General features: G+C 47.5%; 46 protein-coding genes, 2 pseudogenes and 2 riboswitches (1 of these 50 running past the window's edge). Of the genes and pseudogenes, 32 read left to right on the plus strand and 16 right to left on the minus strand.

Annotation, left to right across the window (positions count from 1 at the left end; translation table 11 throughout):
- The first annotated feature begins 293 nt into the window (after positions 1–293).
- Together G493_RS0111425 and G493_RS33385 are read left to right on the plus strand one after the other, a co-directional pair.
- Complete coding sequence (locus G493_RS0111425; RefSeq protein ID WP_028580491.1) at positions 294–875, plus strand: tetratricopeptide repeat protein; 582 nt, start codon at positions 294–296, stop codon at positions 873–875.
- A gap of 108 nt (positions 876–983) precedes the next feature.
- Positions 984–1259, plus strand: a complete 276-nt coding sequence (locus tag G493_RS33385) for a hypothetical protein (protein WP_153306487.1) — start codon at positions 984–986, stop codon at positions 1257–1259.
- A gap of 967 nt (positions 1260–2226) precedes the next feature.
- On the opposite strand, the pseudogene G493_RS0111435 reads toward G493_RS33385, so the two are convergent.
- Together G493_RS0111435 and G493_RS32130 are read right to left on the minus strand one after the other, a co-directional pair.
- Positions 2227–2541: pseudogene (locus G493_RS0111435) on the minus strand (transposase); the annotation flags it as partial.
- Between the two features lie 74 nt (positions 2542–2615).
- Complete coding sequence (locus G493_RS32130; RefSeq protein ID WP_051309248.1) at positions 2616–4598, minus strand: HAMP domain-containing methyl-accepting chemotaxis protein; 1983 nt, start codon at positions 4596–4598, stop codon at positions 2616–2618.
- 856 nt (positions 4599–5454) lie between these two features.
- Between G493_RS32130 and G493_RS0111445 the strand changes: the two genes are divergently transcribed.
- Complete coding sequence (locus G493_RS0111445; protein ID WP_028580494.1) at positions 5455–6312, plus strand: AraC family transcriptional regulator; 858 nt, start codon at positions 5455–5457, stop codon at positions 6310–6312.
- A 230-nt stretch (positions 6313–6542) separates the two neighbouring features.
- Entirely contained in the window at positions 6543–6839 is a 297-nt protein-coding gene (locus tag G493_RS0111450) for a hypothetical protein (protein ID WP_028580495.1), read from the plus strand.
- Positions 6840–6922: 83 nt separating this feature from the next.
- Here the strand turns inward: G493_RS0111450 and G493_RS0111455 are convergent, their stop codons facing one another.
- Positions 6923–7264: a thioredoxin family protein gene (locus G493_RS0111455; protein WP_028580496.1), complete on the minus strand. Its 342-nt coding sequence runs from the start codon at positions 7262–7264 to the stop codon at positions 6923–6925.
- 719 nt (positions 7265–7983) lie between these two features.
- Between G493_RS0111455 and G493_RS0111460 the strand changes: the two genes are divergently transcribed.
- Entirely contained in the window at positions 7984–8190 is a 207-nt protein-coding gene (locus G493_RS0111460) for a TOBE domain-containing protein (RefSeq protein ID WP_028580497.1), read from the plus strand.
- A gap of 73 nt (positions 8191–8263) precedes the next feature.
- Here G493_RS0111460 and G493_RS0111465 read toward each other — a convergent pair whose 3' ends face one another.
- Together G493_RS0111465 and nhaD are read right to left on the minus strand one after the other, a co-directional pair.
- Positions 8264–8860, minus strand: coding sequence for a carbonic anhydrase (locus tag G493_RS0111465; RefSeq protein WP_028580498.1), 597 nt, complete (start codon positions 8858–8860; stop codon positions 8264–8266).
- A 91-nt stretch (positions 8861–8951) separates the two neighbouring features.
- Complete coding sequence (gene nhaD / locus G493_RS0111470; protein ID WP_028580499.1) at positions 8952–10388, minus strand: sodium:proton antiporter NhaD; 1437 nt, start codon at positions 10386–10388, stop codon at positions 8952–8954.
- A gap of 335 nt (positions 10389–10723) precedes the next feature.
- Between nhaD and nhaR the strand changes: the two genes are divergently transcribed.
- Positions 10724–11623: a transcriptional activator NhaR gene (nhaR, locus tag G493_RS0111475; protein ID WP_028580500.1), complete on the plus strand. Its 900-nt coding sequence runs from the start codon at positions 10724–10726 to the stop codon at positions 11621–11623.
- 299 nt (positions 11624–11922) lie between these two features.
- Here the strand turns inward: nhaR and G493_RS0111480 are convergent, their stop codons facing one another.
- The gene (locus G493_RS0111480) at positions 11923–12990 is read right to left on the minus strand and encodes a tetratricopeptide repeat protein (RefSeq protein ID WP_028580501.1); all 1068 of its coding nucleotides are present in this window, start codon (positions 12988–12990) and stop codon (positions 11923–11925) included.
- A 506-nt stretch (positions 12991–13496) separates the two neighbouring features.
- Between G493_RS0111480 and G493_RS0111485 the strand changes: the two genes are divergently transcribed.
- Entirely contained in the window at positions 13497–14069 is a 573-nt protein-coding gene (locus G493_RS0111485) for a hypothetical protein (protein WP_028580502.1), read from the plus strand.
- A 174-nt stretch (positions 14070–14243) separates the two neighbouring features.
- Here G493_RS0111485 and cobT read toward each other — a convergent pair whose 3' ends face one another.
- Positions 14244–15311, minus strand: a complete 1068-nt coding sequence (gene cobT, locus G493_RS0111490) for a nicotinate-nucleotide--dimethylbenzimidazole phosphoribosyltransferase (protein WP_028580503.1) — start codon at positions 15309–15311, stop codon at positions 14244–14246.
- 90 nt (positions 15312–15401) lie between these two features.
- Positions 15402–16730 carry a phosphomethylpyrimidine synthase ThiC gene (thiC, locus tag G493_RS0111495; RefSeq protein ID WP_028580504.1) on the minus strand — a complete coding sequence of 443 codons (1329 nt, stop codon included), beginning with the start codon at positions 16728–16730 and terminating at the stop codon, positions 15402–15404.
- A 195-nt stretch (positions 16731–16925) separates the two neighbouring features.
- Positions 16926–17134, minus strand: a riboswitch (cobalamin riboswitch).
- A 242-nt stretch (positions 17135–17376) separates the two neighbouring features.
- On the opposite strand from thiC, the gene G493_RS0111500 reads away from it, so the two are divergent.
- Positions 17377–18627, plus strand: coding sequence for a diguanylate cyclase (locus G493_RS0111500; RefSeq protein WP_028580505.1), 1251 nt, complete (start codon positions 17377–17379; stop codon positions 18625–18627).
- A 94-nt stretch (positions 18628–18721) separates the two neighbouring features.
- Here G493_RS0111500 and G493_RS0111505 read toward each other — a convergent pair whose 3' ends face one another.
- Together G493_RS0111505 and G493_RS32135 are read right to left on the minus strand one after the other, a co-directional pair.
- Positions 18722–19597, minus strand: coding sequence for a radical SAM protein (locus tag G493_RS0111505; protein ID WP_028580506.1), 876 nt, complete (start codon positions 19595–19597; stop codon positions 18722–18724).
- 36 nt (positions 19598–19633) lie between these two features.
- Positions 19634–21766 (minus strand): PAS domain-containing sensor histidine kinase, encoded by a 2133-nt coding sequence (locus G493_RS32135; RefSeq protein ID WP_051309249.1) that lies wholly within the window; start codon positions 21764–21766, stop codon positions 19634–19636.
- Positions 21767–22187: 421 nt separating this feature from the next.
- Positions 22188–22369, plus strand: a riboswitch (cobalamin riboswitch).
- Positions 22370–22532: 163 nt separating this feature from the next.
- Between G493_RS32135 and G493_RS0111515 the strand changes: the two genes are divergently transcribed.
- The 23 genes from G493_RS0111515 to G493_RS0111625 all read left to right on the plus strand — a co-directional run bounded on the left by G493_RS0111515 (position 22533) and on the right by G493_RS0111625 (position 50253).
- Entirely contained in the window at positions 22533–23318 is a 786-nt protein-coding gene (locus G493_RS0111515) for a DUF3450 domain-containing protein (protein ID WP_035274266.1), read from the plus strand.
- Positions 23315–24760, plus strand: a complete 1446-nt coding sequence (locus G493_RS0111520; protein WP_028580508.1) for a MotA/TolQ/ExbB proton channel family protein — start codon at positions 23315–23317, stop codon at positions 24758–24760. The genes G493_RS0111515 and G493_RS0111520 overlap by 4 nt, the downstream gene beginning before the upstream one ends.
- Complete coding sequence (locus tag G493_RS28950) at positions 24757–25392, plus strand: MotA/TolQ/ExbB proton channel family protein (RefSeq protein WP_051309250.1); 636 nt, start codon at positions 24757–24759, stop codon at positions 25390–25392. The genes G493_RS0111520 and G493_RS28950 overlap by 4 nt, the downstream gene beginning before the upstream one ends.
- Complete coding sequence (locus G493_RS0111530; protein ID WP_028580509.1) at positions 25386–25805, plus strand: ExbD/TolR family protein; 420 nt, start codon at positions 25386–25388, stop codon at positions 25803–25805. Before G493_RS28950 ends, G493_RS0111530 begins: the two co-directional genes overlap by 7 nt.
- 4 nt (positions 25806–25809) lie before the next feature.
- Positions 25810–26463 carry an energy transducer TonB gene (locus tag G493_RS0111535; protein WP_028580510.1) on the plus strand — a complete coding sequence of 218 codons (654 nt, stop codon included), beginning with the start codon at positions 25810–25812 and terminating at the stop codon, positions 26461–26463.
- A gap of 4 nt (positions 26464–26467) precedes the next feature.
- Positions 26468–27790, plus strand: coding sequence for a tetratricopeptide repeat protein (locus tag G493_RS0111540; RefSeq protein ID WP_028580511.1), 1323 nt, complete (start codon positions 26468–26470; stop codon positions 27788–27790).
- The gene (gene ccsA, locus G493_RS0111545; RefSeq protein ID WP_028580512.1) at positions 27790–28551 is read left to right on the plus strand and encodes a cytochrome c biogenesis protein CcsA; all 762 of its coding nucleotides are present in this window, start codon (positions 27790–27792) and stop codon (positions 28549–28551) included. The genes G493_RS0111540 and ccsA overlap by 1 nt, the downstream gene beginning before the upstream one ends.
- Positions 28552–28563: 12 nt before the next feature.
- Positions 28564–29424: a hypothetical protein gene (locus tag G493_RS0111550; RefSeq protein ID WP_028580513.1), complete on the plus strand. Its 861-nt coding sequence runs from the start codon at positions 28564–28566 to the stop codon at positions 29422–29424.
- Entirely contained in the window at positions 29421–30590 is a 1170-nt protein-coding gene (locus G493_RS28955; RefSeq protein WP_035274268.1) for an ABC transporter substrate-binding protein, read from the plus strand. The genes G493_RS0111550 and G493_RS28955 overlap by 4 nt, the downstream gene beginning before the upstream one ends.
- Positions 30577–31629 carry a FecCD family ABC transporter permease gene (locus G493_RS0111560; RefSeq protein WP_051309251.1) on the plus strand — a complete coding sequence of 351 codons (1053 nt, stop codon included), beginning with the start codon at positions 30577–30579 and terminating at the stop codon, positions 31627–31629. Before G493_RS28955 ends, G493_RS0111560 begins: the two co-directional genes overlap by 14 nt.
- Positions 31626–32894, plus strand: coding sequence for an ABC transporter ATP-binding protein (locus tag G493_RS28960; protein ID WP_051309252.1), 1269 nt, complete (start codon positions 31626–31628; stop codon positions 32892–32894). Before G493_RS0111560 ends, G493_RS28960 begins: the two co-directional genes overlap by 4 nt.
- Positions 32894–36661, plus strand: coding sequence for a cobaltochelatase subunit CobN (gene cobN, locus G493_RS0111570; protein WP_028580515.1), 3768 nt, complete (start codon positions 32894–32896; stop codon positions 36659–36661). The genes G493_RS28960 and cobN overlap by 1 nt, the downstream gene beginning before the upstream one ends.
- 83 nt (positions 36662–36744) lie before the next feature.
- A complete protein-coding gene (locus tag G493_RS0111575) occupies positions 36745–38496 on the plus strand; it encodes a TonB-dependent receptor plug domain-containing protein (protein ID WP_028580516.1) in 1752 nt (583 codons plus the stop codon).
- Positions 38497–38551: 55 nt separating this feature from the next.
- Positions 38552–40573 carry a putative cobaltochelatase gene (locus tag G493_RS0111580; protein ID WP_035274270.1) on the plus strand — a complete coding sequence of 674 codons (2022 nt, stop codon included), beginning with the start codon at positions 38552–38554 and terminating at the stop codon, positions 40571–40573.
- Positions 40570–41604: an ATP-binding protein gene (locus tag G493_RS0111585; protein WP_028580518.1), complete on the plus strand. Its 1035-nt coding sequence runs from the start codon at positions 40570–40572 to the stop codon at positions 41602–41604. Before G493_RS0111580 ends, G493_RS0111585 begins: the two co-directional genes overlap by 4 nt.
- An 81-nt stretch (positions 41605–41685) precedes the next feature.
- On the plus strand, positions 41686–41883 hold the full coding sequence (locus G493_RS28965; RefSeq protein WP_205623670.1) for a hypothetical protein: 198 nt from the start codon (positions 41686–41688) through the stop codon (positions 41881–41883).
- A gap of 85 nt (positions 41884–41968) precedes the next feature.
- On the plus strand, positions 41969–42805 hold the full coding sequence (locus G493_RS0111595; RefSeq protein WP_028580519.1) for an ABC transporter ATP-binding protein: 837 nt from the start codon (positions 41969–41971) through the stop codon (positions 42803–42805).
- On the plus strand, positions 42805–43539 hold the full coding sequence (locus G493_RS0111600) for an ABC transporter permease (protein ID WP_028580520.1): 735 nt from the start codon (positions 42805–42807) through the stop codon (positions 43537–43539). Before G493_RS0111595 ends, G493_RS0111600 begins: the two co-directional genes overlap by 1 nt.
- Before the next feature lie 37 nt (positions 43540–43576).
- A complete protein-coding gene (locus G493_RS28970; protein ID WP_084813544.1) occupies positions 43577–44791 on the plus strand; it encodes an adenosylcobinamide amidohydrolase in 1215 nt (404 codons plus the stop codon).
- A gap of 88 nt (positions 44792–44879) precedes the next feature.
- Positions 44880–46919, plus strand: coding sequence for a TonB-dependent receptor plug domain-containing protein (locus G493_RS0111610; protein WP_028580521.1), 2040 nt, complete (start codon positions 44880–44882; stop codon positions 46917–46919).
- A 190-nt stretch (positions 46920–47109) separates the two neighbouring features.
- Positions 47110–47631, plus strand: coding sequence for a cob(I)yrinic acid a,c-diamide adenosyltransferase (gene cobO, locus G493_RS0111615; RefSeq protein ID WP_232363755.1), 522 nt, complete (start codon positions 47110–47112; stop codon positions 47629–47631).
- Positions 47632–47680: 49 nt separating this feature from the next.
- On the plus strand, positions 47681–48721 hold the full coding sequence (locus G493_RS28975) for a radical SAM/SPASM domain-containing protein (protein WP_084813546.1): 1041 nt from the start codon (positions 47681–47683) through the stop codon (positions 48719–48721).
- The gene (locus tag G493_RS0111625) at positions 48718–50253 is read left to right on the plus strand and encodes a carbon-nitrogen hydrolase family protein (RefSeq protein WP_084813547.1); all 1536 of its coding nucleotides are present in this window, start codon (positions 48718–48720) and stop codon (positions 50251–50253) included. The genes G493_RS28975 and G493_RS0111625 overlap by 4 nt, the downstream gene beginning before the upstream one ends.
- Positions 50254–50467: 214 nt before the next feature.
- On the opposite strand, the pseudogene G493_RS34820 reads toward G493_RS0111625, so the two are convergent.
- The 6 genes and pseudogenes from G493_RS34820 to G493_RS32140 form a co-directional block, all read right to left on the minus strand.
- Positions 50468–50632: pseudogene (locus G493_RS34820) on the minus strand (acetyltransferase); the annotation flags it as partial.
- 340 nt (positions 50633–50972) lie between these two features.
- On the minus strand, positions 50973–51971 hold the full coding sequence (locus tag G493_RS0111635) for a lysylphosphatidylglycerol synthase domain-containing protein (RefSeq protein ID WP_028580524.1): 999 nt from the start codon (positions 51969–51971) through the stop codon (positions 50973–50975).
- A complete protein-coding gene (locus G493_RS0111640; RefSeq protein WP_051309255.1) occupies positions 51968–52759 on the minus strand; it encodes a TylF/MycF/NovP-related O-methyltransferase in 792 nt (263 codons plus the stop codon). The genes G493_RS0111635 and G493_RS0111640 overlap by 4 nt, the downstream gene beginning before the upstream one ends.
- A 12-nt stretch (positions 52760–52771) precedes the next feature.
- Positions 52772–54952 (minus strand): bi-domain-containing oxidoreductase, encoded by a 2181-nt coding sequence (locus G493_RS0111645; RefSeq protein ID WP_028580526.1) that lies wholly within the window; start codon positions 54950–54952, stop codon positions 52772–52774.
- Positions 54953–54963: 11 nt separating this feature from the next.
- A complete protein-coding gene (locus tag G493_RS0111650) occupies positions 54964–55746 on the minus strand; it encodes a class I SAM-dependent methyltransferase (protein ID WP_161629823.1) in 783 nt (260 codons plus the stop codon).
- A 97-nt stretch (positions 55747–55843) separates the two neighbouring features.
- Positions 55844–56602, minus strand: coding sequence for a class I SAM-dependent methyltransferase (locus G493_RS32140; protein ID WP_028580528.1), 759 nt, complete (start codon positions 56600–56602; stop codon positions 55844–55846).
- 895 nt (positions 56603–57497) lie between these two features.
- Between G493_RS32140 and G493_RS0111660 the strand changes: the two genes are divergently transcribed.
- A protein-coding gene (locus tag G493_RS0111660) for an SdrD B-like domain-containing protein (RefSeq protein WP_028580529.1) crosses the window boundary here: on the plus strand, positions 57498–57671 show its 5' portion. 4374 nt of this gene lie beyond the right edge of the window; the window shows 174 of its 4548 coding nt (coding positions 1–174); the start codon lies at positions 57498–57500; its stop codon lies beyond the right edge, outside the window.

Genomic DNA, 57671 nt, shown 5'->3' on the forward strand with positions numbered 1-57671 from the left:
AAGCCGCTAAAGCAAGGGCTCGTGGATACAGGACCAAACCAAACCTTATCACTATCGCATACATTATCGGTGGGAAACTTAATTATGGCTTACCCACATGATGTAGCGAGGAGCCAACTTTTAATTTTCTTCTATATAGGCAGGGGTAGCGTTCTGCATGATGCGATTCTCTGACGAGAAATCAAATACTATTGATGATCCCTGTGCTGCAATGCAGTATGTAGAGATCTGCGACGGGCCGTCTGGGTTAGTGGCCACTTTACCTCGATTCTATCAAGCATCTTGAGTAAATAATGGAACCAGAACAAAAAAAGATTTGGGATCAAATAATGAACGAATGGGACAGTGATAATATTTCATGTCATCGTCTCTATGCTAAATTATATACAGCAAAATACCCAAATGATGTGTTCGGCTGGATTGCCCTCGCAGATGCGCTATCAAAAATAGCGAAATATGATGAGGCGAGAGATGCGTTAGAGAAAGCCAATTTACTTTCTTCAAAAGATCATCTGCATATTGTTTATCACCAAATTGGACATCTTTATAAAGAGAAAGGTGATCATCCTCTTGCAGAGCGGTGGTATAGAAAAGCCGTGGAAGCTAAAGAAACTACACGCAACTTGATTTTTCTGGGTGCTTGCTTGGCAAAGCAGGGGAAGTTTACAGAAGCAAAGAAGTATCACAGGAAGGCAATAGAAGTTGCGTCTGATATTCCAGAGGAGGCTTATTATAATCTTGGGCTGATTTTTAACGCCGAAGAGAGGTTTGCCGATGCATATAAATGTTTTAACAAAGCATTGGATCTTGATCCTGAATATACCGTAGCCAAAGATGCAAGGGCAGATGCCCTTAAGGCATTGCAAATCGTGTAGTCGGTGTACCACTTCTCTCGGTCATCACGTAATCAGTTTGGAAAATCATGTGGCTAAGAGCAACGGTATTCCGATAGAATATACCTTGCCATTTTAAGGAAATAGCATTTGAATGATCCAGGCTTTTATAGAGGTTTAAGCGCTTCACCTGTTAGGGTTGAATCGTTGGGCGAATTTGGTAACTTTTACTACAATTTTTCTCTGGTAATTTTGGCATTGATTTCAATATATTGCTTTTTAAATCTTTGGAAAAAGGCGTTTGATGTCAAAACAAAAATTAAATGGTCAATTATCTTGTTAATTCCACTTTTAGGACCTCTGTTTTACGGCTATTCAGCATGCGATCCTCCCCCTAAAAAAAGAATATATAGAAAGAAAGGGTAGCCCCCTGTGTGAGGGTAGTTGTCACATCCTCGAAAAAGGATTCTAATAAAGGGTGTTGGTGATACGACAACTATATTGACACGCGTCGCGTAATAAAAAGGGGAAGATGTCATAATGACTATGACACAGCCAGTTATGAGAAAAGAGTTACTGACGGCTCTTATTGATCAAAGAAAGCTCGTCGCAAAAATCGAGACCCAAGAAGTCACAATAAACGTGGGAATAGAACCTCCTTTGCATTTGCACCCCTTCCCGACGGTGGGCGTAGCCACAGAAGGACAAATTGCCTTTGAAATCGAGGGAGAGCGCCCCCTGCACCTTATAAGGTTGGGGACACTCCAGCTAAATTTGTAATTTTCTATCTACTTGGTGAGAATGAAAAAGAAACGGTTCGGGTACTGGAAAAATAAAGTACACCGAACAAGGCAAAATCGACCGAGGCAAATAGCCGTACGGCTGATTTGCAAAGTTTTACACATTTTCCCATCGCTATCAAGAGGAGATTTTTATGAAGGTAAACGCGGAGTCAAATCACTTTTACCCCACGAAACGCGCGCAGACATCTACTGCTAAAGCACCAATTCCGCATCATTTTCGTCCGCACTAACAGTGGCCACTGACGAAACGGCTTCCGTCAAACAAGAAGATTTCACAAGCATGACACGCAAGGAAATGTTCGATTGGATGAACGACCAAATCCGAAGCGGGAAAAAGTCTCTTGATGAAAGCTCACCTTTCCTAGGAATGACTATGCAAACCTCGGTGGCCACCGGTCATCAGGTCGATATGGCTACAGAGACACCACGCGCATCAATTTCGTTGAGAAGGCCCCCAATAAGGCCGGAAAGTTGGGATCGCTAGCTTTATAGCGCTACTGCTCGAAATTGCAGTCACGCGATCTCGCCCAAAAGATAGAAAAATACTGCTCGTGGAGTTATGGCCAAGTCTGGTGTTTAAGGAATAGCTTTCAAATGACAGCCCTGTTGAGTTCGCTTTCTTTTAAAGAGGTGACCGGCTCCCCATCCTTGAACTGGACACCCCGGATAATTTCGGCAAGCAGCTTGAATCCTCTTAGTTTTCGCCATTTTTTTTCTGCGCTCATCGCCAGTTTATAGACCATGGCCAAGATCGTTCGCTGGGCAACACAACCTCGTGTAGTATCCGCTCTCAGACGTACAGTAGCAAGGTTCGATTCAATAGGATTGAATGCCCGAATGTATTGCCAATGTTCCGCTGCAAAATCATAGAAAGCGAGTAACTGCTCTTTATCTTTCGACACTGACTCCCCCGCTGGGGGAATCAGTGAAATTGCCAATCAAGGTCGCTCCTAGCGAAAATCGGTCGATAGAGCGGATTTCATATCTTAAATTTCCCAACCAACTGTTCAAGCTGATTTGCTAACTCAGAAAGGACCTGAGCGCTGGACTGAACCTGGTCAGAGCTGGAATCGATTTGATTTGACTGTTGACTGATCTCCGCCACGTCACCGTTAATATCCGTTACTCCCAAAGTGGATTGCGCCACGTTTTCGTTAACCTCTGCAATTCCTTGAGACGCTTGAGCTATATTGTTGGCAATCTCATTTGTTGCTGCAGACTGTTCCTCAACAGCTGTGGCAATGGTATTTATAGCTCCATTAATCTCGACAATTACGTCGGAAATTTTAGTAATGTCCTCGATAGATGAGCCAGCGGTCACCTGCATGTCATCGATTTGGTTTTTAATGTCGATGGTTGCTGCAGCCGTCTGACGTGCCAGCTCCTTAATTTCATTAGCCACCACTGCAAAACCTTTACCAGCTTCACCAGCCCTTGCCGCTTCAATGGTGGCATTAAGCGCCAACAGGTTGGTCTGTTCTGATATTTCAGTTATTGTTTCTGTGACCTTGCCAATTTTTTTCGCCGATTCACCGAGATTTGCCATTTTTGCAGAGGTTTCTTGAGATTGTTTAACCGCGCTGTCGGTAATTATTCGCGCTTTTTCGGCACTTTCTGCGATTTCTTTGACAGTGCTCGTCATTTCTTCGGTAGAAGACGCGATCATGTTGACATTGCTTGTAGACTGCTCCATGGCCGCTGATACCGACTGGAAGTTGCTGCTGATTTGTTCCGTTGCTGCGGCGACCGATATTGATTTACCTGCAGTGTCTTTTGCTGCCGAAGACAATTGCTTAGAGATCGCTGCAAGATCGGATGAAGATGCAGACAACTTATTGACTCCATATATAATTTCCTTGATCATCGCCCCTAGCTGGCCAACCATTCCGTTAAGGGATTTTGCCATTAGGCCTATCTCATCCCCTTGTTTGACATAAAGTTTGGAAGTGAAATCGCCTTTGGCCATTGTTTCAGCAAAAACTGCTGTTTTACGTACTGGATCCGTGATAACCCGTGTGAGAAAGAATGCAAAAAAGCATCCCAGTATCAGTGCTGCAATGGCAATCAGCAGCATCGTACGGATGGCTGTTTGGCTAGATCCCTTAAGAGTTGTTCCCAGCTCCTGTTGATCTTTAATGTAGGAATCAAGCATATCAGCAATGATAGTTGCTACCTCGACTCCAACCGGCGATAAATAATCGTCATAGACCTTGGTTCGACCTATTGCTGCTTTGGCCATATTATTAAAATGGCTAATATAATTTTTTACATCGTCGAGTACTTTCTGTGCCATAACCGATCGCTCGTCATGGGGGGAACTAATTATCAGGTTAAGTAACTCTTGCAGTCTCGAATTTTCAACGACGACAGCTTGGGCATCATCTTCAGTGGCGGTGGCTAGAAATTTTTGGGCGTAAAGTCGTGCCAAAAGAATATGCTGGCTAGCTTGATTAGCTTTTACGGCCGTATCGAAATCCTGATCAGATTTCGCTGAAGACATAATTTGGTTGATGCCTTGCAATATGGCAGGTCCGACACTCCTAAGCTTTTCGTTGATGATGTGATCACTCTCTCGAATGTCTATAACCAGCTGCTCAAAAGATTTTTCATAAGACTTGACGTTTTTGTCTATTTTTGCGATTTGTGCTTTCCGTTCAGGTTTATTAATAACTTCAACTGCCTTTTCTAAAGATCCTTGCAGCTCAAGCATGTATTGCTTGTACTCCTTGAGATCTTTATCACTATGGGTAATCATGAAATCTTTAACCTTCATGCGTACCATCAGCATATTCCCTTGAAGAGCTCCTATTATATTCGAGTTATTGGCTCTACGATCGTACTCAGTCATCCCTTTGACTACGTTGCTCAAGCCGTCCCAAGAAAAATAAGTAACGATCAACAACAAAACCAAAACGAAGCCGAAGCCGCTCCCAATTTTCATGGATAACTTTAAGTTATTCATGCCTATCACCTATATCCTTTTGGGCATTAGTAAAATATTCAATAAATTCATACAAATATCTACGAAGTTAAAAAAGTACTCGCAACTTATTCAAATACAAACCCACCTCGTTGCAAAGTAATATAAATGACAGGTATTGGCATTCCCTTTCAACTTGTTGGGAATGTTTTTCAATAATTTATGTGTTCTGTCTTGGCCGCTAAAAAAATGACCCATTTATACCAATATAATTTCTTACTTTGGCCAATGGCTGTTTGGGGATTCTCATCATGTACGGACGGTGGTGTTGAGTCGCTCATACAACTCGGCATACGGCCCGAGAGCCAAGGTGATTTAGTTGATCAAAACAGGAACTGAGTTTCGGAAAGTAAAATTCAGTGTTGAGATAACGTCTCATATTTTTAAAGATTAAGATTGCCATTTGAAACCTCAAGAATTTTGAGGTTCGCTCAAAGTTCAGCTTTCTCCTATATCTCGTCGGCCTGATCGTGCAGGATAGCAAAATTCTGCTGCCAGTTTTAGGACAGTCTTTTTGCTTCGTTCCAATAACCATTCTTATTGGCGCTTAATCCAAGCCCGGCTCCTTGTTTGCAAGCCGCTATAGCTAAACAGTATACTTTTTGCTCTGCAGGCGAGACGTTGAGGCGTTTTGAGGAAACGAATTACCCCCTCAGGAATCTCACTTTCACCTAACGATACTGCGCATGCGTTTTCACCATAGTACAGGAAGATAACACAGTTTAACAAAAATAATTCCAATTAACCGCACTGAACATCTGTTGGTGCCAGTTAATCAACCATCAATATCAGCAAAAACGGTCAAGCACGTTTTTTCAGAAAGGATATGATTGGCGTTATGAAAAATCTGAAAGAGATAACTAAAATGGATTATGCAAAACGAATGGACAGAGTGCTGGAACACATTCAAGACCATTTGGACGATGAACTATCGCTGGAAATTCTTGCTGACATTGCCTGTTTTTCGCAGTTTCATTTTCACCGTATCTTCAGCGGAATGATTGGGGAACCTGTCAAATCCTATATCAGACGATTACGGCTTGAAAGGGCGGCAAAGAAATTAGCACATACCGATGCGCCTGTTACCACGATTGCTTTTGAAAGCGGTTTTGAAACACATGAATCTTTCACGCGATCTTTTCGAAAAGCGTTTGGCATTTCCCCTTTGCATTATCGCAAAACAAATCAGATTGAAATCCGGAAAAAACGTAGACATTACTGGAAGGAGATTACAATGAAAGCTGAAATCGTTACGCTGGAAGACATGGACGTTATTTTTGTTCGTCATGTGGGCCCTTACAATATGTGTGGAGCCGCCTGGGAAATACTTTTCCAATGGGCTGGACCAAAAGGCCTATTGCAACCTGGAACCAAAATTATGGGTCTTAGTTTTGACGACCCTCAGGTAACTCCACCGGAAAAACTCCGCTACGATGCGTGCATCGAAATCAAACGGCAAATTAAAACTGAAAAGCCTGTTGGCCAAAGACATGTGACTGGCGGAAGATTTGCCAAGACTACGCACATGGGCCCTTATGACTCATTGGCTGAAACCTACGCTCAACTCTGTGGTCAGTGGATTCCTCAAAACGGTTATGAAATTATTAATAGGGAATGTATCGAGATATATCTGAACAGCCCTGAAAATACGGAACCACAAGAGTTGATAACCGATATTTACATACCTGTAAAATAAGAGGCTGTCTCCATAAGGTCACATTACGGAAACGCTTGAAGAAGGAAAAAATTTATGGAAGGATGATGTTGGCAGCTTGGACTTGACCTGACAGATGACGACCAGGACAGCTTTTTGTCAGGCCAAGTCGCAATCATTGCTAAAATATGACGTTTATTTTGAAATGATATGTAATATCAATCACACCGCCCTAGGACACACAGGGGTGAGAAATATATTTGAGGTCTTGTATGAATTCCTACCATTTTACTCTTGAAGTCGAACCGCAGCGTGAAAATCCTCTGATTGCCCATGTTTCCAGGGCAGTTGTCCACATATGGGTGTTATCGACTGACATAGATGAGGCAAGAGACAGGGCTCTTCGTTTTCTCCAGACCGAGCAGTGGGAAGTAATTGAGGAGAAAGATGCTTATCTCGCAACTGCAGAACAAATTGATGCACTCCAAGCCGAAGAATTATCGAATTATCAGGCAGCTCAAGCGGAGGGAATCCACGCGGCATTTTACTACTGGCACAGGTCTGAATAGTCAGACTTCGCGTACCACGCATTCATGAAATAAAGAGTGTCATGCTAAATACAGATGCCAATGCATTTGGCTTGTTGTTCTTTTCACATGCTGGGATGTGACAACAACCGGCGCACTTCTTCGGGAGACACTGGCCGCACCAACCGGTCGATTTCTTTGCCATCCCGCAATAAAATCAATGTAGGCCACAGTTTAACGTTGAATGCTCGGCCTAATTTTTTCCCTTTACCGTCATATATTTTGATATGATGTACATCCGGCCATTCTGCCAGCACTTCCTTGACTGCTGATTGCACAGTCTGACAATGTCCACACCAGGGGGTACCGAATTCCAGAATGGTATCTCCAATCAATTCATATACCTGTTCCATCGTCGGGGCATCTTCCACATACTCAGGATTAAAACCTTTTTGGATTATCTTCATGTCTCTTTATTTCCTCAAATCGAGTGTTTTTAGTATTTCAGGGTAACTGATAACAGGTACTCCACGAAGTCTCCCGCTGGTTGCTTATCTCTTTGCACGATCGCGGTTTCCCCCATAGATAGCCTAACGGAGTCTCCGCTTACCTGGAGTCTTCGCTTACCTACGAAAAAAACGCGCTTGTCCAAATCTGAAGCAACTGTGACCAGTTACAACTCAGAACTAATTGAAAAACCAGTGTTGTTACCCCGTGATCAGTTACTCTCCCTCAGCTCGGGGAGTGATTTTCGTGCCAACTTCTATACTGACGACACTGCCGCAATGACAAGATAACAAAACAACCAGACACAATCACTGAAAACTATATGTACATATCTCGACCGTCGTACCACGCAGTAGGATCATTTGTATTTTTTACTCTTTGATATGAAGTTCTATTTTACACAATTGAAATATACAACGGCACGGATAAAGGTTGCTGCTGCACTCCCACCAAGTGGTATTATATTGAAATTACGAGGTATTATGACACGTATCAATAAAATTTATGATTTTAAAAAATTTTACTTCACTTTTTACATGCTATCAGCTATTTGTCCGTTATTCCAAAATATAACAACATGTTAGGCTTGACTTTGTACCAAACTACACCCATAATACACCTTGTTTACAGAGTAATAACATTACTCTTGTTTATTACTATTTTTTTAAGGATTATTATTATGGCAATCAGTGCGAGAAACTGCGTAAAAGGGAAAGTAAAAAATATTAAAAAAGGTCAGGTTATGGCAGAAGTAACTGTTGAACTTTCTCCAAACGTTGAAATTGTTTCTGTTGTGACAGAAAATTCAATCAATAAACTCGGGATTGAAGTTGGAAAAGATATCAATGTTGTCATCAAAGCAACCAGTGTACTACTAGACGCTTGATAACATCTTAAAAATATGTGAGGGGTGATTCATCAATCTTCCCTCACATATTTACAATTTTACTTTATTCTGATTACAAAAATTCCACTTCTCCAGATCTAAGATCATAATAGGCAGGCACAATTTTTACAGATCCGTTTTTCACCAACTCTGCTACAATTGGTTCAGACTCGGCAATTTTTACAGAAATCAATCTGGCAAGTTCTTTGGAGGCATTGTTAACCAGGTCTCCCTCGACCTCCTTTATATTTTTTATAGCAGTTTGGATCGCCGGACCAAGCGTGGCAATGTGGCCTTCAAGGACAGCGCCACTGGCAACCGCACTTATAGCCCCACAACTTGCATGCCCCATAACAATGACAACAGGAGTATGCAGGTGCTTAACCGCATACTCTATTGACCCTAGTGAGTGATCTCCAATTACATTGCCTGCAACCCGTACGACGAAAAGATCACCCAGTCCCTGGTCAAATATATCCACAGGCGGCACACGTGAATCTGCACAGGTAAGGATAGTTGCGATAGGCTCCTGACCAGCGGTTAGACTCTCTCGACTTTCTTTACAATGGTTTGGGTGCTCAAGCTTTCCAGAAATAAACCGTTTGTTACCATCTTTGAGTATCTGTAGAGCCTCTTCAGCAGTGGGACGTTTAGATTGTTTTTGGATCATTTGCTTCCTCGATTGGAATATTGATTATAATGAATCTCGCGCAGAGCTTGATTGTATTGTTTTTCTAACGACCTCAACAATGCCTGCTACGCTACATATATTTGCCGTTTATCAAAAAATGAATCCAGATACTCGCGGCATAGCCAAGAGCTATGGCAGGAGTCCACTTCAGGTGGCCCAAAAATGTATACGTTCCCCTTGCCTGACCCATCAGGGCTACTCCTGCTGCTGAACCGATTGAAAGCATGGATCCGCCGACCCCGGCTGTAAGGGTAACAAGCAGCCACTGCCCGTGTGACATCTCAGGCATCATGGTCAATACCGCAAACATTACCGGGATATTATCGACAATGGCAGACAGAATACCCACCAATATGTTAGCCGCACTTGGTCCAAGGTCGAAATACATAAACTTGGAAAGCAGTGTCAAATATCCCATAAAGCCAAGCCCGCCAACACAGAGAATAATCCCATAAAAAAAGAGCAGTGTATCCCATTCAGCCCGGGCCACCTTACTGAAAATATCAAAAGGCACAATCTGGCCTATGCGCTCTTCAGCTTTCAACGGATCATAGGTAGCCGGATCGGGCTTATGGGTTTTGTTGAGATAGTAGCCGAATATTTTCAGAAGAGAGAGACCAGCCATCATGCCTACCATAGGAGGCAGATGCAGGAAGTTATGAAAACTTACCGCAGTCGCGATGGTCCAGAGAAACAGCCCGATAATGATGAATGCGCCTCGCTTGAGTTTGAGATCCTCACTGGTGGCCTCAGGCTGGAGATTCGGGATAGAGAAATGCATGAGTGCGGCCGGAACAATCCAGGCAACAAGGGATGGAATAAACAAGGCCAGAAACTCCTGAAACTGAACGATCCCTTTCTGCCATACCATCAAAGTGGTGATGTCCCCAAACGGGCTGAAAGCTCCACCCGCATTAGCGGCGACTACGATATTGACACAGGCCAGCAATACAAACTTCTTATCTTCCTTGCCAATGGCCATGACCACCGCACACATCAATAACGCAGTGGTTAAATTATCGGCTATTGGGGAGATAAAGAATGCCAGCAAACCCGTAATCCAGAAAAGTTTACGATAGGAAAACCCTGCATTTACCAGCTTGACCCGCAGTACCTCAAACACCAGTCTCTCCTCCATGGCATTGATAAAGGTCATGGCAACGAGAAGAAACAGGAACAGCTCCGCATATTCTAGAATATTGTGGCGGATAGCTTCCTCGGCAACGCCTGTTATGCCACCCATTGCGTAAACCATACCGATCAGCCCCCAGATAATACCTGCTGCCAATAATACAGGTTTGGATTTTCGCATATGGGTTACCTCCTCAAGCATAACGAAGGCATAGGCGATAATAAATACGAAAATACCAAGATACCCCACCCAGTGTTTGGTAAGATCAAGTATTTCCGCAGGGCTTCCAGGTGCAGCTGATGCCAGGCTTGTTGAGACAAACCCCAGTATTACAGTCAAGAGAGAGATCAGCCCGATCATGCTCAGTTTTTGCATTTGTAAACTCCAGTGTTGTTCCATCACTTATCAAACAGGCAGGTTTCAGGCGTCTTTGTTCCCATGAAACCGTATTGCGAATTCTTACAGCCCGCATTGTTCAGGCAATTGCGCAGAATCGGCAATCACTTCAGAGATGCTTTTTTAGCTTTCTCCTTAAAAAGCGTAATTTCCTTGCCCTTTATCAGCCCTCTGTTCTATTGTGCTCCGCAGGCAGAATGCCCTCCAGAATAAGCACTCTTTCTATTCTTCATTACATTAAACTCTAAATATAATTCGGACAAATAGATAAATACGCTGCAACAGTTCTAAAAATACGAATAATAGAGATCTATATGGAATGGCTCAATTACCATCACCTGTTTTACTTCTGGACAGTTATGCGTGAAGGAAGCATCACTGCAGCCAGTGAAAAACTATGCCTTGCGCAATCAACAATCAGCGCTCAACTCTCTAAACTGGAAGAAAACCTGGAAGTCAAATTGACACAAAAAGTTGGACGAACCCTGGAACCTACTGATGCGGGACAACTTGTTCTGCGATATGCAGATGAAATTTTTTCATTGGGCAGAGAGATGATGGACTCGCTAAAAGGACTTCCAACCACAGGACCATGGTCTTTACGGGTCGGAATCGTTGACGTGGTGCCAAAACATGTTGCCCAAAAGCTTTTGGCACCAATAAATACCTTACCGGAAAAGGTCCGGTTGATCTGCTATGAAGGAAAAGACGAAAACCTCCTGGCTGAGTTGGCAATGCACAATCTGGATGTGGTGCTGACTGACACCCCCTTACGTTCAGGGTTGAGCGTCAAGGCCTATAATCACCTCCTGGGAGAATGCGGAGTTTCTTTTTTTGGAACAAAAGATCTGGCAGCGCAGCTTAAAGGGGAATTCCCACATTCTCTCAACAATGCTCCAATGCTATTTCCTATGGCGATGAGTACCTTACGTAGAATTCTGGACCAATGGCTAAATAAAATGAGCATCACCCCCCTGATAGTTGGCGAATTTGTCGACAGTGCTCTCTTGAAAGTCTTTGGCCAGGCTGGTGATGGTATCTTTATAGCTCCGACAGTTATTGAAAGAGAAGTTGTAAACCAGTACCACGTCCAGGTAATTGGCCGGACACAGGATATGAAAGAAAAATTCTACGCTATTTCAGTTGAACGAATCATCAAACATCCGGCAGTAGCAGCCATTTCTGAAGCGGCACATCAAAAACTATTTTTTTAATTTCAAAATATAATGATCCAGAATCAGCAGACAGATGTCTTCCCAGTGTACGTAACTGATCACGGGGTCAACAACACAGATATTTCAATGAGTTCTGAGTTGCAACTGGTCGCAGGTGCTTCAGATTTGCGCAAACTAGGGTCGCGGGAAAGACTACATATCCCAAAATTGCGTAGGATATCGGTTTGGTAACGTTGTCGCGTCAATGGTTCGATACTGGCCGTATTGAGCCTTTGACACGACGACGTTACCGAGTTGAGAGACAAGTAAGATTGGATAATTTATTTTTTCCGTGCCCCTTAAATACTGATCATTTGTAGATTTTTTTTCACCTGTGCCATGTGTTCAATGGCTCCTTTGTAATTCTTGTTGAACTTCAAGGTTTGTTCAAATGCTGCTTTTGCCTTTAGGAGCGAATCCTTATCTTGATTAATCTGGCCCAGTTTTAAATACGCCACACCTAAGCCAAAAAAGGCACGTGGGTTTTTACGTATATGCTGAGTAGAACGTTCAAAGTACGGTATAGACTCTTTGTATTTTTGTTGTTCCCAGAGCAGTTGTTCTCCCTTGGCAGAGCAGGCCTCACCAAGAACCCTATGTCCCAGGATGAAGTTCATCAGATCCAATGCTTTTTTTGCCTGTTGGATTGATTCGTCATAATCTGAGAGTTTATACAGTAAAAAGCTGGCATAGTTGACTCTGGCCCAGGGATCATCGGGGAACATGTCTACCAACTTCATGTGGATGGCTCGTGTCTGTCGATATTTTTTTTGCTCTTTATAAATATGGATCAAAAGATAGCACGCATCGTTAAATTCTTTATTGTCCTTATGGGATTCAAGGGCTTGCCTGACGTAGCGTTCAGCTTCATCATATTTTTTTTCATCCAGAGCTATTTGCCCCCACATAAGAGGTACTTTGGGATTGTCAGGATCTATCTGACTGGCCCTAAAAGCTAAATATCTGGCAGTTTTCAGGTCTCCAGTCATAATAAACGGAAGACTGCCATAATAGTATGCATCAAAAAAAGATGGATATAGCGTATACGCTTTGAGAAAATACCTTTTAGATTCTTGTAATGATTCCTTTTTGTAACTTCTAGAGTGCAGGTATCCAGCTTTGTAAGCAAGCCTTGCTTTTCCTACGAGGTAATATTGGCTATCTTTTGTGAAAAAATTGATCCTTTTCAGTAAATTTTCTACTTTTTTTAATTCTGGAGTATTTCCATGATAGTTATCCATTATTTTCTGGGCCTGATGATACAATTGTATTTCAAGATTTTCTGTTGAGTGTGCATCTACAGAAAGAGATGCTATCCATATCAAGCTGAATATGAATGTGGACAGAACTGAATTCAGGTTTTGCATAACAACTAACCACTTGTTTTGTTTACTCTTTACACAACATGTCAATATTAATTTGATGCATCCCGGTGCGTATCTTTTTATCTTGTTGCGGTCGAGGCTAAATGTACGTATTGAAAAAATGCCAACAGTTCATCGGGGTATAAAAAACCTGGCATAACCCGCTAGCTGTAAGCCAACCGCAAGGAAACTCCGCGGGAGTGCGAGTGAACGCCTACTAAAGACGAACAAAGTTCGTGTTATCAATTTCCTGGATCATCACGCAATACAAAAATCGGCGCCCCCTCAATAACCATTGCGTGGCAACAACATTTTTTTTAAGGGATTTTAAAGGCCGCGGAAAAAATACATTATCCAATCTTGTTGGTCTCTCAACTCATTCTTCTATACAATTTTTGGATAGGTGTTATTTTCCCACCCCTAAAGCATTGACACCGGTGTCAACTCAACGATAAGAAGATCGTTACATTGCAGGGCATTTTAAAAAATACGACAAGGAGCTGAGGGTTATGGTTGAGGAGTACAAGGAGCTTGAACTGGACGACAATTCAAAAGAATTAGTAATAAAATGGCAACGACAGGCTGAAGCCCTCAAAAAGCGGCACCCGGAGTGGGATGCAGAAAAAATTGAACAAGAGATGAAACAATTCATCATCTCGGATGCAGAAAAAGTGTTTTCCTCAAAGGATGGAAAAGCCTATGTTGAAGAATTGAAAGCTCTCATCCAAAAAGCCGAAGCTGCCAGAAACCGGGCCATAGAAAGCATTATGATTTACATGGGAAAAACCAGCCCCGATGCAGTTGCTACGGCCTTATTTGAGCTGAATTGCGGATGCATCAGGGCCTGTGCAGTATCCGACGAAGGTGCTCCCATGGGCGAAATGATCATGGTTTCCGGTAGACAGGTGGAAGAGGATTACGAATGTAGCATCTGTGAAAATGACGGCGGTACCACGCCTGAGCGATGTATCAACAAGGCAATAGTCTGGCCGGGGGAAGAATCTGAACTCCCCTCTGAGGAGTTCAGACTTGCCATCGGTAAGAAGGTTTTCGGCGATGAGTATTCTTTAGACGATATATAGTTCTTGTAAACAGATGAAATTTTTGATTTTTTATTACCCCGGGCTGCTAACACCTTTTTCAAGGAGGACGAACAGCCCGGCATCTCTGGCAGCAAAAAGGACCACAGGGGCTCTATCCCCCATCAATATATCAAGAAAAAACAAAATTTTCTGACCCGCAATTCTGTTGAAAAGTCATGCAGTTTCCTGTGCGTTGCCGATACCCACCTCTGCAAAGGTCTTAATCTCAGCAAGAATACGGGTAGATGCGTCAAGGAGATGCATAGCCACGGCAGCGCCGGTTCCTTCACCAAGTCGGAACTGCAGATCCAGCAGCGGTTGCAGGCCAAGATGTTTCAACATATAGGCGTGGCCAACCTCAACAGAATTATGGCTAGCAAACAAATACTCCTTTGCTCCAGGAGCCAGGGAACATGCAATCAGGGCTCCTGCTGTTGAAATCAGCCCATCACAGATAACAGGAACGCCATTCACGGCAGCACCCAGCACCAATCCGGCAAGACCGCCGATCTCAAGGCCACCGACCTTAGCCAGTACATCCAAAGCATCATTTGCGCCAGGTTTGTGAAGACTCAGTCCCTGTTCAATCACCCTGATCTTATTGGCCAGCATGTTGTCATCAATACCAGTTCCACGACCGGTCAATTTTTCCACCGCAATCCCAGAAAAGGCAGCAATAACAGCAGTAGAAGGAGTTGTATTACCTATTCCCATGTCCCCCGTACCCAGCAGGTCCACAGGATGTTCGCTAATAAGCTCCTCAACAATCTCTATGCCTGCCTCCACCGATCGAACCGCCTGCTCCCGGCTCATGGCAGGTTGCAGGGCAAAATTTGCTGTGCCTTTGGCAACCTTTTTATGAAAAATGGGAAGGTCTGATTCAAAATCATGGTTTACGCCCAGATCAGCGACCCGCACCTCTGCACCGGCATGCTTGCCCAGCACAGAGACAGAGGCTCCTCCATTTACAAAATTATAGACCATCTGCGGAGTCACTTCAGGGGGAAAAAGACTCACCCCTTCTGCAACCACACCGTGGTCGCCGGCACAGGTGACAATAACCTTTCTCTTGAGTTGTACGTCCAGAGTGCCTGCGATGGCAGCAAGCCGTGCACTTACAGGCTCCAAGATTCCCAAGCATCCCTGGGGTCTGGCCTGGTCTGCAAGCCGTTGTTGGGCCTGATTGCGTATATTCTGATCTGGAACGCGAATAGCCTGTATGGTTTGTTTCAGTTTATCCATTGTATCGTTCTCTTACACTGCTCCTGAACACTCTCTGTTCAGGAGCGATAAGTGGTTAAACATGTATTTTAAAAGTCATGAAAATGCGGATCAGGCAGCAGATTCGTCAGTGGTCTTCTTATCTCCTGCTATATCGGTCTTAAAAACCTCCATGCCTTTTTTCATGGCACAAAAATCGCCGCACATTGTACACGTATCATCGGCTTCCGGAGTTCGTTCTGTTCGAACCTGTGCGGCAATCTCTGGAAACAGCAATACTTTTTCCAAATCCTGCCAGCGCATGTCACGTCTTGCCATGGCAGCCTGTTTTTCACCTTGTCGACGGTCAGGGTATTTGGCAATATCGCCTACACGAACAGCCAGACGTGTAGCCCGTACCCCTTCACGAACATCCTCTTCATTGGGAAGAGCCAGATGTTCCGCAGGGGTAATGTAACAGATCAGGTCAGCGCCGTAACGGGCGGAGTTGGCAGCGCCGATAGCCGCAGCTATATGATCATACCCCGCCCCGGTGTCCAAAGGTATGGGGCCCAGGACATAGTACGGAGCATTACCGCTCATTCGTTTTTCCAGCATAATATTTCCGGCTATCTCATCCAGCGGTACATGCCCCGGCCCTTCCACCATCATCTGGCAGCCCATTTCACGACCTCTTTCTGCCAGTTCACAGTTAATTATCATTTCCGCCATTTGGGCCCTGTCATGGCTGTCATGAATAGCTCCGGCTCGAATACCGTTACCCAGAGATAAAATGGCGTCGTATTTTTTCATGAGTGCGCACACTCTCTCAAACTGTTCATACAGCGGATTTTCCTTGCCGGTGGCGTCCATCCAGGCAACCATAAAGGTTCCACCTTTGGAAGCAAGACCGCCATATCTGAATCCCTGCCGGCGGAGGCGTTCGATGGTGTACTGATTAATTCCGCAGTGAATGGCCATAAAACTCAAGCCATCTTCCAGTTGCTGCTCAATAAGGTCAAAGAGATATTCCGGGTCAAGTTTTGTGGGATTATGGTGCCTGCGAGCTGTTTCTTTAAAAGCCTGGTACAATGGCACATTGCCTACAGGTAAAGACGTGTTGGCCAGAACTTCCTGACGGATTTTGTCAAGGTTCCCGCCAACAGAGAGTTCCATAAGGGTATCTGCCCCTTCCTGCTCTGCAATTTTTGCCTTTCGCACTTCTGCGGCAATATCACAGATATCAGAAGAGGTGCCAATGGATGCGTTGACTTTGGTTCTCAGGCCCGACCCGATGCCAACAATTTTTTGCTGCGGCCGCCTGGGATTATTGGCGATAACAATCTCTCCTAGTGCGACCTTGGAACGGATAAACTCAGTTGACAGCCCTTCCTCGCGGGCAACGGATTCCATCTGGGGCGTAATTACGTTTTCTCTTGCATACTCGAGTTGGGTTTTCATTATTCCTCCAACAACCTCCTAGCGTCATTCCAGAAATGGCTATATTCCGTCCACGTTCAAAAACAAACATTTCGAACGTCTTCAAGAAGTTATGCCAGCTCTTCAAATACACACTAATATATGGAGTGCCTTAAATGCAAAAAGGGTTCTGAAAGGCACACCACCCTTTCAGAACCCTTTACCATCGTGTTCTGTACCAAAACAGTTCTATACGTCTTCTGACTTCCGGCTCATCATCAAGTGCGCCTTCCCAATCGCAGCAGTGCTCATTCAAAAAGTCACGCATACAGACCAGTGGCTTCCATACGGATGCACTCAACTTGCACAGTTACAGCGGCGGGACCGTCACGGATTTACACCGTGTTCCGTTTATACAACTGTCTTTATGTTGAACGGGCATTAGTAACAAATTTGCGCAAGAAAAACAATCCCCCGCAAGAGTGATTTTTCCACTGACTTTATCACGCCATATCAAGCTATTGCCCACTTACATAAAGCTTTCCCAATCACTTTGCACAACAGACTTATCGACAGAAATTGAACTTAAGACATTTCCTTCTTTGGAGATTCAGTGCTTTTTCTGTATCATTCTGGTACAAACATCATAATATTTTTTGTTCTTATCTCTAGCTGACCCGACTCGATAATGCCTGAAATCCTGATAGTTGACAATAGCCGCACCTTCAGTTTACTCGCCTCTCAACGTATGGAGTGCGAACTTGGTCTTCCGGTGCGCACCGTGCATACCTTTGCCAAGGCTAAAGAAATCATTGAACGTCCTGACAATAATTTTTTTGTAGCTCTGGTGGGAATGTACCTTGACGATGCGGATGGTGGCGCCATCGTTGACCTGATGCTTGAACAAGGCATACCAACCATTGTCTTTACCGGAACCTACAGGGAAGACATTCGAGAAAAATTTCTCGCAAAAAATGTGGTTGATTATGTTCTCAAAGAGGATTTATACAGCCTTGACTATATTAGCAAGCTGATTGGCCGCCTGTGGAGAAATCGGGAAACCAAAGTTCTTGTTGTGGATGATTCCTGGACAATCAGGGAACATGTAACAAAATTATTAAAAGTGCAACTCTTCCAGGTACTGACTGCCACGGATTCCGAAGAGGCTCTGCAACGTCTTGCTATGAATCCTGATATTAAGCTTGTCATTACCGACTATGACATGCCAGGGGACGATGGATTTAGGATGGTCAAAAAAATTCGCCGCCGCTATGGCAGGGAGCAACTGGCAATAATCGGCCTTTCGTCCCACAATGAAAAAAAACTCTCCGTCAAGTTTATCAAAAACGGTGCAAACGATTTCATCACCAAACCGTTTCTGCCCGAGGAATTCAGTTGCAGAATCGCCCAAAACCTTGAAATGCTGGATTTTCTCCAGAAAAACATAGACTCTTCCAATCGCGACTTTCTCACCGGCCTCTATAATCGAAGATTCCTGTTCGATGCCGGGCAGAAACTCTTTGAAAATTCGAAGAGAAAAAATATTTCCATTGCTGTTGTGCTCATTGATATCGACCACTTTAAAGATGTCAACGACAGCTATGGCCATGACATTGGGGACTGCGTTCTGAAAAAGGTTTCCTCAATCCTTATGAACTGGTTCAGGGGAAGTGATATTATTGCAAGACTCGGAGGCGAGGAATTCTGTATTATCACCACCAACATGCACAAGGATTTTTACCTGGGAATCTTTGACCAACTCCGGGAGACCATCAGCAACAGTACCATGTACACCGGTGAACATTCCTTTAATATATCGGTAAGTATTGGTGTATGCACAGACCTGAAAAAAAGCCTGGAAGATATGATCCAGGAAGCTGATGCCCTTCTCTATAAGGCAAAAAATGAAGGAAGAAACAGAGTTATCATTTCATCTTGACGATACCACGTATGGACGATGACATCAGCGTCAGCAGATTATAGGAGCACCAGCAGGAGACTGTATAGTGTACCTGTGGTCACTTACTCAGCTTCTATTGTGTACCGATATACACAGGCCGAAAACTCCCTTCGGCTCGTTGGAGTGCCAAATCCAGCTCTTTGAGCATTCTGGGTGTATCATGGGGGAGTTGCCCGAAAATATTCACATAATTGGTATAGTGATCACTGGTCAGTTGTGAGGTCACATCCAGGGAGGTCAGAAATTCCCTGGTTTCCCGCAATACTCCATGGGGTCCCAGCATTTGAAAAACCCCTGCCTCCACGTCCTCAAGCATTGGCGTATGTATTTTTGGCAAAAATGTCCGTAACCGAATATAGGTAGGATTGATGGCATTCAGGGCGAAGGCCGTTGCCTGTGCATGCTCAAAGCTTCGCTCCACTCCTCCGATTCCCAGGAGCACATACATGCTCAACTCTATCCCCGCTTCCATAACGTATCTGCCGGCTTCAATCTGCTGCTGACGAGTTGTTCCTTTGCAGACGCGTTGGAGAATAACGTCATCTCCAGACTCCAACCCGACATGTATGCGTGAAAGTCCGGCCTGGGCAAGTTCCCTGAGTTCCTGTTCACCTTTTTGATGGATATACTGGGAAGAACCATACACTGTAATACGCTGCAGATGGGGAAAAACAGAATGAGCATGCCTACAGATCATACTCAGCTGTTCTGTTTTCATGGCAATGGTATTGCCTGCAGGAAAAAACAACGTGGTTACCAGCGGACTGCAGGACTCGGAAGCTTGATTAAGATCTGCGATAATATCGGCAACCGGCCTGATTTTAAAAGGCGGACCATTTTTATACACCATGCAGAACGTACAACGATTGTGAGGGCAACCGACAGTCGCCTGAATAAGCAGTGAATCTGCTTCACTGGGTGGTCTGTAAATGGGGCCTTCATACTGCACGAATATTACTCCTCAGGGTATTGGTGACTACATGCTTCAGTTGTTACTTGCTAACACCAGTCTGATTTCATTGGCAAGATCAGGCATAGACACAGGTTTAAGCAAAAAGCTGTCTATCCCCAGTTCATCACGTCTTTCTTTGGATATACTGGTGTGAAGTCCGGTACACATCAAAACAGGCACTTCAGGACGGATGGAACGTATTGCTTCAATTAAATTGTCCCCGGAAAGATTGGGCATGGCCTGGTCTGCAATGATAATGTCATATTTATCCGGATCCTCCCGAAAGGCGTCAAGGGCCTCCATGCTGTCTTTATACGCGCTCACCCGATAGCCAAGCATTTCAAGCTGCCTGACTCGCAAAGTAATGATCTGCGCTTCATCGTCCACCAATAGCACATGTTCATTTCCACCAAGGATACCGGATGGACTCTTCAGATCAGCATTTTTTTCTTCCGATGTTACAGGAAGATATACTTTAAAAGTACTCCCTTTACCAGGCTTGCTGTCAACTTCTACAACTCCGCCCAATCGTTGCACCACGCCATGCACCTGGGACAGTCCCAATCCGGTTCCTTTTCCCTGTTCCTTGGTGGTAAAAAATGGATCAAATATTTTGCAAATCATCTCCTCAGGAATTCCCATACCGGTATCTGAAACGGTAAGTACCACATACCTCCCCGGTTCCACTCCCACTTCCACCATTTCATTTCTCTCCACATCTTTGCGTTCCAGGCCCACAAACATCTGCCCGCCCTGATCCTCCATGGCATGAAAGGCATTTGTACAGAGATTCATTACAACCTGATGCACCTCTGTGGGGGATGCGTTGATAAGTCCGCAATCCTTTTCAATCCGACTGGTTATCTCGACCGTGGCAGGGATAGAAGCCCGAAGCAATTTCAACGCCTCTTTGACAATTATCTCCATCTGAATCGGCCTGGCCTCAACCACATCCTGCCGTGAAAAAGCCAGTATCTGCCGGACTAGATCCCTGGCCCGCATGGAAGCGGCATAAATTTCATTGAGGTTTTCCCGCTGTAGACCACTTGGAGGCGAATCATTTAAAAGGAGCTCCGTATACCCGATGATGGGTGTCAGGATATTATTGAAATCATGGGCAACCCCACCGGCAAGGGTACCGATGGCTTCCATTTTCTGCGCCTGCTGCAAACGAGCTTCATAGGCAATCTGTTTTTCTTCCAGCTTTTTTAAAACAGAGATATCTGCCAGGGTTCCAATCATGCGCAGAGGTTTGCCCGCCTGATCTCTCTCCATAATTTTGCCGCGGTCCAGCACCCACATGTACGAACCGTTTTTCCGACGAATACGATATCGTTTGCGAAACGTAGTTCTTTCTCCGCAAACGCAGCGTTCAATGGCTCTCACAACTTCTTCCCTGTCCTCCGGATGCATACGGGCATAGGCAACATACATGGTGGTCGCAAGCTCCTCATCCTGCCCGTAGCCCAGCATTGTCCTCCAGCGGGGAGAATAATATACCGAATCCTGAACAAGGTCCCAGTCCCATACTCCATCACCGGCACCTTCCAGGGCAAAATGCCACCGTTCTTCAGTCTGACGTGACCATTCCAAGGCATCGGCAAGACCTCGGATAAGGATTCCCAGGGCAATAACAGTGATGGAACTGATAAATACAAAGGTGATGGATGTGGTCACCCACACATCGATGGAGTATTGGAGACTGAGCCAGGAGGTGGCACCTGAATGAATATGCACACCGCTTATGGTCAGTACTATCAGTTGAGCAACCAGTGCGACCACCCCAGCACGAATACCCAAGGTTAATGTGGCGATAACCGTGCATGTAAAAAGCCAGAGTCGCCCACTACCGATCGGCCCCAGGGAAAACATCGACAGGGTAGCCAGGCCAAAAAGCCCGCATATAATGATCCATGCACGAATCTTAAGGGGAACGGAACGGAAGAAAGTTACAAACAGACAGAGCAGGTAGGCAATGATATACCCAAAAAAATTCACCCAGAATTCATCATGATACGCCCTGATGAGACTCTTTATCAGGGGAATTGAGCCTCCCACACAAATGGCTCCAGAAAGGAAAAGAAAACTCTTTTCCCTCCATCTCTGCAGTATCCCGGATTGATCAGAGGAAAATAACTGTTTCAGGTATGTAAATGGTGATGACATTGGAGCCCCTTCTGCCGAGGAATATTTGTGCTCCCTATTACAGGCCTGTTTTTTGTACGCTTACCAATGAACGATAACCGCTTATCTATATAGAGGTAAGAGTATCTTCAGGCCTTTGCTGAGGAGACTGCACTGGGGAACAAGAACTCTCCAAAAGTTATTACATAACAACAAGTTGGAAGTCAAGTTGAAGTTGCTTGTTCACAAACCATTATGAATGCATCATATGCATATTGTATGAGAAATTTCCCATATGAGAGTTCCAGGTATCAGGGTTCCATAAAAGCCTGAATAAGTAGATGCAGTCCCATATCCACCGGGCATCGCCTCAAATGTCTCTCTGTTGAACATTTAGTCACTTTTAGACGAAAAGAAATACAACAAAAATACATTTTTCTTGACTTTTATTGCTTTCACGTTTTAACTGAATGACGATTCAGGTGTTCACAAGAACACAAGAGGGAACTCCGTGAAAGTCGGAGACGGGCCCGCCGCTGTAACCGGGGACGAACACTGCACCTTGTCACTGATCAGATGATCGGGAAGACGCAGTCAGTAGAATGATCCGGAAGTCAGAAGACCTGCCTGAATCCTGAAGCATTACATGCTGCGAGGACAACAGCGCTTCTCCAATACATCTGCGGATAAAAAAGGGACATCCCGGATTGAACAGTCAGTTCAATCCGGGATTTTTTTTTGGGCAGAAGTAATCGCTCCCAGAGTGCCTCGCATAGGTTAACAGTTGGCAAAGCCTTGTGAGGTAGTAATGGTACAGCAGTTATCGGTTCTAGGTATACTCCTTGTTTTTCTCTTCACCTCTGCGCCTGTTCATTCTGCAGAAGTTGATGATCAGGTACAAAAAACAGTGCAGTCTGCGCTCTCTACGCGCAAAAAAAACCAGCAGGAAGAAGAACAATGGCGTCAGGAGCAAGCCAGGCTCCAGGCTACTTTTGAAACTTTGGAAGCCGAAGTTCAGGAACTGCGCCTGCAACAAAACCAACTCGAGACCTCCATTCAGGATACGCAACAGCGTATCGTCGGAAAGACTTCCCAAATTGCTGATATCGATGAGATAACAGCGCAAATCGAGCCCTTTCTGGATGAGCTTTTCATCTCACTGAAAAAAGCCATTGATCAGGGGCTGCCATTTCTCCAGGAAGAAAGAGAGCAGCGCCTGTACAGAATAACCTCCCTGGGTTCCGATCCATCGGTGAGTATCAGCGAGCGGTATCGGAGGCTTGCGGAAGCCCTGCTTGTGGAAGCTGAATACGGCTTCACAACGGAAGTATACCAGCAGAAGATTTTACTCGAGGGAAGTGAAACCCTGGTGGATATTTTCCGCCTTGGTCGCCTCAATCTATTCTACCTCACCCTGGATGGAACACAGTGCGGCTCCTTCAATCCTGCTGAAAAACAGTGGCATCCCCTGTCTGTCACCAATCTGCCGGCCATCCAGTCTGTCATTGCAATGGGTCGCAAACAGCATCCCATTGAGCTGGTAAACCTTCCCATCGGCCAGATACAACCGATGAATCAGGAGGTGCAGCAATGAATCACTTACGCTCATTCTGCACAGTTGCCTGGGCCCTCCTGCTATTATCTTCCCCTTGCTCTTTTGCCCAGGATATGCGTGTTATTTCCCTTGAAGCAGAACAAGCTCGCAACCTGCTCACTGAAAAAGCCACGCAGGAAAAGGCAGCGGCCGAGCAGGCGGCTGCCCAAAGCCGCAAGCAAATTCTTGAAGACAGAGAAACCCTGCAACAGGCCATTACCAAGCTGCAACAGGAAAAACAAACCCGTACGTCCCGTGTGGAGGAACTCACAGCCCAGAGCGAACAACTTGGCAAACAGGAAGAACAGCTCACAGCAGAACTTGAACAAAAACGGGCAACCGTTGGTGAATTGATTGGCACCATCCGCATGAATGCCAAAGATCTGGATTCACTGGCCAGCCAGGATCTAACCAACCGGGCGACCGGTGAAATGACCAGCTTCAGTAATCTGCTTGCCCAGGACGGCCAGCTTCCTTCCATGGGCCAGATTCGGACCATGATGGATGCGGTGGCCAGCCTTATTGATCATTCCCAGGGAGTGGCCCGAATTCAAGGCAACATAGTTGATCGAACCGGGCACGCCTTGAGCAGTGAGATACTGCTGATAGGACCATTTACGGCTGCCTATTCCCATCAAGGGGAAACCGGATTTCTCACATACTCTCCCGATGGAGATAACCTGTATGCCCTGTCCAGGCTGCCTTCTTCAGGAATGCAAAAACAACTCGCCCAGTATATGGAGGGCAAGCGGAGCAGCGTTCCCATTGACATTTCCAGAGGTAACGCCCTGCGACAGCTCAGTAATCAGTTACAGCTATCAGACCAGATTCAGCGGGGAGGGCCCATTGTCTGGCCCATTGTGGTAATTTTTATTCTGGGGCTCCTGATAGTACTGGAACGCAGTATACATTTAATCCGAACCAGGGCACGTACATCCAGGATCATTGACCAGATCCAGGTATACTGCAAAAATAACCAGTTCAGTGAATGCGAGGAGTGGCTCGCAAACCATGCCAGCAAACCCCTGACCAGAATTCTTCTTGCAGGGGTGCGCTCCTTTCAAAAGAGCAGGGAAGACCTGGAAAATATTCTTCAGGAAGCCATTCTTCGCGAGATCCCTCCCCTGGAACGATTTCTCTCCACCCTGGGCATGCTGGTAGCCATTGCTCCCCTTCTCGGACTGTTGGGCACCGTCACAGGTATGATCAATGTATTTCACGTCATCACCCTCCATGGAACAGGTGATCCACGGCTGATGTCCGGTGGTATTTCCGAAGCCCTGGTAACCACCATGCTCGGCTTGGGAGTTGCCATTCCCCTGATGCTGCTACACAACGTACTCCAGCGGAGGGTTGATGAACGCATCGGCGAAATGGAAGAAAAGGCCGTTTCACTGGTGAACCTGATCCACTCCAGCAACGGTAAGAGTATGTCTTTATGACTGGTCAATTATTTCTCCAGTATCATGACAGCCTGAATTTTTTCCGCACAGGTGGGCCAATCATGGTGCCTCTCATGCTGATCAGTCTGGCCATGTGGGCATTAATTATTGAGCGATTGTTTCATTTTCGTCGTCTTCTCCAAAATAACCAGCCCATTGATGCCCTCTGGACCGCTGTCTGCTCCAACCGGGGTCAGGCTCCTTCCTTAACAGGCCTCAATGGTCTGCTTCTGGATACCTTTCTCCGTCGCAGAAGCGGACACCTGCAGCTTGATCACTACATTGTCGACGAAATAGTTCTCTCCCTCAACCGCTCACTCAATAGTTACCTCGCCATTATCGGTGTGCTGGCTGCCATCGCCCCGCTTCTAGGTCTGCTGGGCACAGTTACCGGCATGATGAACACCTTTAATGTCATGGCTCTTTTCGGAACCGGTAATATCAAGGGAATGGCCAGCGGCATTTCAGAGGCTCTGATAACTACCCAGACCGGTCTGGTTATCGCCATTCCCGGCTTATATATGAAGTCTTTTCTGGATCGTCGCGCACATAATGCCAGGCATCAGGTTGCGGCTGCCGGATATTACCTGCGCAATCACCTCAAGGAGTATAAGGAGTACGATCCATGCTGAATATCAGTGCCTCTCGCAGATCTAATCGGCAGAAACCGGGGCTGGATATAGCTCCACTCATAGATATGGTCTTTATTCTCCTGATCTTTTTTCTGGTGAACACCAGCTATGTCAAAGAAACCGGCATTGAAGTTATTCGTCCGACAGCGGCAACGGCCACTGCTGCAAAAAATACCACCATTCTCCTTGCCATTGACAAACAGAACAAAGTGTTCATGCAACGCAGGGAAATTGATATTCGTGCTGTTCGAGCCAATGTTGAGCGGGCACTTGCAGAAAACCCTGAAAGCAGCGTGGTTGTGGTAGCGGATAAAGCCAGTGCCACCGGAACAGCCATCCAGGTCATGGACGGTTGCCGCATGGCTGGCGCGACCAGTGTTTCCCTGGCAGCAAGTCTGAATCAGGACAAATAAAACAATGCATTTTCCGCACACACAACTCAACTGGCCACTGGCACTGGCTGGTACTCTCTGCTGCAATATGTTCATCTTCCTGCTATTGCCCCTGCTCATCAGCAAGAAGCCGCCTGAACTCATTGCCACAGACATGATTGAGCAGGTGCAACTGATTCGCCTGCAAAAGGAAACACCTCCCAAACCTCCTGAAGAACACAAACAACCAAAACCCTTAGAAAAAGAGAAGCCAAAACCCAGCCAGCAGAAAATATTCAAGGAAAAATTGCAGCTGGCTCTTGATCTCAACCCGCGACTTCCCAAAGGCCCAACCACCCTGGAATTGCCTCCCCCTGACCTGAACCTGCAGGGCGTTAGCGGTGATGCCATATTTGAGGTGGGTGATCTGGATGCACCTTTGACAACAGTTGCCAGAATACCTCCCCTCTACCCGCTGAAGGCCCGGCGGCGAGGTATTGAAGGCTGGGTCAAGGTGCGTCTGCTGGTAAATGAACAGGGCGATGTAAGCGGCGTGACCATTCTCGAAGCCCAACCAGACGGTATTTTTGAAAAAAGTGTCCGCAACTGTGTCGTCAGCTGGCGCTTTCAGCCCGGTACTGTTGATGGTGTACCTGTCAAAGCACAGGTGGAAACCGTTATTCATTTCACATTGGAGTAAGGCTATGCTGTCTACAATGAGAAACATCTGCTCTACTCTTCTCCTGGTTCTGCTGGTAACAACCTTTGCCAATGCCGCCTCGGGGAAGCAACAATCCCTTCCTCCCAGGGCGCAGATCCTGCTCAGCAAAATATCTCCCCTGCTGCAGAAACAGCAATACGCCCGGGCTGCTGCACTCATTGTTGAGCGGCAAAGTTCCTGTCCTCTTGCCCAGGCAACCCGGGGAAAGGGATATCACCATGCAGAAGTCTACTTTGCCCTGGGAAATTGTTATTTGTTGAATACGCAATATCAGCTTGCAGAAAGAGCCTACAGAGAGGCTGTCACAACAGATCCTGAGCATACCCATGCCTGGCTTAACCTGGCAAAAACCTATTATGAGCTTGAGCAATACCTGGCTGCAGCAGACTGTTTCAGTCACGGTTATGCAAGTGAGGAAAGCAAGAATCCCGAGGTGTTATATTATGCGGCCGCATCACTGCTCATGGCTGAAAAACCTGGCAAAGCAGTGCAAGTATTTGAAAAATTGTTTGCCACCCATGCTGATGCCATCCGTGATCCCTGGCGAGAAAATTACGTGCATGCGTTGCTGGCTATCAATAAAAATAGAAAAGCCCTTCCCCAGATTCGCCTGCTCACCGAACATTACACAGGTGAAAAACAGATAAAATGGCAGGAAATCCTGCTCCATCAGTACCTGCAACTGGAGATGATCAAAGAGGCACACTCCTATGCCCATTTTCTCACCGAGTCTGCCCCACAGGTTGAAAAATGGTGGAAAACCCTGGCCCACATTCAACTCAACATGGACCGGGGCATGAACGCTTTGGCCTCACTGGTTATTTACAGCTACCTGACAGAACCCGATTATAAGGAATCCAAGCTTATAGCAGACCTCTGCATGCAGGAGGGCATCCCGATCAAGGCAGAACCGCTGTACCGCCGGTGGCTGGAACAGAAAAACGACGCCAAATTACTGCACAGGCTGGTCATGGCTCAATACCAGCTGGGTAAAATCGAAGAGGCTCTCAAAACCCTGGGCAGTTACCAGAGCCTGGTAACCACGGAAGGCCTCCTTATGCTTAAAGGAGAACTCCATTACAGACTCGACCAGTTCCACGAGGCTGAAACAGCCTTCAAACAGGCGGCACTTACCCATGAATCCAGGGAAGGACAGGCTTGGCTCATGGCCGGATACGCTGCCATGCAAAAAAGGCAGTTGAGCGACAGTAGAAATGCCTTTACCAAAGCTGCCACCTTTCCTTCACAAAAAAAGGCAGCTCTGGTTGCCCTCAATCATCTTAATAACAACCAGGTACCAAACTGATGTCTGCCCATTTCAGCCTGCAATGCATCACCATGCTCTATTTTCTCGGTTTCTGCGTGTCCTTTGTGACAAAAAGAAAACCTCTCCTGTTCTGGTTTGTGGTGCCGGCCCTGCTTGTTCATGTATATCTGATATATCTGCGCTACCTTGCTGCATGGCCTTTACTCCCCATGTACATGAGCAGTCTTGCTGTGCCCATGGTTTTAGGCATATTCTGGATGTTTCCGCAAACGTCCAGCGTTCCTTTTAAGCAGCAGATTCTTTTTCAGCGACTGCTGCTGCTGTTCTGCCTGCTCTGGTCAGGCCTGAGCCTCTGTTTTCCCAAGGATTTTTACCTGCCCTTTCTTCAGTCAAACACCTGGCTTGCCCATATTTTCCTGCTCACCGGTATCATTGGCAAAGCATGCCTGCTCTGCTGTGCAGCCTGGGGCATCATCAGCCTTACATGCAACACCCAGGATGAAAAACGAATCTGTATGACCCAATCCTTTAACTGGTCAATCTGGGGATTTGTCTTTTGGACCCTCTCCATGTTCAGCGGTGAGGTCTGGTCGTACCTTGGCTGGGGAACTCCAGTGGTCTGGGAGGATGCAGTACTCACAACTACCATGGCGGCATGGTTTTATTACGGCTGCTATCTTCACCTTCACCTGACCCGTTCATGGAAAATCGGATACCGTGCCTGTTTTGCTTCTTTTGGCCTGGTCATTCTTCTCTTTGCGACCCTGCCTGATCTGGGGCCTCTCCGTTCACCTTTCTGACCCGGATTTTCCATGACTACAGCAACCAACACAACCACACTTGAAAACGCAGTGAAAAGTTCCCCTTCAACACTGTCAACGCTCTGGAAAATGGCAGGATCCATCAACCTGTCCATCATCCTTCTTCTGTTGCTCACCCTGGATTCCCTGGTCGGCTATTTCTGCCTGGATCGTAACCCGTCCCTGTTCAGGCCCATGGGTGACATGGGCCTGATGACCTGGATCGACACCTATGGCCGTCACAATCTCGCGGTTACCGGTTGGTTTTTTGTCCTGCTGGCTCTCCTTTTTGTCCTCTGCTGCAACACCTTTGTCTGCACCACTGACCGGACTCTGCGAATTCTCCGCAACCGTAAACAACATAGTACTGCCAGACTCCTTTTCCGCCTGGCGCCACATTGCATGCACTATGCTCTGCTGTTGATCCTCACAGGTTATCTGTGCAGCTATCTGTTCAGCATCGTCATCCCCACCCAGACTCTTGTGATCGGCTCTGAATATATACTTCCCAACCAGGCAGGAACCATACGGTTCATCTCCTTTGACCCGGTAACGTATAACGGCGAACGGCTCTACTGGCTTGATGGCAACGTGTTGTCCCCCAAAGCCACACTGCGGCTCTCCACTCCCCATACAGAGCAGGAAGCTGTCATTGGTTTCAATCGTCCCGCCCGTTTTAATGGGTACAGTCTGCACCTGAAAAATTTCGAACCCAAAACCCAGGGCAAAATGCATCGTAAAACCAGAATTGATCTCCATGTGCGCAAAGATCCCGGGGTCATGCTCTATCTTGCAGGTCTCATTCTGTTTTCCTTTGGCATGGTCCTTTATGGATGTGAATGGATTTTCTTTAGAGAGGTTAGCAAAAAATGATTGCCCAGTTGAGAGTTATAATTCAACGCCTGGGGGCCTTACTGGTGATATTGCTCGTTATCGCCGGCTGTAAAGGTGAAACTGACAAACAGGCAGTTGTTGAAAAGGATCCCTCCCAGCCTGCATTTCTGCAGATCGGGAGTTTTTCAGTTCAGCATGTTTCACCATCCCGTACTCATGTCCGCGACGGTGCAGGCCGTACCCTGGTGCTCATCGAACGCGGCACCGAACCGCCAAAGAATGTTCCAGCCACCCAGATTATCCGGGTTCCTGTACAGAGTGTGGCAGCTTACGGCTATTTCGAGGTCTGTGTTCTCAGAGCACTTGGTGTTTTGGAAAACACCCTGGTAGGTGTAACAACACCTGCAAACCGTTGGTTTATCCCTGAAATTAAGCAAGGAATGAAAAACGGTAAAATTGCTTTTCTGGGTGACTCCAGCAAGATCGATTTTGAACGGCTGGAACACCAGCATCCGGAACTGGTCCTTACCTGGGATCCTGCCATCATCCCAATGCTTGACCAGCTGGGTATCCCTTGTGTGGTGACCACCACTCCAGAGGCCATGTGCCTTAACGCCCGTATGCGTTTTGTACAGTTCCTTGCTCCATTTTTTCATAAAGAACAGGAAGCAGACGCTTTTTTTGCACGCATCAGATCTGCCCTGGATGATATCCGCGCCCGTACCGTCACCTCCACCAGTAAACCCAAGGTGATGTGGGGAGATGTATATGAAAAAAGGGTACTGGTGGAACCAGGCAATGCATGGGTAGGCGAACTGGTAGGTCTTGCACAGAGCGATTATCAATTCGATGACATTTTTGGAACATCCTGCATTGAAATCACCCTGGAACGCTTTCTCTATTCCGGCAAAGATGCGGATATTCTGTTCACTTACCGCACCATTGACTCCGGTGCAACCTCCAAGGAAGCCCTGGCGAGGATGAATCCATTAATCAAGGACATAGCCCCCCTGCATACTGGCCGGGTCTACTCTCCCAAACCCCATTATGTCCAGTCGGGTGATCGTCTGGATGAAATCCTCACCGAAATCGCGGCCATCCTGCATCCTGATGTTTATCCGGATTTTCCCCTGCAGTTTTTTAACGAATTACCAGATACAGATCCTGTCCTAGCGCAAAAGGAGAACAAAGATGACGACAAGTGAGCAGACCCTGAGCATTGCCCGGGGCTTTCCTGCCATGCGCAGACAGAGCACGGTTTTTTTGTTGCTGGTCATGACGACACTGGCCATGATGGTGCTCAATATCGGTATTGGTTCCATTGAGTACACGCCACAGCAGATCTGGCAGGTTCTGTTTGACCAGACAAACGACAAAATAGCCCATAACATAATCTGGAATATCCGGCTGCCACGGGCCGTAGCTGCGATCTTTGGCGGAGCCTACCTGGCTGCGGCCGGACTGCTGCTGCAGATCTTTTTTCGCAACCCCATTGTCGGGCCTTATATTCTGGGTATTTCCTCCGGCGCGACCCTGATGGTCTCTTTTGTCATGCTCACCAGCGTAACAGTGGGCATTACCGTGTTTCAGCCTTTTATGAATACCCTCGCCGCTTTCATCGGAGCCTACACGGTGATGATGATAGTGCTTGCCATAGCCTCAAAAATCAGAGGTATCATTACCCTGCTCATTGTTGGTCTGATGATGGGGTATCTCTGTGGTGCGGTAACCGCCATCCTCACAGCCCTGGCAGAGAAAGAAAAAATTAAAGGATTCGTTCTCTGGCAGCTTGGCAGCTTTTCCGGCTTTAAGTGGGATGAAATCGGTCTCCTCTTGTTTCTTGGCGGAGCTGTACTGATTCTGCTCTTTTTTCAATCAAAACCCCTGAACGCATTCCTTCTGGGAGAAGAGTACGCTGCCTCCATGGGGGTCAACATCAAACGTTTCCGTATGCTCATTCTGCTCTGCGCCTGTCTGCTTGCCGGTATGGTTACCTCAATGGCAGGCCCGGTTGCCTTCATTGGCATGGCTGTTCCCCACATGGCACGGCTCAGCTTTGCCACCTCTGATAACCGTATCCTGATTCCCGGTGCCTGTCTCATGGGAGCCTGTGTTTCCAGCCTGTGTGACCTGCTCGCCCGCACGATCCTGGCTCCGGTGGAATTACCCCTGTCAGCTATCACTGCTTTTTTCGGAGCTCCCATTGTTATTGGCCTGCTCCTCAAACGGAGGGTTAAACTATGAGCAAATCCAATTCTGATCCTGTTCTTGCCTGCAATGGTCTCACCGTGGGGTACAGCAACACCCCTATACTCAGGGATATCCACTGCACTTTTGAGCAAGGCCAGTTTATAAGCCTGCTCGGCCCCAATGGAGCCGGCAAAACAACTCTGCTCCGTACCTTATCCAGACACCTGCCCCCTCTTTCTGGTTCCGTTGCAGTCATGGGCAGGGAACTGCAAGCCATGCCTGCTCTGGATCTGGCCCGAATCATGGCCGTGGTACTGACAAACAAGATCAGCCCTCCCCTGTTTTCTGTCTATGAATTTGTTGCCCTGGGACGATATCCACACACCAATTATCTGGGCACGCTGAATTTCCATGATAAAGAAAGTATTCTTCAATCTCTTCAGGCAGTCCATGCGGCAAACCTGGCATCACGCCCCTTTTCCGACCTCAGTGACGGTGAACGCCAGAAAGTACTGGTTGCCAGGGCTCTTGCGCAAGAACCAAAGCTGCTGCTCCTTGATGAACCTACCATTCACCTGGACCTCAAACACCGTGTTGAGGTGATGTCCATTCTCAGAGACCTGTGCCGGACCAAAGGTATTACGGTAATCGCCTCTCTCCATGACGTGGACGTGGCAGCCAAAGTGTCCGACCAGGTAGCCCTGATCAAAGATAGTTCTGTGCAACATTATGGTGCTCCAGAAGAGGTGCTCACCCAGCAGGCAGTTACCACCCTCTATGATTTTGACAAGGCAGAGTTCAACAGTCGTCTTGGAGGTATTGAGCTGCGAAGCGACGGCAACAGTGGCAAAGCCTTTGTCCTGGCCGGCATGGCCAGCGGCTCCCATGTATATAGAATGCTGGCAAAAAAAGGATTTTCTTTTGCCACAGGCGTACTCCACACCAATGATCTGGATTTTTTTGTGGCCGACTCTTTGGGGGGAACCTGTATCACGGTTCCTGCCATGGAAACTATCAATGGAACAGCCACAGCCAAAGCCCATGAACAATTGGCCCAGTGTGACGTGGTCATTGATTGTGGTTTTGCCCTGGGGAATCATAACATGGCCAATGGTGAACTGCTGCAAACAGCACTGGAAATGGGCAAACCATTGTTCAGCCTGAGAACACCGGATGCAGGTAAAAAACTCAATACGCAAAATGGTAATTACATCCAACTCAAAAATGTTGCTGAACTTATAACAACCCTGGACAACTATCTGCCAGGTAAACAACACGGGCTGAAAACAGCCGGACCAGCTCACATGAAGGAGGTATGATGCAACCTTTCAGCTTGTGTTACTACTCAGCCACAGCCATTGAGATTCCTTCTTTAAGTGAAGGCGTCAGCCTGTTTCAGAAATATGGCGGAACTGTCAAGGTTACCGCACGCACCCAGGTACAGTTATTTGATAAGGCCAGGCAGAAGGCCTTCATTAAAGATGCTCTGAAAAACGATGTACTGATTATTTCCCTGCATGGTGGTAAGGCATCGTTTCCAGCCTTTGAATTGCTGGCTGAACAACTGGAGTTGCTCCAGCCAGAGCAGCGCCCCCTTATTCACATTCAGCCAACCAGCGGTGATGAAGATTCCATTGAAGCAGCCAGGGAATTCTGTCAGGATTTTGGAACCCCTGATTGGGACCTGGTAAAGCAATACATCAGCGCCGGTGGTCATATCAACTTTCATCAACTGCTGGTGCGTCTCCATAATCGTCTTTTTGCAACGGATTTGCATTGTGAACCACCGACGCCTCTTCCAGATGACGGTATCTATCATCCTGATTACGCAGGCATTCCAAGACTGGAACGTTACCTGAGTGAAAAAATTGACACTGATAAAATAACCGTGGGGCTGTGGTTTTACCAAACCTATTGGGTGAATAACAATCTCGCGTTTATCGATGCCATTATCCGGGAAATAGAAGCTGCCGGTGCCAATGTTATTCCGGTTTTTCATCATCGCTACAAGGATGCGGAACGTCAGAACAACGGGGCGGATTATGTTGTTCAACATTACTTCATGGATGGAGACAAGCCGCGCATCCAGGCACTCATAAATCCCCAGATGTTTTCCCTGACCCTGGTTGCCAAGGAATACCAGAATCTCCTCAGTCAACTCGGTGTCCCCTTCATTCAGGCAATGACCTGCTCTGCCCCCTACCAGCAATGGAACGAAAGTATTCAGGGGCTTCCCACCATGGATGTTTCTTATTCCGCTGCCCAGCCTGAGTTTGACGGCGCCCTGATCACCGTCCCCGTTGCTACAAGGGAACAGGAAACCGTGGATCCCGTCACAGGGGCGCTGATGGCCAAATATCATCCCATCCCTGAGCGGGTGGGCAAGATGGTTCGTCTTACTCTTAACTGGGGTCGTCTAAGCCGTATTCCCAACAGCGAACGCCGGGTAGCCATTATCTTCCACCACTATCCCCCGCGCAACGACCGCATTGGCTGTGCTGCAGGCCTGGACAGTTTTGCCTCGGTTTCCCTGCTCATGGACAGAATGCGGGCAGCCGGTTACCAGTTGGAACACACCTATCCAGATCACAACGAGCTCTCCCATGCCCTGCTGGAAAAAATGACCTGCGATCAACGCTGGCTTACTCCAGACCAGATGGCGGCACGTGCTGAAGCCGATGCTGGCAGGGAAGAATATACCAGGTGGCATGCAGAACTCCCCCAGGCCATTCAGGAAAAAATGCGAAATGACTGGGGTACTGTGCCAGGAGATCTTTTTGTCCATGATGACAAGATGCATTTTGCAGGTCTGCGTAACGGCAACATCTTTCTTACCATCCAGCCACCGCGTGGCTATCTGGAACAGATAGATGCCATTTATCATGACATGTACCTTTCCCCGCCACACCACTACCTGGCCCAGTACAGATGGATACGTGATATCTTTAAGGCCCATGTGGTCATGCATGTGGGTAAACATGGTTCTCTGGAATGGTTACCTGGCAAGGCCCTGGGGTTATCAGATCACTGTTACCCAGATCTGGCAATTATGGAACTGCCCAATGTATATCCCTATATCATCAACGATCCCGGTGAGGGAACCCAGGCCAAAAGGCGCTCCTACTGCTGTATCATCGACCACCTGACCCCGGCTTTTACCAATGCAGATCTGTACGATGACCTGGCAAAAGTGCAGGAACTGGTCCTCCAGTACCAGATGGCAGTCAGTGAAGATCCGGGCAAAGTACCTGTTCTACAGCCCATGATCTGGGAAGCTGTTGCTGCAGCAGACCTGGATAAAGACCTGGAAATCAGCGAACAGGAAGCCATGGATAATTTTGACAGGTTTCTTGAAACACTCCATGCCTATGTGGAGGAGCTGGGCGATACCATGATCAACGATGGCCTGCACACCTTCGGCCAGCCCCCTGAGGGAAAAAGACTGACAGAATTTCTGGTTCAGCTGACCCGCCTGCCAAATGGCTCTGTTCCATCCCTTCGCGAATCTCTGGTTTCAGCAATGGGATGTGACTACGACGATGTTCTGGAACATCGTGGTGTACGACAGCCTCACTTTGGAAACAGAACAGGTGGTGAGGTGCTGCGCAATGCACATAACCAGGCACTTGAACTGGTTGATGTACTGGAGCAGAACAACTTTTCTCCTGAGAGCGTTCCGCCGTTGCTGGAAAATATTCCCAAAATCAGTCGCAGCAGTGTTGAAGCAACCCTCAAATACATCACCGATTCACTGGTACCCAACATCATAGCAAGCCGTGAAGAAATAAACGCGGCCATGGATGCTTTTGCCGGCAGCTTTGTACCACCAGGCCCTTCAGGATCGCCTACCAGAGGGCAGGCCGACATTTTACCCACAGGCCGTAATTTCTACTCTGTTGATCCCAATAAAATTCCAACTCCTGCAGCATGGGAAGTTGGAGTTCGGTTGGGAGATGCGCTCATTGAACGCTACCTCAAGGAAACAGGACGCTACCCGGATACCATCGGCATCCTGGTGTATGGAACAGTCACCATGCGAACCAGAGGCGATGATATTGCTGAAATTTATTACCTGATGGGCTTGAAGCCTGTCTGGCAGAAAGGCAGCGGCAATGTCTGCGGCCTGGAGGTGATTCCCCTTGAAGAACTTGGCCGCCCCCGACTGGATGTTTCTCCCAGGGTATCGGGATTCTTTCGCGATTCCTTCCCCAACCTCATGGAACGTATCGACGAGGCAGTACGCATTGTCAGTGCCTTGAAAGAAGCTCCTGAATCCAACTTTGTCCGCCGCAACGTCTACAAGGACGTGGCTGAGTATAAAAAACAGGGGATGAGTGAAGAGGAAGCCCTGCGGGAAGCCACCTTTCGGGTATTCGGCTGTCCTCCGGGAACCTATGGAGCCGGAGTTTCAGAACTCATTGAATCCAAAAACTGGAAAACCCAGGAAGATCTGGGCAACAACTATATCCGTTATTCCTCACATGCCTATGGCCAGGGCAGTTATGGCACCCAGAAACCGGAAAATTTCAAACGTGTCCTCTCCCGTATGGATGTCACTGTTAAAAACGAGGATTCCCGCGAATATGACATGATGTCATGTACTGATTACTACAACTACTACGGCGGACTCATCGTAGCAGCCAAAACAGTTCGCGGCAGCCTCCCCTTTGCAGTTATGGGCGACAGCTCAGACCCCAAAAGGGTCAAGGTACGCACAACTTTTGAAGAAGCCAAGCACGTCCTGCGCTCCCGGCTGGTGAATCCCAAGTGGCTGGAAGGCATGAAACGTCACGGCTACAAAGGTGCTGGCGATATCTCCCACATGATGGATGTGGTCCTAGGCTGGGATGCCACGGGTGAGGTGATCGAAGACTGGATGTACGCCAAAATTGCCCAGGCCTATGCCCTTGACCCGGAAATGCAGCAGTGGATGAAAGAGGTCAATCCTTACGCCTTGCAGAACATTCTGGACAAGTTACTGGAAGCTATCAGCCGCGGCATGTGGAACGCTGACGAATCAATGGAACAGGATCTGCGTGATGCCTACCTGGAAATGGAGGGAGAGATAGAGGAGTGGACCGAATGACCTCAACTTTCCACGATTTTTTGAAAAGTGTTGTCTGCCCTGATTATTCAGCGAAAGCTCCAGAGAGCAAATAGGCTGGCCGCATGCACAACATCAACAAAAAACTTAATATATCAAGCAGATGCGCCAAGAGCAGCTGCGCTCTTTCTGCGCTGCTGCTGGTATTACTGTTTGGCCCTCAGGTATATGCACAGACCAACGGTGATGTGGTCATTATTACAGGTGAAGACATCAGCCGTATGCAGGCCAATACCATGGCTGATGTGCTTAATCACGTGGCAGGAATCACAGCAGGGGAATCGTCTGTTGGTATTCACGGCTCCTACAAAGTCAAAGTGTTTTTGGATGGCCGCCCCATCAATGATCCCACATCAAGCCATGGAGGCATCAACTGGAACCTGGTCAACCTTGAGCAGGTAGAGGAAATCCAGATTCTGCGCGGCAAGGGCAGTGTACGCTACGGCCAGGATGCCAGCGGCGGTGTCATCCTGATAACCACACGGCAGGTGTCCAGTCTTTCCGGCCATATCAAAACCTATGGCGGCAACCTGGACACGGGATATGGCAGCGCCCAGGTCCAGGCCAAGAAAGGTGCCTACAGTGCGGCGTTTTCCGGTGAAACTGAATTTACTCAAGGATATCGTGAAAACAATGATAAGCATCGTTACAAGGCAGGCATAAAAACCACCTATACCCATGACCAGGATCGATACATCAGCCTCGGGGCCGATTACCTCTATGATACCAGAGGGTTGGCAGGTTTTCTCGACCATCCTACCCCCTATTCCCGTAAAAAGACCAAGACGACTGCCCTGACAGCACAGGCCCAGTACCTGCAGACCACCAGCACAACCTTTTACAACGACGGTTACCGTCATAACAGTGATGTGAGCAGAGATTTCAGCCAGACCCTGCGTGTGTACGAGCTTGGTGAGGATCTTTCCACATCCAGCAAAACCGGTGAAATTGGAGAACTCTCCTATGGTGCCGGTTACCGGCGCAACTGGGCTACCGGCTCCAACCTCGACGCTCAGTCTGAAGAAACCTTTTCCCTATATGGCAGCCAGCGGTTTGAAAAGGATGAGTTTCCTCTGTTCTTTACCCTCGGTCTGCGAGCCAATGCCAACACCGACTTTGATGATACCCTCAGCCCGGAAGCCAAGCTGGGCTATCACAAGGAAACATGGTCCCTGACACTGGCCTACAGTGCCTCTGCAAATATTCCTTCTCTGTACCAGCGATACAATCAGAGCAGTTCCACCATGCCCAATCCGGACCTGGATATTGAGACATCTGATAACTACAGCCTTTCCTGGCACCGGGATTTTAATAAACAGATCAGCCTCATGGGCACCTTTTTTTATAATCAGCTGACAGACCGTATCACCTACGTGACCGGCGACGACGGCATTGGCCAGTATGAAAACTTTGGAGAGGTTACCTATCGTGGAGGCGATCTGGCCCTCAGCTGGCAGGCCACGGAGAAACTCTCCCTCAAGGCCAGCTACACCTACCTGAAAGCCCGTGATGAGGAGACGGATCTGACCATTCCTGCAAAATCAGAACACAAAGCCACAGCAGACCTGTATTACAAGGCTAGCGACCGCTTAATGACAGTGCTTTCCTCAAAATACGTCTCTGAAGCCTATCGGGATCGCAGCAATACCATTGTGATTCCAGATTATTTTTTGATGGATGCCAGGGCAGAATATGACCTGGGTAAGATAGCCCTGTTTACGGAAATAAAAAACCTGTTGAACTGCAGTTACTCCTATGCAGACGGCCTGCCCGCACCACCAAGAACGTGGATACTAGGCATGACCTGGGACATATGAAAACTCGTGAACATTCAACACTCTATTCATATGATGGAATTTTGAGGCACAACTGATGTTTACCAATCTCTATCCTCTGGCAGCCATTGTTGGCCAGGATCAACTGAAACAGGCGCTACTCCTTGCTGCCGTAAATCCACTGCTCAGTGGTGTGCTGATCCGTGGAGAAAAGGGGACAGCCAAGTCCACCATGGTTCGGGGGCTGAGTCAATTACTGCCCGAACTGGATGTGGTACAAAACTGCCCCTTCGGCTGTAGCCCCCGTAACGGTGATGTTCGCTGCACCAGCTGCAGCCAGGAAAATGCTGTTCATATCACGGTAAAAAAACAGGTTCCCCTGGTCACCCTGCCGCTCAATGGTACAGAGGACAGGGTCGCAGGTGGAATTGATTTTCCCAAATCCCTCCAACAGGGAAAGGTGGTCTGTGCACCGGGTTTACTGGCACAGGCAAACCGGGGAATTCTGTATGTGGATGAAGTCAACCTGCTTGATGATCACCTGGTGGACCTGATTCTCGATGCATCGGCCTCTGGTATTAATCGGGTGGAACGGGAAGGACTCTCATTTACCCATCCTGCAAGTTTCCTTCTGGTCGGAACCATGAATCCCGAGGAGGGCGAGTTGCGCCCACAACTCCTGGACCGTTTCGGGCTCTGCGTAGACCTGAAAGGAGAGGAGGATCCAGAAAAACGCGTGGAGCTGATGCTCCGCCGGGAATCCTTTGATGCTGATCCCACCGTGTTTATCCACCAGTATGAACGACAGACAGACATGCTGCGTCAACAGATAGTCCAGGCCAGACAGGCACTGGACCTGGTGCAGGTTTCCAAATACATGCGGGGTTTTATCAGCGAGCTCTGTGTGGAAAACAATGTGGCCGGACATCGCGCTGACCTTGTCCTGGAACAGGCAAGTCGGGCCATAGCTGCGCTGGAAGGCGCCCATGAGGTAACCTTTGATCATATTCAGCAGATAGCGCCCCTGGTCCTGCTCCATCGTCGCAGGGAAGCAGAACCTCCACCGCCTCCTCCCCCACCCGAACAGGACAATCAGGAACAGGAGCAACAAGAAGAATCTCCCCAGGAAGAGAACCAGGAGCAACAACAGAACGAACAGGAATCCGGTGAACAAGATCAAGGACAGCAACCTCCCCAGGCTGAGGAGTCTCCTGATGAGCAATCGGAACAGGGCGAGGAAGAGCAACCGGTTCCCATGCCCCAGGTTGAAAAAGAAGATCAGGTTTTTGCCATTGGCTCCACCTTTCGGGTGAAAGCCATTGTCTCCGCCAAAGACCGTGTTTTCCGCAGGGGATCCGGGCGCAGGTCCCGCACAAGGGTCGCCCAGAAAAATGGGCGTTATATCAAAAGCACCATGCACCAGAACGGTGACCTGGCCCTGGATGCCACCCTGCGGGCTGCCGCACCGTACCAGAAACAGCGCGGCTCACAAGACGGCATGGCTGTACACATTCACAGCCAGGACATTCGCGGAAAAATCAGAGAAAAACGAATAGGCAACTTCCTGCTGTTTGTGGTTGACGCCAGTGGTTCCATGGGAGCACGAGGACGTATGGCAGCTTCCAAAGGTGCCATCATGTCCCTGCTGCTTGATGCCTACCAGAAAAGGGATCAGGTCTCCATGATTACCTTCCGGCGTAAGGAAGCCATGGTCAATCTCCCCCCAACCACCTCCGTGGACCTGGCCGGCAAACTGCTTGCCGAAATGCCTGTGGGCGGCAGAACGCCTTTGTCTGCCGGGCTTGCCAAAAGTCATGAACAGGTACGCAACTACCTGGTGAAAAACCCCACTGGCCGCCCCATTGTGGTTTTTCTTACAGATGGCAAATGCAACGTCTCCCTGGGACAGGACAAACCTGTACCTGAGTCCATGCTGCTTGCATCGGCACTGGCAAGGGATGAGCGCTGTCGCTACATCGTCGTAGATACTGAAGATCAGGGGGTGGTCACCTTTGGTCTGGCCCAGCAACTCGCCGGAGCCATGCAGGCTCAATATTTTAAGATAGATGACCTCAAAGCAGAATCTCTGGTGAACATCGTCAAAGGACAAAGTGTATGAAAAAAGCACCCATTTATCCATTTCCAGCCATTGTGGGTCAGGAAAAAATGAAACTGGCCCTTATCCTCAATATCATCAATCCCGGACTTTCCGGTGTTCTCATTCGCGGAGAAAAAGGAACCGCCAAATCCACTGCGGTCAGGGCGCTTGCCGACATCCTGCCTGAGATACAAGTTTTTGATAACGATCCTTTCCAACTGGATCCAGAAAAGGAAAAAGAGGAATTCCATAGCATTCAGGCTGCATTGGGCATCCAGGAAAAGCCAACCTTGCCTGTTGTTACGCAGAAAAAGGTTCAGGTCGTAGAGCTACCTGTGGGTGCAACCGAAGACCGTGTGGTTGGTACTCTGGATCTGGAGTATGCGCTTAAAAAAGGAGAAAAGCGGGTCGAACCCGGAATCCTTGCCAAAGCGCACAGAAACATCCTTTACGTGGATGAAGTCAACCTCCTGGACGACCATGTGGTTGATGTTTTGCTTGATTCTGCAGCCATGGGGGTCAACACCATAGAACGTGAAGGGGTCTCCTTTTCACACCCAGCCCGCTTTACCCTGGTAGGCACCATGAATCCGGAAGAGGGAGAGCTGCGTCCCCAGTTGCTGGACCGTTTTGGTCTCTGCGTCAATATTGAAGGTATTCAGACAGCTGATGATCGTGTTGCCATCATGGAGCGCCGGGCAGCTTTTGACCAGGATGCAGAAACCTTTTCAAAGCAATGGCTGGAACAATCCCGCCAGCTTGCTGATCAGATTCTCTCTGCAAGAAAACTCTACCCCGAGGTAACCGTTGAAAAGGAACTGCTCTTTGAAATAGCCAACACCTGCCTGGAAGTTGGAGTGGACGGACACCGGGGCGACATCATCATGCTTAAAACTTCCAAAACCATGGCGGCCTTTGATGGACGAAATGCAGTCACCTCTGCCGATGTTCGAAATGCCGCAGACCTTGTGCTGCCACACAGGGTAAGACGACAGCCGCTGATGGATATTGCAGAAAATGTACAGTCTCTGCGTAAACGGGCAACAGCGTAATCTTCACCCGGAGAAGGCCATGAAGAAAGATGCTCAGGAACAATACTGGTTCCCCGCCAAACGGTATGGATGGGGGGGGGATTGCCAAATACCTGGCAGGGCTGGCTGGTATTTCTCGGCTACCTGGCTGCCGTGCTGGTCAGTTGTCTGTACCTGGAACAGGCAAAAATGCCTTCCTGGTTCATTCCGTTACACATCTTCCTCCTTGCGCTTTTTATTTTCACTGTCTGGAAAAAAGGTGAACCACCGAAGTGGCGCTGGGGCAAGGAACAACCATGACGTAACCGGCTACAAATACGCGAGACTTTTAAACTTATAGGCCTCCTCTGTGAGGGAGTATACCATAACACAAATACAAACAATCATGATCTCCATAGAAGACCTGCATAAATCATACGGTAAGACGCAAGCCCTTAATGGTATCCATCTACAGGTGGAACCGGGCGAGCTGTTTGCCTTTCTGGGCCCTAACGGCGCAGGAAAAACCACCACCATCCGCATCCTGACCGGATTGACCAGACTGACCGGAGGCAAGGTAAACATAGGGGGATCAGACATCACCACTGATCCCATAGCGGTCAAGCGGTTGTGCGGTATTGTTCCGCAGCATATCAACCTGGACAGCGAATTGTCAGTCTATGAGAACCTGGACATCCATGGTCGTCTTTTTGCTCTTTCCAGCGATGTCAGAAAACAAAAAATCCGGGAACTGCTGGAGTACATTGAGCTTGCCGACCGGGAAAAGGACCTGGTGAAAAAACTCTCCGGCGGTCTCAAGCGCAGGGTCATGATCGCCCGAGCCCTGCTCCATGAACCCAAGGTTCTCTTTCTCGATGAACCCACTGTTGGCCTGGATGCTGCTATCCGTCGTCGTATCTGGGCCTTAATTAAACGGGTACAGCGAGACGGAACCACGGTCTTTCTTACCACCCATTACATCGAAGAAGCCGAATTCCTGGCTGACAGGGTAGCCTTCATTGACCTGGGGGCCATCAAGGCCATTGATACTCCTGGAAAGCTCATGGAACAACTCGGCGTCTGGGCCCTTGACCAGATCAACGGCGACGACATGGAGACCAGGTATTTTACTACCCGCAAGGAGGCAGCTGCATATTCAGCATCCAAAGACACAGGCTTCACCTTGCGGCGAGTAAACCTGGAAGATGTATTTCTCTCAATTACCGGTAAAAAGGTGCTCTGATGCATGGTTTTATAGCTGTTTATCTTCGCGAACTCCTTATTCTCAAATATCGTCTCAAACGCCAGCTGGCGGGAATGGCGGTCTCACCGCTTTTGTATCTGGTAACCTTTGGCTATGCCATGGGAGATGTCATCCAGATTGGGGAGCAGAGTTACCTCCACTTCCTGATCCCCGGTCTGGTTGCCATGAGCAGCATGACCCAGGCGTTTTCCATTGCAACGGACATTAATGTTGCCAGGTTTTACTGGAATATTTTTGAGGAATTTCAGGCAGCACCCATCACCAACCTGTCCTATGTAGCTGGCGAAGTGCTGGCAGGCATGACCAGGGCACTGATGGCCATCGTGGTTATACTCCTGCTCAGCCTTCCCTTTGGGGTGGTGCTGCACTACGGTCCCTGGTTCTGGCTGGGTATTGTCTGCAACAGTTTTGTTTTCTCCTCTCTGGCTGTTGCCCTTGCCATGCTGGTCAAATCCCATGCAGACCAGAGTCTGTTAACCAACTTTATCATCACCCCCATGGCCTTTCTCGGCGGTACCTTTTTCCCAGTGGAAAAATTACCTGTCTGGGCGCAGATGCTCCTCTCTCTCCTTCCCCTGACACATGCCTCCAGGGCCATACGGGCAAGTGCCCTGGGAGAGTCTGTTTTGTGGTGGGATTATGTACTGCTTTTGAGCATTGGAGCCCTGTGTTTCTGGTTTGCCCTGAGCTCAGTTAACAAGGCAAGAGATTAGGAATAGAAAACAACAGCACCTGTTTAAGGAGGAAACTATGCTGCTACAGACCCTATACGACAAGGTGGAAATTCACCGTCAGAAAAAGATCATTTATGCAAAATTTCTCCAGCCTCACACAGTGCTCTCCACCTGCCGTGCAGCAGGAGGATTCCGCTCAGACCTCGATTACATCTACAACCATCAAAGCTGTGAGCCCTGCGCCCACAGCCAGCGCATGTCACCGGCAGCGTATCGTAATCCGCAGACGTATCGCAAAAACATTTGTCAGGAGTATGAATTGCCGGACCAACGCTGCGCTACCCTTGGCACTGCAGCCAATATGAACAATGCCTGCATAGCTTCCCGTACCTTTAGAGACCTTACCGTATCAGCTGTGTGTACCGGTGGAGTGGAGGGTAATGCCGGGCGTGCAGGAGATCCTGCCTCTGTGGTTGAAGTGGAAGACGGCTTTGAACGGCTGGATCCGGCTAATGCCATGCCCGGGCCAGGTACCATCAATACCATGCTCTTTATTTCAACACCTTTAACCGAAGGAGCCATGGTACGCACCATTATGACCGCCACGGAAGCCAAGACAGCGGCTCTACAGGAATTAGCCGTCAATTCGCGCTATTCCGACAGCCTGGCAACCGGGACAGGGACAGACCAGATCGCAGTGGCAGCCTGCTCCGGTTCAGGTGCCAGATTGACCAGCGCAGGCAAGCATAGCAAGTTGGGGGAACTCATTGGCCAAGTGGTTTCCGAAGCCATCAAGCAGACACTGGCCAGACAGAACAACATGACTCCGTCGGGACAGTGTTCTGCAAAAATTCATCTGGAGCGCTTTGGCATAAATCGAAAATCCATGCAGGAAACCATCTGCTGGTATCTGGAAACCGATCAGGCTGAACTTCTCTGCAATAATTTTCCAGCCATTGAAAGGGACCCTGTCACCGTGGCAGCTGTGGCAGCCATGGTGCATCTGAAAGATAAGATTACCTGGGGTATTCTGCCTGCCACCTGCTGGACCGAGGTGATGGGCTCATTTGCTGCCCAGGTCGCCTGTGCAGTCAGCGGTTCCTACGAAAAGCTGGGGGAATATCGGAATTTCCTTGCCCCCCCGAGCTCAAACACAGGCAACAGGGATTTCCTGGAATTGGTCTGTAAAGCCATTGCCATAGGATTTGAAGATAAATGGAGAAATCTGGATGCGCTACAGGAAGAGACGTGCGCAGACAGTAAAGAGCATATGGCGGTTGCTCAGGATTAACAGGCTGCCCCTGCCAGTAATGTACAACGGTGAGTGGAGATGTACTCCCTGGGCCGTATGTTTAAAAAAAAAGAAGTGGAGGACAAAGATGAAGAATAAAAGGCGAATGCGTTGTGAGCATTTTCTGTTCGCCCTGACCCTGTTGCCCCTGACTCAGGTGCCAGCCCTGGCTCAGGATCAGGCAGACACCGAAGCCGTTGAAGACATGGTGGTTACAGCCAGCCGGACCGAAGAACGCGCCATAGATGTACCAATCACCACTGAAGTCATCACCCGTGACCAGATCGAGATGTCCGGGGTCAATGATATTGGCGACCTGATCGGCAAATATGTAACCGGTCATTATCACAAATATAGTGGTATCCTCAGCCCGGTAGGGCTGCGTGGTTTTAAAACAGATTCCCATGGGTCAGACCTGAACGGTTACGTGCTGCTGCTCATTGACGGACACAGAGTCGGTACCGGAAATGCAGCTAAGCTGAACCTGGATCGCATTGAAAAAGTTGAGGTTATTAAAGGCCCCTCTTCTGCGCTCTATGGTTCCGCAGCCATGGGCGGTGTTATCAACCTGATCACCAAGAAGGGAGATGGTGAATTGGGAGGCTCCATTGGTGGCGAGATCGGTAGCTTTGATTATTATCGCGGTCAGGCATCCATGGGTGGGGAAGTTAATGACAAGATCCGCTTTTTTGCTAGCGTAAGCGGAGAGACCATGGATGACTATGACACCGTGGATTATGGTACAGCCTACAATACAGGTGTGGATAAAATCAATGTTGGCGGTAATGTTGTCTATACCTTAAACGATGCACATGCATTTCGCCTGGGTGGTAACTATTCGGATCTGACCTCTGAGTCACCTGACTGGGCAGGAGATACCTATTCCTACTACGACTCCACCACAGAACAGGACAACGATAAAAGTACCGGCTATACAGACCTGGAATACAACGGCGATTATCTGAATGGAGTCTTACACTGGAAAGCGGTCTTCTATTACCTGTGGGATAAAAACCAGTGGAATACCGGTACAATTGATCCTGAATCCAACCAGACCAAATACATTGACCAGACCCTTGGTACGGATCACCAATTCACATGGAAAATAAACGACTGGAACACCCTGCTTGCCGGCTTTACCTTGGACAGCCTGGAAAAAGAATCCTCTTCTGTTGTGAATTATCAGCCTTCCATGCCCTACACCCCAGGATTGGATTACGATAACCAGGCGGTTTTTCTCCAGGATTCCCTGGATCTGCTGGACAACCGTCTCAACATCCTGGCTGCTGTCCGCTACGACCGTTTTGACGTAACTACCAAGGAAGCTGAAACCGGCACCTATGAAAACTTCAATGAGAGAAGCGAAGACTATTCCCATGTTTCCCCAAAAATAGGGGTCGGCATGAAATTTCTGGATGAAATGCTTCGCGTACGAGCCAACATGGGTGAAGGCTTCAAATCTCCCACAGCCTCGCAGCTTTCCGCAGATTATTATCATAGCTCCACAGGAATGCATTACCTGGGTAACCCTGACCTGGATCCGGAAACATCCATGACCTATGATGTGGGCTTTGATGTCTACCTGGAGGGCCTGACCTTCAAGGCAGATTACTTTACCACTGATTATGAGGATAAAATCGTTGATGAAACCTATGATGATAATGGGGTTTCCACAACCACCTATGTCAATCACGGTGATGCCACCATTTCAGGATTTGAATTTTCCCTGGAATGGGCGTTCAGTGAAACCTTTAACCTCCCCTTTGCAGGTTCTTTCTGGTCCAATATGAGTTTTAATACGGAAAAAGAAGACGAACTCACAGGCGAAGATATACTGAACGTCTCCGATTATGAGATCAAATCCGGGCTCACCATGGGCTATGCCGGTTTCCAGGGGCAATTGAGTCATTCCCTGGTTGGGCCTCAAATGATTAAAAACTGGGACACTTATCTGACAGAAGAAAAGGACAGCTTTGACTACTGGGATCTGACCCTGCGCTACCGGTTTATGGAAGTCTGGGAGGTGAAAGCCAGCATATTGAACATTTTTGATCAGGATTACGAATGGGTCATGGGCTATCCCATGGCTGAACGGAATTATCGTATTGGTTTGACCTACAACTTTTAACCCGCAGTTGTTGAGCAATATGCGCATCTTCATATTGCTCAACAGTATTGTATTCCCTTGTAAAAATTCGTATAACTCGGTTTGCTCATATATAGATCAGACTCATCGCGGAAAGATCTATTGCACGGTGAGTAGTTAGAAAAGGAACATAATACAAAAAAATTACTACCAGATGTCAGGGGAAATACCAATGCGCAAAGGCTTACTCATGGTTTTTACCGGCAACGGGAAGGGCAAAACAACCGCTGCTCTGGGAATGGCCATACGTGCTGCCGGACATGGCCTCAAAGTGTGCTTTATTCAATTTATTAAAGGCAGTTGGCACTACGGTGAACTGGATGCCAAGGAACGATTCAGCGACCTGATAGAATGGCATGTGATGGGAAAAGGATTCACCTGGAAATCTGAAAACCTGGAAGATGACGCCAAGCTGGCAAGGGATGCCTGGAAAATGGCATGTGAGGCCATGAATTCAGGAAAATATCATACGGTCGTACTGGATGAATTCACCTATCTGCTGCATTATAATATGCTGGAACTGGAACCTTGCCTTGAGATCCTGCAGAAACGCGATCCCAATCAGCATGTGGTGATAACAGGTCGCTACGCACCAAAAGAGCTGATCGAAGCAGCAGACCTGGTGACAGAAATGCAGCCAATAAAACACCCGCTCAAAAAAGGGGTGAAGGCGCAGAAGGGAATTGAATTCTAAGCCTGACTACTCATCACTTGCACAAAAAACATGACGCATCCACACGGCCATGCCACCTCTTCGCTCTCTGACCCTGATGCTCACCAACCGCTGCAACCTGTCCTGCGCCTATTGCTACCATGGCGAACAGGACACGCCAACGGACATGTCTCTGGACACACTTGACAAAGCACTTGATTTGGCAACAAAATCAGGCAATAAAGGGTTTCACGTGCAACTCACCGGTGGTGAAGCTACCCTTGTTCCTCATCTCATTGCCCAGGCGTCAGAAAAAGTTCGCGGTCTGGACCATAGCTGTACCATCTCTCTGCAGACTAACGCCACCCGACTCAACCCTGAACTGGTCGAGCTGATAAAAAAGTACTCCATTGATATCGGTGTCAGCCTAGACGGCCCCCCACAGATTCAAGAACAACTCCGCGGTAAGGCTGGAGCATTGCTTCAGGGGCTGAACATACTGGAAGCTGCCTGCATTCCGTTCCGGGTGACCACCGTGGTCAGCCAGGCCAATGTGCAATTCCTCCCGCAGGTCGCAATCCTGCTCAGCAGATACCAACAGGCCCAGGGAATGGGTCTGGACCTGCTGGTCCGAAAAGGCCGGGCCGTTGACCGACAACGTTTACCGGCAGATCCGAGGAGTTTGCGGCAGAATATAAACGAACTGATCCAGACCCTTGTACGGGTAAACAAAAAACGGTCAACACCCCTGCATCTACGGGAACAGGATCTGGTGTATCACCGAATGACCGCCGCAGACCAGACTCCCCTGCGGGCCTTTTGTCACGCACAACAGGGCACGTCTCTGGCAGTAAGCGTTGCTGGGGCTCTTTATCCATGCAGTCAGACCTTTGGTGACCCGAATTTCACTGCCGGCACAGTGGATGATCCTCTTCCAGTACCAGGCTTTCCAGCCACTGCCCTCTCAACGGATAACCCACTCTGCGGTACCTGTCCTTTAGAGCAATGCTGCCCCGGAGACTGTCCCAGCAGAATATGGTATAACAGACAAGACAGGGACAGACTGTCCTGTCATGTCTACCAAGCCATCGCCAGCACCTTTCCCTATTCCCAACCTCTTAACAACCAATGAAAACACTAGCCATTGCCCTACTCCATTGTGCACCACAGCATAAACAACACGCACATAACCTTGAAATGGTTATGGACCTCTGCAATCAGGCTGGTAAGGAGGGTGCACAACTGGTTATTGCTCCTGAGCTTTGTCTCTCCGGATATTCGTTTAACAACCGAGAAGACATCCGTCCATACACAGATACCATTGACGGGGAAACGGTACAGACGCTCAGCAAACTGGCTGTCCGTCATGGATTCTATCTCTGTACAGGCATTGCAGAACGGGAACAAGAGACCGATCTCTTCTACAATACGGCCCTGACCATTAATCCTCAGGGCAATCTCGTTGGCCGCTACCGTAAGATCAATGCGGAAATGCGGTGGGCGTGCCCGGGTAATCCTTACGAAGACAATACCTTTGCCACACCATGGGGACGATTTGGTGTGCTCATTTGTTCGGATTCCTATCACAGCCTCATGCCCCGTATCACAGCCCTTCGTGGTGCAGACCTTCTCATCATCCCGGCAAACTGGCCACCCATGGGGCTGCAGCCAGAGGAAATATGGAGTGCACGGGCCAGAGAAAATGGCATCCATGTGGCAGCCTGCAATCGGACAGGTCAGGACCTGACCATGGACTGTTCCCAATCTTCGTCTGCCTTATTTCACCCGGATGGCAGTCCTCTGCTTTGTTGCACCAGTCAGGAATCAGAAATATTTCTACTGGATATTCCACTGAATGCCGATGACCTGCTGGAAAACGATCACCGGCAAGCCATGGAGAAACACCGCAGACAGCTGGCAGGTATCCATGACTGCAGCCTTAACCTTTCGGCCATCCAGGATCTGACCTCTTTCCTTGGATTACCCGCCTCTGGTAACATCACGATAACACTTCATGTTCCTGCAAACAACCTTCCTTCAGGTCAATGGACACAGCATTTTTTATCTGAGCCCTGGAACACAAACGGGTTACATGTCCTTCCTTGCTCGTCTTACTCATCTGCAGACATTGAGCAGTTTGCGCGACATGCTGCTTCCCAGCAAGTTCATATTGTGCTCCGCAGCACTGAACCAGAGGATACATATTTCCTCATTCAGCCCAGTGAAACAACTCCGGTTATGCGTTTTCAAATGGAAACGGGAAAGAGCAAGATGTGGTTTCACGACCTGAACCAGGCACGGATAGCCATCGCTGCTCCCGATATCCTGCAACATCCGGAACCAGTCCTGGCTACGGCAAAAAATGGTTGTGACCTTATCATCTGCTGTGAAGGTAATATCAGTGAAGCCCATATACGAACTGGGGGTGTGCGCACCATAGAGCAGACGGCTATCGCGGTCTGCTCTCAAAACCTGGCCGGTTTCTGGATGCCACCCCAGGGTCATGCCCGCTGGCAGGAAACCATCTGCCCCTCCGGTTCCTCAACCACGGTGGCCTTTGATACAAAGCTGACCCGCTGCAAACGATTCCAGGACAGGGTTGATTTCCCCACCTTGCTCCGAGGGATACCCACTTTGTGCCAGACGCGTCAGGATTTGCTATAAAGAATCCGATTACTATCGGCTTTGCTTGCGAACACTCGAGTAGACCGGCTTCTCTCACTCATAAAAAACGATGAATGCTCAAGCATATTACTGCTAGCCCCAATCTGTTCTCGTGTCTTTCGGGATTTGCTTAAAAGTCGATCTGATTTCTCTTCCGACTGATTACTGTAAAGCAGTGTCGTTATATGTATCTTCTCAGCATTCTTTCATCATCCTAACATTTTCGCATACGTATCAGCGTTGCAGGTACACCACCTACAACCGAATACGGTTCGACATTTCGAGTAACTACCGCACCGGCAGCAACAATTGCCCCGCATCCGATTTTCACACCTGGCAATATAGTAGCACCAGCACAAATCCATACATCGTTTTCAATAATAATGGGGGCAGATTCCGGCCCGGAAAACCGCATCTGTTCGCCAGGGTCGTTAGGCATGCGGTGACCGCTGCTCACAACTTTTGCTCCGTGTCCAATCATCACGCAACTACCAATTTTGATTTCACCACCACAAATGAACATTACTGATTTTCCTATCGTAATATCATCTCCCAAAGTCAGGTTGCGGAAGTCATCGACCCAAACATCTCTCCATATTTTTGTCCTTTTCCCGACAATCGCACCACGCCAACGCATCAGCGCGGATTTGACCTTTGAGGACAAGGAATCATGTGGTGCAACCACCATATATAACTCTACAAAATAATCAAGAATTGCTCTATTCAAAGGAACTTTTGCATGCTGCATCGTCAACCCGTGATTCTTTCAATAATAGAACGCTATACGCTGCCCAGAAGAGATCCTCGACGACAATCAACAATCGGGAAAGCATTGCAATCACCATGCTAACGCCAATTGGGATTCCCAATAAACCAAAAGCCAGCCCCATGAAGCCCTCACGCACTCCAAGGCCTCCTGGTGCAAATGGCGTGAAAAAACCAAGCAGCCATGATATTGCAAAAACTGAACTAAATGCAGGTAAATCCTGCCAAGAAAGCGTAGGAACAAATACAAGAGCCAAAAGCAATAAAGCTATACTCCCCAGTAGCCAGATCAAAACTGACCATAAAAGATGCAGAAGCGTTGTGGTGTAGCTGAAATGGTAGGACCCAAGGGGTTCTCGCAATATTTTTGCCATTGTATTCATCAGGAAACGAATGACAGCCGGATGGATCGAAATCAAACCAAAAATAATTGCGGCAAACATCCACCTAAAAGATGCTAGAGGTAAATGCAGAGCACTGACCAGTATATCCATGCCCAGTATACCTAACAATGCCCCTGAAAGGACAAGCATTAAATGCTCAAAGACAGTACAAATACCGGTTTGAATATTTGATAGCCCGTATTTACTGTTCATCATCATTCGTGCAGGTATGAACCAATACGTCCCAGGAAGATAGGTCCCGAGATTGGTGATGAAATATACCCGCAAATTATCACGTAACGAAATTGGCAATCCGTCTGTTTTGAAAAGTTGAATAATCCAAGCCCAACGCATCCCCCCTGCCAGACGTCGTAGAAATGAGCTAAGCAGAGCAGCACAAATCAACCCAACGGAACTCAGTGACCATTCAACATCACTTATTGCCTTCCAATTTTTTCCAATGGCAAAAGATATGCACAGAAAGACTACTGTAACCCATAAAATTTGAAACGCGCGACGAAAATTCTTCTTTCGCCACAGAAGGCTTACGCCATTGAGTTTTAATTTCATGGTTTGAAGATCAACCCTTGACCAGTAGGAAGAACCAACACTGATGTACCTCGTTCTTTTGCAAAATCATCAAACGCTTTTTTTTGCTCAATGTGTTTTCGCCATCCGTAATCATCAAGTACGATTACAGCACCACTCACCAACCGATGCCAAAAGTATTTTGCTGCAGCGATCTCTGGATCACGAGTATTCATATCAATAGAAAGAAATGCTATTTTTTCCGCATCTACCTGCTGAAGTGTATCTGGTACTATACCTTTTATGATTTTTACCTGTTCGCCATACGAACTGAAAGTTCGAGTAACTGCTTCGTAGCAATCCTCATATTCTCCCGCTCTTACCCCCGCCGCCTTTTCTTCTGGAGTGATCTGTTGTTCAACCACCCCTTTATACGTATCAAGTAGGTAAAATTTCTTTTTAAGCATTTCAAAATTGATATACTTTATGACTGCTAACGCATATCCGCCGCGATTAACACCACATTCGACAAAATCACCCTCAAGCTTTGCTCCTCGTTCTGCAGCCCAACAGACTATATACGCTCGCCACCGCAAATCACCAAACGTCCATGATCCAGTTGCCTTTCCGGCAGCATACGCAGCGGAAAACTGTGCATCATTTTTGAAGTCGGAATTATGCGTTGTGGCAAATCCATCTTCGTTATAGGTGACTTTGCCATATATCGGACGATTGATATAGTTTCCACTATGAGTATTGATACAATGGATAATCTGTTTTCTTACAGATGTTGGCACAATATCTCGAAGTATCTTACGAATTGCATGCATTATTCCACTTTCCTATTGGAGTTCTGTCGTTTCGGCCAAATCCACAACACATCCTCTACGTAACGAGGTCAACGCTGCAAAGGCCACACGCATCCCAGCCACCACCTCGGAAAAATCGGTATCTCTTCGTTCCTCTGACGAAATCGCCTTAACAAATGCAGCTACTTCAGGGACAAATCCTTTGTCCTGTATAATATTGTGTTTGGTTTTTTCCTTTTTGCCATCTTTTGAAAACACCAAATATCGCCAATCTTCCGACACAGCAATAGTATTATCGCAAAAAACTTCTATGCGCTCACGCCCGAAAGACGCATCACCGTTTGACAAATAACTCAGCACACCTGTGGACCCGTCAGCATACTGCACATTAATTATGACGTTGTCAGCATCAATAATATCACGCGTTGAACTGTGGAGTGACTGCGCGAATACCTTAACAGGCGGAGCGCCTACTAGATACTGCATGAAATCGATAAAGTGTATTGCTTCACCCAGGATCAATCCGCCACCAACTTCCAGGTCATGCAGCCAATGTTTTGCAGGACGAAAACCAGCATTCATGCGATAGAGTATACTCATTGGCTGAGCACGTTTGGAAAATCGCTCTTTCAACTTAACTCCCAACGGTGCAAAACGGCGATTATATCCCACCATAATTCGACCGCCATACTCATTTTTAGCCGCAACGATGGCGTCCAGCTCGTCTTCAGTCAAACAGATTGGTTTTTCCACAAACACATCTTTCCCATGTTCCAATGCACGAATCGTCAGATCAGCATGACTGTCATGCCGTGATAGAACAAAAACCGCGTTAATCGTTTCATCCTCAAATACATGTAGCGGATCATCGGTGGCGTAAGAATATCCGTGCTTTTCACCATACCACTTGCTCTTGAACCCTCCTGCTGAAATGATCCCCCGCTTTGAAACATCCTGTTCGTCAATTGCCTTAAGCAAAAATGAAACTGCGTGGCTTCCTGCTCCAATCACTCCAATACCGGGCTTAGCGTTGGTTGCAAATTGTGTGTGTTGCTTCAATTCATAGCGTGACTTGCCCCATGGCTTCCGCACATCGTATTGTAGCAATACTGCAACGCTTGCTTCACTGTTCTCTCCTGTCATCAATGCAAAGGCATTATCAACCTGATCAAGTGAAAACTCATGTGTGATCAGTGGCTCAAGATTGATCTGTCCACCATTAATCAGATTTAGCGTCGCCTGAATGTTTCGATTCCCGCTCCAACGAACAAATGCTGCAGGATAGTCAACACCCTTGGTTTCATAGTCCGGGTCATTCACACCAGGACCAAAGGCCAATGTCGTCACAAAGTCGATTTCTTTAAAGAGGTATTCATCACGCGGCAGCTCATATGGGACCCTTCCCAGTGCCACCACACGCCCACGTTGACGAGTTACGCGTCCTGCAAGTGCAATAGGGTCAGCTGTGGAAACAGCAGCGGTAATAATAGTCGCATCAACCCCAAGCCCATCACTAAACGCCATGACAGCCTCTTCTATATTAGCTTCCCCTCGCAGCATCGCAACGTCGACACCTGACTTCCGGGCAAGCTCCAGCTTATCAATATCAATATCAATCCCAAATACTTGACACCCAGAGGCTTTCAGTAGCTGAGCAGTGATCTGTCCAATCAAACCGAGCCCAACCACGAGGACGTTACAGCCAATCTCTACTTCTGCCCGCCGAACACCGTTTAGTGCAATAGCAGCAATCATACAAAAAGCAGCATGACGCAAATCCACACCATGCGGTACACGCACACATAAATTGCGTGGAATGAAATTTATCTCTGCATGATTGGCAACCATACTGCCAAAGCACGCGACGCGATCCCCAATCTTTAGATCAGAAATTTTCGAACCAACCGCAACCACTTCACCGGCAAGGCTATAACCAAGCGGCACAGGTGAATCCAGGTTGTTAGCCACTGCTTGATAAGCAGTGGCTAAACCATCGTTGCGAGCAACGTTTAATACTTTTTTGACCAAGTCCGGACGTGTACGGGCTTTCTCCAAAAGATTCTTTTTTGCCAACCGTACGGTGCCACCTTCAGTACCAGCACTGATTACAGAGTAGTGAGTTCGAACCAATACCCCATGCGGTTGAAGTATAGGCGCAGGAACTTCATGTACTTTCAATTCACCCGATTTAAAATTCTGCAATATCTGCTTCATTTATGATTCCGTTAAAAACATTGTTGTGCAGCTTTACGTGCAACCAAGATTACACCCTTTTTGAGCAATTCATCCTCGCTATAATCTGTCAACTCAGCACGAATTTCCTTCGTCAAAAGATGGACGCCTTCATAAACTGAGGGTTCCCAGCACAAGAGTTCGAACATACCCTCGAAAATTGGTTTATAATCTCTCTCACGCAATTCATTGATCCATGACGGATGATCCGGAAATTTTTTCCCTCTCAAATGGTCCCAGGGCGGTACATGTTGCGATGGTGTTTCGTCTGGATATTTCCATTCAACGTGATGTCCTCCAGAGATACTAGGGAACAGATGTACATTGGCGTACAAAAGCCCACCTGGCTTTAATACTCTTTTCACCTCTCGTGCAGCCGCCCAAACATCAGGAATGTGCTCAAAAACCTCATGTGAAACAACAAGATCAAAAGTGTCATTCTCAAAAGGCAAAGCTTGAGAGGTTAGCTGCCGAAAATCGAGATTATCCATCTTGAGTGTAAATGGTGAACAATCTTCCAGCGCTTCCAAATAGCGGCGACGGTACATATAATCCCAGAATGCCGTTTTAATGGCTCTTTCAGGTGTGTTTGTCTTCCAGATTTGAAGGTATTTATCCAAGCGGCGATCCGTACGAATATATTCCATATCTACGCCTGTCACCTTTGCACCAAGACTATTCAACATAATCGTTTGCCATTGAAGCAATCCACACCCAAAATCTAAGCAACGCACCCCTTCAAAATCAATGACATAAGGCTTTAATGTTTCACGCATTCGCTGAAACCACATACAGTGGTCCCTTGCGAATCGTCTGGAGTATCTCCGTGCCAGCATTATTTGGCTAGCATACAATTTTATTCTGTTGATCAATTCACTTCACCGCTTCTATCATCAAATGCCAGCCAATTACTCTGCCTAACAAGCGATGCAGCGCTATTGGCATGAACCGATTGCCCTGCCCCCAACCAGTACCAAAAAGATAATCTACACTGAGGTGTGTACTCGTGTAATTTTTGAATAACTTCTTTGCAGAAAAAGGCATATACGATTTTTCCACAGGACATGGCTCAGCTCTCGACCCGTCAAACGGAATTCCAGTCAACCGATGAGCCAACCAATTCAACGAACAGGTATTATACAGCATGACGAAAGCTTTACCATTGGGCCTCAATACTCGCCGCGCTTCCTCAATGGCACCAACAGTATCTGGAGTGTGGTGCAGAACGCCAAAGCTGTAGACTACATCAAACGTGTTATCTTCAAACGGCAAATTCTCAGCGTCCGCCACTTGGAAATCTCCAGACATTTCAAACAACAAAAATCGTTCAGTTATCAAATCAATTGCAGTTTGAGTAATATCAATCCCCGTCACCTTCATCCCTCGACGGGCAAGTTGCATTGTGTCGTTTCCCATACTGCATCCAATTTCTAAAAGTTTGCCATGAGGAAATTCAGATGCAATTTTATCAAACAGAGGTGGCAAATGATAATGGTATTGATAACGCAATGCTTCTGCAGCATCGTAAAACTCTCTGGTCCCAACATCATCTCTAAGTAATTGATTAAACTGATTGACGTTCCGATTCCAAAAATCTCGAACTTTATCTTTTTTACTTTCTTTGCTGGTCATGCTCCCCCTACATATATTCTTCCACATGAATTCTGGAAAACATCAACATTTCCATCAACATTCTCCACGTAATTGACGCGTTAACTCTTTTGAGAGAAACTCTCCTTTTCATGATTTTCTTTCCACTGCCTGCCGGATTTAAGTGAGAGTTTTTTTGAGAATAAAATTTGAAAGCCTAGAAGGCTGTCGGTGTCAAAGATCCTATAAGCATAGAATAACCGCCCTGAGGATCAAAATCTTTTTTTTCAACGAGCGTCAATAGTGGGTGCTATTTCCTTCCTATCATTGGGTGCCTGTGTCATGTGAGAAGAAACGACGCACATGGAATCGAGATCTACAGCGGCCTGGGCATTGTAAGCCTGGAGTTATCTTTCCACTGCCCGCTTTTCGTTTTTTTCTTTGCTTCGGCTATGACATTCAGGCGATCTTCCGGTAACCAACCTGCATAGAAGGAAGCAGAAGATATGGGGCGTCTCTATCTGCTGGCATAAAATCTGTGCCCAGGTTCAAGGCAGTGTCAAATATTTATGATTACCTACAATATGCCATGGGTTTCCATGCAATAGCAAGGGAAAACAACTGATTGCGATGCAATAACAGACAGTTATAGCAAACCCTCTGGTATCAAGCTATGTGCTGGGCAAAAAAAACTCCGACAGACTCCTAGAGCCGGACAACGTTACCCATTAATAATTACTGCCAGCACCTCTCGCTCGGCGTGAAATTTGCATATATTCTATAGTGGATTATCAATATTACCTTATAATAAATATTTGCTAACTAAACATATCTCTTGACTGGGTCAATTAACCGCATAGCAAATGCGAGGTCTCAACCAGAGGCAGTCGCTGATTCGTCTCATTCTCAATCAGTTGAATCATTTGAGAATAGATTGATGCTTGAAAAGGCTGATGCATTGATGCGTCAATCTGACCAATACAGTCAATGGCAAAAAATAAGTCAAAAGTCTGACTCCGAAGTTCGTCGCGTTGCCCAGCTATTGCTGCAACGACAAGAAATGGTACAGAAATTTACTCGTAAGGAGAATGTCAATCACCAACTATTTGAT

It is taken from the genome of Desulfogranum japonicum DSM 18378 (genome assembly GCF_000429945.1).
In the GTDB taxonomy this organism is placed as follows: domain Bacteria; phylum Desulfobacterota; class Desulfobulbia; order Desulfobulbales; family Desulfobulbaceae; genus Desulfogranum; species Desulfogranum japonicum.

Coding starts and splice junctions, on each gene's coding strand:
- G493_RS0111425 (WP_028580491.1), top strand. CDS start 294: ATGGAACCAGAACAAAAAAAGATTTGGGATCAAATAATGAACGAATGG.
- G493_RS32130 (WP_051309248.1), bottom strand. CDS start 4,598: ATGAATAACTTAAAGTTATCCATGAAAATTGGGAGCGGCTTCGGCTTC.
- G493_RS0111445 (WP_028580494.1), top strand. CDS start 5,455: ATGAAAAATCTGAAAGAGATAACTAAAATGGATTATGCAAAACGAATG.
- G493_RS0111450 (WP_028580495.1), top strand. CDS start 6,543: ATGAATTCCTACCATTTTACTCTTGAAGTCGAACCGCAGCGTGAAAAT.
- G493_RS0111455 (WP_028580496.1), bottom strand. CDS start 7,264: ATGAAGATAATCCAAAAAGGTTTTAATCCTGAGTATGTGGAAGATGCC.
- G493_RS0111460 (WP_028580497.1), top strand. CDS start 7,984: ATGGCAATCAGTGCGAGAAACTGCGTAAAAGGGAAAGTAAAAAATATT.
- G493_RS0111465 (WP_028580498.1), bottom strand. CDS start 8,860: ATGATCCAAAAACAATCTAAACGTCCCACTGCTGAAGAGGCTCTACAG.
- nhaD (WP_028580499.1), bottom strand. CDS start 10,388: ATGCAAAAACTGAGCATGATCGGGCTGATCTCTCTCTTGACTGTAATA.
- nhaR (WP_028580500.1), top strand. CDS start 10,724: ATGGAATGGCTCAATTACCATCACCTGTTTTACTTCTGGACAGTTATG.
- G493_RS0111480 (WP_028580501.1), bottom strand. CDS start 12,990: ATGCAAAACCTGAATTCAGTTCTGTCCACATTCATATTCAGCTTGATA.
- G493_RS0111485 (WP_028580502.1), top strand. CDS start 13,497: ATGGTTGAGGAGTACAAGGAGCTTGAACTGGACGACAATTCAAAAGAA.
- cobT (WP_028580503.1), bottom strand. CDS start 15,311: ATGGATAAACTGAAACAAACCATACAGGCTATTCGCGTTCCAGATCAG.
- thiC (WP_028580504.1), bottom strand. CDS start 16,730: ATGAAAACCCAACTCGAGTATGCAAGAGAAAACGTAATTACGCCCCAG.
- G493_RS0111500 (WP_028580505.1), top strand. CDS start 17,377: ATGCCTGAAATCCTGATAGTTGACAATAGCCGCACCTTCAGTTTACTC.
- G493_RS32135 (WP_051309249.1), bottom strand. CDS start 21,766: ATGTCATCACCATTTACATACCTGAAACAGTTATTTTCCTCTGATCAA.
- G493_RS0111515 (WP_035274266.1), top strand. CDS start 22,533: ATGGTACAGCAGTTATCGGTTCTAGGTATACTCCTTGTTTTTCTCTTC.
- G493_RS0111520 (WP_028580508.1), top strand. CDS start 23,315: ATGAATCACTTACGCTCATTCTGCACAGTTGCCTGGGCCCTCCTGCTA.
- G493_RS28950 (WP_051309250.1), top strand. CDS start 24,757: ATGACTGGTCAATTATTTCTCCAGTATCATGACAGCCTGAATTTTTTC.
- G493_RS0111530 (WP_028580509.1), top strand. CDS start 25,386: ATGCTGAATATCAGTGCCTCTCGCAGATCTAATCGGCAGAAACCGGGG.
- G493_RS0111535 (WP_028580510.1), top strand. CDS start 25,810: ATGCATTTTCCGCACACACAACTCAACTGGCCACTGGCACTGGCTGGT.
- G493_RS0111540 (WP_028580511.1), top strand. CDS start 26,468: ATGCTGTCTACAATGAGAAACATCTGCTCTACTCTTCTCCTGGTTCTG.
- ccsA (WP_028580512.1), top strand. CDS start 27,790: ATGTCTGCCCATTTCAGCCTGCAATGCATCACCATGCTCTATTTTCTC.
- G493_RS0111550 (WP_028580513.1), top strand. CDS start 28,564: ATGACTACAGCAACCAACACAACCACACTTGAAAACGCAGTGAAAAGT.
- G493_RS28955 (WP_035274268.1), top strand. CDS start 29,421: ATGATTGCCCAGTTGAGAGTTATAATTCAACGCCTGGGGGCCTTACTG.
- G493_RS0111560 (WP_051309251.1), top strand. CDS start 30,577: ATGACGACAAGTGAGCAGACCCTGAGCATTGCCCGGGGCTTTCCTGCC.
- G493_RS28960 (WP_051309252.1), top strand. CDS start 31,626: ATGAGCAAATCCAATTCTGATCCTGTTCTTGCCTGCAATGGTCTCACC.
- cobN (WP_028580515.1), top strand. CDS start 32,894: ATGCAACCTTTCAGCTTGTGTTACTACTCAGCCACAGCCATTGAGATT.
- G493_RS0111575 (WP_028580516.1), top strand. CDS start 36,745: ATGCACAACATCAACAAAAAACTTAATATATCAAGCAGATGCGCCAAG.
- G493_RS0111580 (WP_035274270.1), top strand. CDS start 38,552: ATGTTTACCAATCTCTATCCTCTGGCAGCCATTGTTGGCCAGGATCAA.
- G493_RS0111585 (WP_028580518.1), top strand. CDS start 40,570: ATGAAAAAAGCACCCATTTATCCATTTCCAGCCATTGTGGGTCAGGAA.
- G493_RS0111595 (WP_028580519.1), top strand. CDS start 41,969: ATGATCTCCATAGAAGACCTGCATAAATCATACGGTAAGACGCAAGCC.
- G493_RS0111600 (WP_028580520.1), top strand. CDS start 42,805: ATGCATGGTTTTATAGCTGTTTATCTTCGCGAACTCCTTATTCTCAAA.
- G493_RS28970 (WP_084813544.1), top strand. CDS start 43,577: ATGCTGCTACAGACCCTATACGACAAGGTGGAAATTCACCGTCAGAAA.
- G493_RS0111610 (WP_028580521.1), top strand. CDS start 44,880: ATGAAGAATAAAAGGCGAATGCGTTGTGAGCATTTTCTGTTCGCCCTG.
- cobO (WP_232363755.1), top strand. CDS start 47,110: ATGCGCAAAGGCTTACTCATGGTTTTTACCGGCAACGGGAAGGGCAAA.
- G493_RS28975 (WP_084813546.1), top strand. CDS start 47,681: ATGCCACCTCTTCGCTCTCTGACCCTGATGCTCACCAACCGCTGCAAC.
- G493_RS0111625 (WP_084813547.1), top strand. CDS start 48,718: ATGAAAACACTAGCCATTGCCCTACTCCATTGTGCACCACAGCATAAA.
- G493_RS0111635 (WP_028580524.1), bottom strand. CDS start 51,971: ATGAAATTAAAACTCAATGGCGTAAGCCTTCTGTGGCGAAAGAAGAAT.
- G493_RS0111640 (WP_051309255.1), bottom strand. CDS start 52,759: ATGCATGCAATTCGTAAGATACTTCGAGATATTGTGCCAACATCTGTA.
- G493_RS0111645 (WP_028580526.1), bottom strand. CDS start 54,952: ATGAAGCAGATATTGCAGAATTTTAAATCGGGTGAATTGAAAGTACAT.
- G493_RS0111650 (WP_161629823.1), bottom strand. CDS start 55,746: ATGCGTGAAACATTAAAGCCTTATGTCATTGATTTTGAAGGGGTGCGT.
- G493_RS32140 (WP_028580528.1), bottom strand. CDS start 56,602: ATGACCAGCAAAGAAAGTAAAAAAGATAAAGTTCGAGATTTTTGGAAT.